The sequence below is a fragment of the Micromonospora sp. NPDC005710 genome (assembly GCF_040630995.1).
Lineage (GTDB): Bacteria > Actinomycetota > Actinomycetes > Mycobacteriales > Micromonosporaceae > Micromonospora.
This window is the reverse complement of the sequence record NZ_JBEXYP010000009.1, coordinates 74,334-129,588: the sequence shown is the minus strand read 5'-3', so window position 1 is coordinate 129,588 and position 55,255 is coordinate 74,334. Positions and strand designations below refer to the sequence as shown.

General features: G+C 71.4%; 59 protein-coding genes (2 of these 59 only partly in view). 34 read left to right on the top strand and 25 right to left on the bottom strand.

All coding sequences use genetic code 11. The features are described from left to right. Together ABZ406_RS14975 and ABZ406_RS14970 are read left to right on the top strand one after the other, a co-directional pair. Positions 1-817, top strand: partial view of an acyl-CoA dehydrogenase family protein gene (locus ABZ406_RS14975; protein ID WP_357760861.1) — the 3' portion only. It extends 326 nt beyond the left edge of the window; 817 of the gene's 1,143 nt are visible here — the last part of the coding sequence; its start codon lies off the left edge, out of view; it ends in the stop codon at positions 815-817. A 101-nt stretch (positions 818-918) separates the two neighbouring features. After that, on the top strand, positions 919-1,425 hold the full coding sequence (locus ABZ406_RS14970; RefSeq protein ID WP_357760858.1) for an Lrp/AsnC family transcriptional regulator: 507 nt from the start codon (positions 919-921) through the stop codon (positions 1,423-1,425). Here the strand turns inward: ABZ406_RS14970 and ABZ406_RS14965 are convergent. Next, positions 1,355-1,966 (bottom strand): histidine phosphatase family protein, encoded by a 612-nt coding sequence (locus ABZ406_RS14965; protein ID WP_357760855.1) that lies wholly within the window; start codon positions 1,964-1,966, stop codon positions 1,355-1,357. The genes ABZ406_RS14970 and ABZ406_RS14965 overlap by 71 nt on opposite strands. Positions 1,967-2,122: 156 nt before the next feature. Here ABZ406_RS14965 and ABZ406_RS14960 point away from each other — a divergent pair, with 156 nt between their 5' ends. Both ABZ406_RS14960 and ABZ406_RS14955 read left to right on the top strand, forming a co-directional pair. Next, on the top strand, positions 2,123-2,317 hold the full coding sequence (locus ABZ406_RS14960; protein ID WP_357760852.1) for a CsbD family protein: 195 nt from the start codon (positions 2,123-2,125) through the stop codon (positions 2,315-2,317). A gap of 663 nt (positions 2,318-2,980) precedes the next feature. Continuing rightward, positions 2,981-3,640 carry a polysaccharide deacetylase family protein gene (locus tag ABZ406_RS14955; protein ID WP_357760850.1) on the top strand — a complete coding sequence of 220 codons (660 nt, stop codon included), beginning with the start codon at positions 2,981-2,983 and terminating at the stop codon, positions 3,638-3,640. A 14-nt stretch (positions 3,641-3,654) separates the two neighbouring features. On the opposite strand, the gene ABZ406_RS14950 is transcribed toward ABZ406_RS14955, so the two are convergent. Both ABZ406_RS14950 and ABZ406_RS14945 read right to left on the bottom strand, forming a co-directional pair. Then, positions 3,655-4,830, bottom strand: a complete 1,176-nt coding sequence (locus ABZ406_RS14950; protein ID WP_357760847.1) for a low temperature requirement protein A — start codon at positions 4,828-4,830, stop codon at positions 3,655-3,657. A gap of 68 nt (positions 4,831-4,898) precedes the next feature. After that, positions 4,899-5,843, bottom strand: a complete 945-nt coding sequence (locus ABZ406_RS14945; RefSeq protein ID WP_357760844.1) for an NADP-dependent oxidoreductase — start codon at positions 5,841-5,843, stop codon at positions 4,899-4,901. Positions 5,844-5,946: 103 nt separating this feature from the next. Here ABZ406_RS14945 and ABZ406_RS14940 point away from each other — a divergent pair, with 103 nt between their 5' ends. The 3 genes from ABZ406_RS14940 to ABZ406_RS14930 are packed head-to-tail and all read left to right on the top strand — an operon-like array spanning position 5,947 to position 8,168. Beyond that, positions 5,947-6,504, top strand: a complete 558-nt coding sequence (locus ABZ406_RS14940) for a helix-turn-helix domain-containing protein (protein ID WP_357760841.1) — start codon at positions 5,947-5,949, stop codon at positions 6,502-6,504. Positions 6,505-6,552: 48 nt separating this feature from the next. Continuing rightward, the gene (locus ABZ406_RS14935) at positions 6,553-7,119 is read left to right on the top strand and encodes an RNA polymerase sigma factor (protein ID WP_357760838.1); all 567 of its coding nucleotides are present in this window, start codon (positions 6,553-6,555) and stop codon (positions 7,117-7,119) included. Beyond that, positions 7,116-8,168: a hypothetical protein gene (locus ABZ406_RS14930; protein ID WP_357760835.1), complete on the top strand. Its 1,053-nt coding sequence runs from the start codon at positions 7,116-7,118 to the stop codon at positions 8,166-8,168. The genes ABZ406_RS14935 and ABZ406_RS14930 overlap by 4 nt, the downstream gene beginning before the upstream one ends. 56 nt (positions 8,169-8,224) lie before the next feature. Here ABZ406_RS14930 and ABZ406_RS14925 read toward each other — a convergent pair whose 3' ends face one another. Next, positions 8,225-9,616, bottom strand: a complete 1,392-nt coding sequence (locus tag ABZ406_RS14925; RefSeq protein ID WP_357760832.1) for a lysine 2,3-aminomutase — start codon at positions 9,614-9,616, stop codon at positions 8,225-8,227. Between the two features lie 153 nt (positions 9,617-9,769). Between ABZ406_RS14925 and ABZ406_RS14920 the strand changes: the two genes are divergently transcribed. The 9 genes from ABZ406_RS14920 (at position 9,770) to ABZ406_RS14880 (ending at position 20,260) form a co-directional block, all read left to right on the top strand. Next, positions 9,770-10,819 (top strand): zinc-binding alcohol dehydrogenase, encoded by a 1,050-nt coding sequence (locus ABZ406_RS14920; protein ID WP_357761183.1) that lies wholly within the window; start codon positions 9,770-9,772, stop codon positions 10,817-10,819. A gap of 4 nt (positions 10,820-10,823) precedes the next feature. Beyond that, on the top strand, positions 10,824-12,389 hold the full coding sequence (locus ABZ406_RS14915) for an amidohydrolase (protein WP_357760829.1): 1,566 nt from the start codon (positions 10,824-10,826) through the stop codon (positions 12,387-12,389). Next, entirely contained in the window at positions 12,386-13,948 is a 1,563-nt protein-coding gene (locus ABZ406_RS14910) for a lysine 5,6-aminomutase subunit alpha (protein WP_357760826.1), read from the top strand. Before ABZ406_RS14915 ends, ABZ406_RS14910 begins: the two co-directional genes overlap by 4 nt. Beyond that, positions 13,945-14,709, top strand: a complete 765-nt coding sequence (locus ABZ406_RS14905) for an OAM dimerization domain-containing protein (RefSeq protein ID WP_357760823.1) — start codon at positions 13,945-13,947, stop codon at positions 14,707-14,709. The genes ABZ406_RS14910 and ABZ406_RS14905 overlap by 4 nt, the downstream gene beginning before the upstream one ends. After that, complete coding sequence (locus ABZ406_RS14900) at positions 14,706-15,104, top strand: hotdog domain-containing protein (protein WP_357760821.1); 399 nt, start codon at positions 14,706-14,708, stop codon at positions 15,102-15,104. Before ABZ406_RS14905 ends, ABZ406_RS14900 begins: the two co-directional genes overlap by 4 nt. Positions 15,105-15,151: 47 nt before the next feature. Further along, positions 15,152-16,483 carry a glutamate mutase L gene (locus ABZ406_RS14895; RefSeq protein ID WP_357761181.1) on the top strand — a complete coding sequence of 444 codons (1,332 nt, stop codon included), beginning with the start codon at positions 15,152-15,154 and terminating at the stop codon, positions 16,481-16,483. 606 nt (positions 16,484-17,089) lie between these two features. Then, positions 17,090-18,832: an apolipoprotein N-acyltransferase gene (gene lnt / locus ABZ406_RS14890; protein ID WP_357761178.1), complete on the top strand. Its 1,743-nt coding sequence runs from the start codon at positions 17,090-17,092 to the stop codon at positions 18,830-18,832. 34 nt (positions 18,833-18,866) lie between these two features. Then, on the top strand, positions 18,867-19,676 hold the full coding sequence (locus tag ABZ406_RS14885) for a polyprenol monophosphomannose synthase (RefSeq protein ID WP_357760818.1): 810 nt from the start codon (positions 18,867-18,869) through the stop codon (positions 19,674-19,676). 68 nt (positions 19,677-19,744) lie between these two features. Further along, entirely contained in the window at positions 19,745-20,260 is a 516-nt protein-coding gene (locus tag ABZ406_RS14880; protein ID WP_357760815.1) for an FxsA family protein, read from the top strand. A 72-nt stretch (positions 20,261-20,332) separates the two neighbouring features. On the opposite strand, the gene ABZ406_RS14875 is transcribed toward ABZ406_RS14880, so the two are convergent. The 3 genes from ABZ406_RS14875 to ABZ406_RS14865 all read right to left on the bottom strand — a co-directional run bounded on the left by ABZ406_RS14875 (position 20,333) and on the right by ABZ406_RS14865 (position 23,434). Continuing rightward, entirely contained in the window at positions 20,333-20,674 is a 342-nt protein-coding gene (locus ABZ406_RS14875) for an RNA polymerase-binding protein RbpA (protein ID WP_030489777.1), read from the bottom strand. Positions 20,675-20,903: 229 nt separating this feature from the next. Beyond that, complete coding sequence (locus tag ABZ406_RS14870) at positions 20,904-22,058, bottom strand: hypothetical protein (RefSeq protein WP_357760812.1); 1,155 nt, start codon at positions 22,056-22,058, stop codon at positions 20,904-20,906. A 26-nt stretch (positions 22,059-22,084) separates the two neighbouring features. Beyond that, positions 22,085-23,434: an MFS transporter gene (locus ABZ406_RS14865; RefSeq protein ID WP_357760809.1), complete on the bottom strand. Its 1,350-nt coding sequence runs from the start codon at positions 23,432-23,434 to the stop codon at positions 22,085-22,087. Between the two features lie 57 nt (positions 23,435-23,491). On the opposite strand from ABZ406_RS14865, the gene ABZ406_RS14860 reads away from it, so the two are divergent. From ABZ406_RS14860 to ABZ406_RS14850, 3 genes are read left to right on the top strand one after another with little or no spacing between them, the layout of a single operon-like run. Beyond that, complete coding sequence (locus ABZ406_RS14860) at positions 23,492-24,139, top strand: TetR/AcrR family transcriptional regulator (RefSeq protein ID WP_357760808.1); 648 nt, start codon at positions 23,492-23,494, stop codon at positions 24,137-24,139. Between the two features lie 55 nt (positions 24,140-24,194). Beyond that, the gene (locus tag ABZ406_RS14855) at positions 24,195-25,532 is read left to right on the top strand and encodes an NAD(P)-binding domain-containing protein (protein ID WP_357760805.1); all 1,338 of its coding nucleotides are present in this window, start codon (positions 24,195-24,197) and stop codon (positions 25,530-25,532) included. Beyond that, the gene (locus ABZ406_RS14850; RefSeq protein WP_357760804.1) at positions 25,529-26,353 is read left to right on the top strand and encodes an SDR family oxidoreductase; all 825 of its coding nucleotides are present in this window, start codon (positions 25,529-25,531) and stop codon (positions 26,351-26,353) included. Before ABZ406_RS14855 ends, ABZ406_RS14850 begins: the two co-directional genes overlap by 4 nt. Before the next feature lie 9 nt (positions 26,354-26,362). Here the strand turns inward: ABZ406_RS14850 and ABZ406_RS14845 are convergent, their stop codons facing one another. Next, entirely contained in the window at positions 26,363-27,013 is a 651-nt protein-coding gene (locus ABZ406_RS14845; RefSeq protein WP_357760802.1) for a LysE family translocator, read from the bottom strand. A 214-nt stretch (positions 27,014-27,227) separates the two neighbouring features. Here ABZ406_RS14845 and ABZ406_RS14840 point away from each other — a divergent pair, with 214 nt between their 5' ends. The 3 genes from ABZ406_RS14840 (at position 27,228) to ABZ406_RS14830 (ending at position 29,710) form a co-directional block, all read left to right on the top strand. Beyond that, positions 27,228-27,716, top strand: coding sequence for a DUF1992 domain-containing protein (locus tag ABZ406_RS14840; RefSeq protein WP_357760799.1), 489 nt, complete (start codon positions 27,228-27,230; stop codon positions 27,714-27,716). A gap of 32 nt (positions 27,717-27,748) precedes the next feature. Next, on the top strand, positions 27,749-28,291 hold the full coding sequence (locus ABZ406_RS14835) for a GNAT family N-acetyltransferase (protein ID WP_357760797.1): 543 nt from the start codon (positions 27,749-27,751) through the stop codon (positions 28,289-28,291). Positions 28,292-28,420: 129 nt separating this feature from the next. Next, on the top strand, positions 28,421-29,710 hold the full coding sequence (locus ABZ406_RS14830; protein ID WP_357760794.1) for an MFS transporter: 1,290 nt from the start codon (positions 28,421-28,423) through the stop codon (positions 29,708-29,710). Positions 29,711-29,865: 155 nt separating this feature from the next. Here the strand turns inward: ABZ406_RS14830 and ABZ406_RS14825 are convergent, their stop codons facing one another. Then, positions 29,866-30,441, bottom strand: coding sequence for a maleylpyruvate isomerase N-terminal domain-containing protein (locus tag ABZ406_RS14825; protein ID WP_357760791.1), 576 nt, complete (start codon positions 30,439-30,441; stop codon positions 29,866-29,868). Positions 30,442-30,547: 106 nt separating this feature from the next. Here ABZ406_RS14825 and ABZ406_RS14820 point away from each other — a divergent pair, with 106 nt between their 5' ends. Continuing rightward, a complete protein-coding gene (locus ABZ406_RS14820; protein ID WP_357760788.1) occupies positions 30,548-31,528 on the top strand; it encodes a helix-turn-helix domain-containing protein in 981 nt (326 codons plus the stop codon). Positions 31,529-31,534: 6 nt separating this feature from the next. Here the strand turns inward: ABZ406_RS14820 and ABZ406_RS14815 are convergent, their stop codons facing one another. Next, on the bottom strand, positions 31,535-32,011 hold the full coding sequence (locus ABZ406_RS14815) for a hypothetical protein (RefSeq protein WP_357760785.1): 477 nt from the start codon (positions 32,009-32,011) through the stop codon (positions 31,535-31,537). A 149-nt stretch (positions 32,012-32,160) separates the two neighbouring features. On the opposite strand from ABZ406_RS14815, the gene ABZ406_RS14810 reads away from it, so the two are divergent. Genes ABZ406_RS14810 through ABZ406_RS14800 form a run of 3 tightly spaced genes read left to right on the top strand, consistent with a single transcriptional unit; the run spans position 32,161 to position 34,690 of the window. Then, positions 32,161-33,102: an ABC transporter ATP-binding protein gene (locus ABZ406_RS14810; RefSeq protein ID WP_357761175.1), complete on the top strand. Its 942-nt coding sequence runs from the start codon at positions 32,161-32,163 to the stop codon at positions 33,100-33,102. Between the two features lie 15 nt (positions 33,103-33,117). Beyond that, positions 33,118-33,876 (top strand): ABC transporter permease, encoded by a 759-nt coding sequence (locus ABZ406_RS14805; protein ID WP_357760782.1) that lies wholly within the window; start codon positions 33,118-33,120, stop codon positions 33,874-33,876. 31 nt (positions 33,877-33,907) lie between these two features. Beyond that, positions 33,908-34,690, top strand: coding sequence for an ABC transporter permease (locus ABZ406_RS14800; RefSeq protein WP_357760780.1), 783 nt, complete (start codon positions 33,908-33,910; stop codon positions 34,688-34,690). 16 nt (positions 34,691-34,706) lie between these two features. On the opposite strand, the gene ABZ406_RS14795 is transcribed toward ABZ406_RS14800, so the two are convergent. Further along, complete coding sequence (locus ABZ406_RS14795) at positions 34,707-35,570, bottom strand: NAD(P)H-binding protein (protein ID WP_357760777.1); 864 nt, start codon at positions 35,568-35,570, stop codon at positions 34,707-34,709. A gap of 86 nt (positions 35,571-35,656) precedes the next feature. On the opposite strand from ABZ406_RS14795, the gene ABZ406_RS14790 reads away from it, so the two are divergent. Beyond that, positions 35,657-36,370: a TetR/AcrR family transcriptional regulator gene (locus ABZ406_RS14790; protein ID WP_357760774.1), complete on the top strand. Its 714-nt coding sequence runs from the start codon at positions 35,657-35,659 to the stop codon at positions 36,368-36,370. 196 nt (positions 36,371-36,566) lie between these two features. Then, positions 36,567-38,069, top strand: a complete 1,503-nt coding sequence (locus tag ABZ406_RS14785) for an FAD-dependent monooxygenase (protein WP_357760771.1) — start codon at positions 36,567-36,569, stop codon at positions 38,067-38,069. Between the two features lie 275 nt (positions 38,070-38,344). Here ABZ406_RS14785 and ABZ406_RS14780 read toward each other — a convergent pair whose 3' ends face one another. The 4 genes from ABZ406_RS14780 to ABZ406_RS14765 form a co-directional block, all read right to left on the bottom strand. Next, positions 38,345-39,058 (bottom strand): VOC family protein, encoded by a 714-nt coding sequence (locus ABZ406_RS14780; RefSeq protein ID WP_357760768.1) that lies wholly within the window; start codon positions 39,056-39,058, stop codon positions 38,345-38,347. 390 nt (positions 39,059-39,448) lie between these two features. Next, positions 39,449-39,991 (bottom strand): hypothetical protein, encoded by a 543-nt coding sequence (locus ABZ406_RS14775; protein WP_357760766.1) that lies wholly within the window; start codon positions 39,989-39,991, stop codon positions 39,449-39,451. Next, positions 39,988-41,676 (bottom strand): hypothetical protein, encoded by a 1,689-nt coding sequence (locus ABZ406_RS14770; protein WP_357760763.1) that lies wholly within the window; start codon positions 41,674-41,676, stop codon positions 39,988-39,990. The genes ABZ406_RS14775 and ABZ406_RS14770 overlap by 4 nt, the downstream gene beginning before the upstream one ends. Before the next feature lie 391 nt (positions 41,677-42,067). Continuing rightward, positions 42,068-42,448 carry a MerR family transcriptional regulator gene (locus tag ABZ406_RS14765; protein WP_357760760.1) on the bottom strand — a complete coding sequence of 127 codons (381 nt, stop codon included), beginning with the start codon at positions 42,446-42,448 and terminating at the stop codon, positions 42,068-42,070. A 79-nt stretch (positions 42,449-42,527) separates the two neighbouring features. Here ABZ406_RS14765 and ABZ406_RS14760 point away from each other — a divergent pair, with 79 nt between their 5' ends. After that, positions 42,528-43,466 (top strand): chlorophyllase, encoded by a 939-nt coding sequence (locus ABZ406_RS14760; RefSeq protein ID WP_357760757.1) that lies wholly within the window; start codon positions 42,528-42,530, stop codon positions 43,464-43,466. Between the two features lie 404 nt (positions 43,467-43,870). Here ABZ406_RS14760 and ABZ406_RS14755 read toward each other — a convergent pair whose 3' ends face one another. Further along, entirely contained in the window at positions 43,871-44,332 is a 462-nt protein-coding gene (locus tag ABZ406_RS14755) for an HNH endonuclease (protein ID WP_357760755.1), read from the bottom strand. A 113-nt stretch (positions 44,333-44,445) separates the two neighbouring features. Between ABZ406_RS14755 and ABZ406_RS14750 the strand changes: the two genes are divergently transcribed. Further along, positions 44,446-44,838 (top strand): hypothetical protein, encoded by a 393-nt coding sequence (locus tag ABZ406_RS14750; protein WP_357760752.1) that lies wholly within the window; start codon positions 44,446-44,448, stop codon positions 44,836-44,838. A 71-nt stretch (positions 44,839-44,909) separates the two neighbouring features. Here the strand turns inward: ABZ406_RS14750 and ABZ406_RS14745 are convergent, their stop codons facing one another. The 7 genes from ABZ406_RS14745 to ABZ406_RS14715 all read right to left on the bottom strand — a co-directional run bounded on the left by ABZ406_RS14745 (position 44,910) and on the right by ABZ406_RS14715 (position 49,730). Continuing rightward, positions 44,910-45,470, bottom strand: coding sequence for a dihydrofolate reductase family protein (locus tag ABZ406_RS14745; protein ID WP_357760749.1), 561 nt, complete (start codon positions 45,468-45,470; stop codon positions 44,910-44,912). A 4-nt stretch (positions 45,471-45,474) separates the two neighbouring features. Next, a complete protein-coding gene (locus ABZ406_RS14740) occupies positions 45,475-45,963 on the bottom strand; it encodes an SRPBCC domain-containing protein (protein ID WP_357760746.1) in 489 nt (162 codons plus the stop codon). Next, complete coding sequence (locus ABZ406_RS14735; protein WP_357760744.1) at positions 45,963-46,373, bottom strand: metalloregulator ArsR/SmtB family transcription factor; 411 nt, start codon at positions 46,371-46,373, stop codon at positions 45,963-45,965. Before ABZ406_RS14735 ends, ABZ406_RS14740 begins: the two co-directional genes overlap by 1 nt. A gap of 113 nt (positions 46,374-46,486) precedes the next feature. Next, positions 46,487-48,043, bottom strand: coding sequence for a serine hydrolase domain-containing protein (locus ABZ406_RS14730; protein WP_357760741.1), 1,557 nt, complete (start codon positions 48,041-48,043; stop codon positions 46,487-46,489). Between the two features lie 28 nt (positions 48,044-48,071). Then, entirely contained in the window at positions 48,072-48,347 is a 276-nt protein-coding gene (locus tag ABZ406_RS14725; protein ID WP_357760738.1) for a hypothetical protein, read from the bottom strand. A 3-nt stretch (positions 48,348-48,350) separates the two neighbouring features. After that, entirely contained in the window at positions 48,351-48,689 is a 339-nt protein-coding gene (locus ABZ406_RS14720; protein WP_357760735.1) for a winged helix-turn-helix domain-containing protein, read from the bottom strand. A 108-nt stretch (positions 48,690-48,797) separates the two neighbouring features. After that, complete coding sequence (locus ABZ406_RS14715) at positions 48,798-49,730, bottom strand: LysR family transcriptional regulator (protein ID WP_357760732.1); 933 nt, start codon at positions 49,728-49,730, stop codon at positions 48,798-48,800. Positions 49,731-49,861: 131 nt separating this feature from the next. Between ABZ406_RS14715 and ABZ406_RS14710 the strand changes: the two genes are divergently transcribed. Continuing rightward, a complete protein-coding gene (locus tag ABZ406_RS14710; RefSeq protein ID WP_357760729.1) occupies positions 49,862-51,109 on the top strand; it encodes an MFS transporter in 1,248 nt (415 codons plus the stop codon). Beyond that, positions 51,109-51,681 carry a GNAT family N-acetyltransferase gene (locus ABZ406_RS14705; RefSeq protein WP_357760726.1) on the top strand — a complete coding sequence of 191 codons (573 nt, stop codon included), beginning with the start codon at positions 51,109-51,111 and terminating at the stop codon, positions 51,679-51,681. Before ABZ406_RS14710 ends, ABZ406_RS14705 begins: the two co-directional genes overlap by 1 nt. Before the next feature lie 37 nt (positions 51,682-51,718). Here ABZ406_RS14705 and ABZ406_RS14700 read toward each other — a convergent pair whose 3' ends face one another. Further along, positions 51,719-52,459, bottom strand: a complete 741-nt coding sequence (locus tag ABZ406_RS14700; RefSeq protein ID WP_357760723.1) for an NAD(P)H-binding protein — start codon at positions 52,457-52,459, stop codon at positions 51,719-51,721. A gap of 114 nt (positions 52,460-52,573) precedes the next feature. Here ABZ406_RS14700 and ABZ406_RS14695 point away from each other — a divergent pair, with 114 nt between their 5' ends. Continuing rightward, positions 52,574-53,056 carry an Rrf2 family transcriptional regulator gene (locus ABZ406_RS14695; protein ID WP_357760720.1) on the top strand — a complete coding sequence of 161 codons (483 nt, stop codon included), beginning with the start codon at positions 52,574-52,576 and terminating at the stop codon, positions 53,054-53,056. A gap of 16 nt (positions 53,057-53,072) precedes the next feature. Here the strand turns inward: ABZ406_RS14695 and ABZ406_RS14690 are convergent, their stop codons facing one another. Continuing rightward, positions 53,073-54,626, bottom strand: a complete 1,554-nt coding sequence (locus ABZ406_RS14690) for a glycosyltransferase family 39 protein (protein WP_357760717.1) — start codon at positions 54,624-54,626, stop codon at positions 53,073-53,075. A 123-nt stretch (positions 54,627-54,749) separates the two neighbouring features. Here ABZ406_RS14690 and ABZ406_RS14685 point away from each other — a divergent pair, with 123 nt between their 5' ends. Beyond that, a protein-coding gene (locus ABZ406_RS14685; RefSeq protein WP_357760714.1) for an aldo/keto reductase crosses the window boundary here: on the top strand, positions 54,750-55,255 show its beginning. Its footprint extends 526 nt past the window's final position; 506 of the gene's 1,032 nt are visible here — the first part of the coding sequence; its start codon is at positions 54,750-54,752; its stop codon lies beyond the right edge, outside the window.

Sequence of the window (55,255 nt, the reverse complement as noted above, 5' to 3'; positions counted from 1 at the left end):
CAAGCTGCTGCCCGACATGCTCGGCGGCGAGTTGCTCGGCGCGTACTGCCTCTCCGAGCCGCAGGGCGGGTCGGACGCGGCGGCGCTGACCACCCGGGCGGACCGGGACGGCGACGCGTACCTGGTCTCCGGCACCAAGGCGTGGATCACCCATGCCCGGACGGCCGACTTCTACAACGTCTTCTGCCGCACCGGAGGGCCCGGCCCGAAGGGCATCTCCTGCCTCCTCGCCGACGCGGGCACGGCCGGCATCACCCCGCAGGCGGCCGAGCGGACGATGGGGCTGCGCGCCTCCCCGGTCGCGCAGATCGCCTTCGACGAGGCGCGGGTTCCCGCCGACCGGCTGATCGGCGGCGAGGGGATGGGCTTCACCATCGCGATGTCCGCCCTGGACTCCGGCCGGCTGGGTATCGCGGCGTGCGCGGTCGGGCTGGCGCAGGCCGCCCTGGACTACGCGGTGTCCTACGCCCGGGAGCGGCAGCAGTTCGGCCGCTCCATCATCGACTTCCAGGGGCTGGGGTTCCTCCTCGCCGACGCGGCCACCCAGATCTCCGCAGCCCGCGCGTTGACCCTGGCGGCGGCTCGGCTGCGCGACGCCGGCCGCCCGTACGCGATCGAGGCGGCCAAGGCGAAACTGTTCGCCACCGACATGGCGATGCGGGTCACCACCGACGCGGTGCAGGTGCTCGGCGGCGCGGGTTACGTGGCCGACCACCCGGTGGAGCGGTACATGCGGGAGGCGAAGGTGCTGCAGATCGTGGAGGGCACCAACCAGATCCAACGAATGGTGATCTCCCGGGCGCTGGCCAAGGACTGACTGGTGGCGGTGCCGCGGTGGGTGCGTCGCGGGCCCACCGCGGGTACCGCCCACCGGGTACCTCGTCGCCGTGCGACGGTTTTCCCGGTAGGTTGCACGCCGTGGAGGAGATCGACCGCGCAATCGTCGCCGCGCTGACCGCCGACGGCCGTCTGTCGTACACCGACCTGGCCGAGCGGGTGGGGCTGTCGGTGTCCGCCGTGCACCAGCGGGTCCGTCGGCTGGAGCAACGCGGGGTGATCAAGGGGTACGCCGCCCGGGTGTCGTTCGAGGCGCTGGACCTGCCGCTCACCGCGTTCGTGGCGATCCGGCCGTTCGACCCGTCGCAGCCGGACGACGCCCCGCAGCGGCTGGCCCACCTACCGGAGATCGACTCCTGCTACTCAGTGGCGGGGGAGGACTTCTACCTGCTGCTGGTGCGGGTGGCCAGCCCCACCGACCTGGAGCGGGTCCTCCAGGAGATCCGCACCTCGGCGAACGTCACGACCCGGACGACTGTGGTGTTGTCCACCCCGTACGAGAACCGGCCGCCGAAGATCAGCGCTGCGGCACCGAGTCGGTCGCGGTCCCGGGCGCCGGAGGAGCCGGCTGGTTCCACCGCAGGATGACCTGCCGGCCGTGCTCGTGACCGAGCGCGCTCACCGTGGCGGTGTCCAGCCGTAGCCGTCCGCCGGCCGACGGGGGCAGGCCGATCCAGCGGGCACCGAGCACCCGCAGGCTGTGCGCGTGCCCGACCAGCGCGACGGTGCCACGGTCGAGCAGCGGTGTGACGCGGGCCAGCACCCGGTCGAGCCGTTCACCCACCTGCGCGGGGGACTCCCCGCCGGGGCAGCCGTCGGTCCAGATGTTCCAGTGCGGATCGTCGTCGTGGATGTCGACTGTCGTGCGGCCCTCGTACTCGCCGTAGTTCCACTCGCTGAGGTTCTCGTCGACGCCGTCGACGGTGAGCCCGGCCAGCTGCGCGGTGCGCAGCGCCCGCGAGCGGGGGCTGGCCAGCACTCTGACGAAGCGCCGGCCGGCCAGGAAGGCGGCCAGGGTGCGGGCCTGCCGCTCGCCGTCGGGGGTCAGCTCCAGGTCGGTGTACGAGGTGTGCCGCAGGCTGGCGCTCCAGGTGGTCTCGCCGTGCCGAATCAGCAGGAGCTCTCCCATCCGGTCAGTTAACCACCATGGTGAGCGCCCAACAGCCGACCTCCCACTACCTATCTTCCTAGGATGCCTTAGCGGGTGTGCCGACCGGCACCACCGGTTTCGGCACCCGGAGACCGGGCAACCGAGCGGGGACACCCGCCAGACCGAGGAGGCGCGATGAGCTTCACCGAGAAGGCAAAGAACAAGGTCGAGCAGATGACCGGCGCCGCGAGGGAGCGCGTCGGCGACATGACCGACAACGAGCAGATGCGGGGCGAGGGCGCCAGCCAGCAGAGCGACGCGCGCGCCAAGCAGGCCGGTCAGAACGTCAAGGACGCTGGTCGCAACGTGAAGGACGCCTTCAACAAGTGACCTGAGCGGACGTTGGGTCCCCGGGCAGGTGCTGCCCGGGGACCCGACGTGTGAGCCGCCAGGGCCGGCGGCTGGGGTTGTGCCGTGTTCAGTCCCGTCCCGCCGCACCGGCCCTGTCTCGCCCCGCCCCCTGTCTCGCCCCGCCCCTTGTCTCGCTCCGCCCCTTGTCTCGCTCCGTCGATCATGGAGTTGTGGTGGGGGGTGAAGCGCCTATCAGGCAACAAAACAGGCACCAAAACTGCATGATCGCGCCCCCTCAGGCCCGTCCTCGGGGCACGACCGGGCGATCTTGCGCTTTCTGTTGCGGCAGATGGGGCATCCCGCCCAATCCGACGACCGAAAGTGCAAGATCGGCGCGGTGGTGGGGGCGGGCGCGCGGGGCAGTGAGCGGGGTTCGCGTTTGGGATGATCGATTGTGTGATTCGTGTGCGGCTTCGTCCGTTGTGGTGTGGCGTGCTCTCGGTGGTTGCTGTTGTCGGCGGTGTCTCGTGTACGGCGTCTCGGGTGCCGCCGCCGGAACGGCCGGTCTTCGTCGGGTCGTCGACGTCGACGGGTGCGCCGTCGACCGGCGTGTCTCCGGCGGTGCCGTCGGCTGTTGTTTCGTCGCCGCCGGCGGTTGCCACGGTGCCGGGCGCGACGCCGATCGGGGCCAGGGCGCCGGTGGTGGATCACGGTCCGCGCACCGGTGCCAAGGTTGCGCTCACCTTCGACGCGGACATGACCGACGGGATGCTGGCCAGCCTGCGGTCCGGCCGGGTGACGTCGTACGCGAACCTGCGCATCCTCGACCTGCTGGAGCGCGAGCAGGTGCCGGCGACGTTCTTCCTGACCGGCAAGTGGGTGCGGCGGTATCCGGACGTGACCCGGCGGATCGCCGGCAATCCGCGCTTCGAGTTGGCCAACCACACCTACGGGCACGCGGCGTTCACCGCTGACTGCTACGACCTACCGCGGTTGCCGGTGGACAGGTTGGCCGGCGACGTGGCGAAGACGTTCGAGGTGATCGCTCCGTACGGGGGCCGGCAGACCCGTTACTTCCGGTTTCCGGGGTTGTGCCACGACGCGGCGGCGCTGGACGCGTTGGCGCCGCTGGGTGTGACTGTGGTCGACGGGGACGTGGTCAGCGGCGATCCGTTCGCGACGGCGTGGAAACCGCTGGTGCGGGCGGTGGTGGACCACGCCCGCCCCGGATCAGTGGTGATCATGCACGTGACCGAGGCGAACGCGGCGATGACCGATGAGGCGTTGCCGCACATCCTGGCCGGGTTGCGTGAGCGGGGTTTGGTGCCGGCGCCGTTGTCCGAGGTGCTGGCCGGCGGCTGAGGCAGCCAGGGCGATCACGTTTGTTCCGCGTCGACCCGTGGGCTCTCGTCGTCGCGGCGGCGGGTGGACGGCCGGGCGTCGGTCACCAGCATCAGCACCAGGATGGCGATGGTGGTGACGAGCTGGACGGTCACCGGGAGACTGACGCCGAGGGCGACGGTGGCCAGCGCCGCCACGGCGGCGGCGAGTCGGGCCAGGGGGATGGGCACCCGTAGGGCGCGGCGTACGGCGGCGACGCCGACCAGGTAGAGCGCGACGCCGCCGCCGAGGGCGAGGGCGGCGCCGGTGCTGGCCGGCTCGTCGGGTCGGGCGACGGCGGCATGCAGACCGGCGACCGTCGAGATGACACCGAGCAGCAGCAGGAAGTGGGGGAACACATAGGTGCGGGCGGCCATTTGGCTGCGATTGGCGGGTGCTGCGGCGGCAAGGGCGGCCGTGGCTGGTCGGGTGTCGGTGAAGTAGGTCCACCACAGGGCGACGGGTATGGCGAGGGCGAGCACGATCGCGGCGGCCGTTGCGGCGGTGAGGTCGTTGGCGGGTACGCCCATGCCGATGGTGACGACGGATTCGCCGAGGGCGACGATGACGAGCAGGCCGTGTCGCTCGACGAAGTGCCCGGGGCGCAGGTGGAAGGCCTCGGGTACGCCGGTCCAGGACAGGCGGCGGGGGAGCAGGTAGGGCAGGACGGACTGGGTGAAGACGGCGGCGGCCCAGAGGGCGGGTACGGCGGGGCCGGTGAACGCGGCGGCGGCGAGGACGAGGAGTGCGGCACCGAGGTTGTAGGGGGCGAGCCGCAGTGCGCCGGTGCGGGCGTTGGTGTGCAGGAACAGGATGAGGTGGACGGCGACGACGATGAGGTAGCCGACGGCGAAGAGCGCGCCGCCGCCGGTGAGGGCGTCGGGTAGCGCGACGGCGCTGAGCAGGAAGCCGGCCATGCCGGCGAAGAGCAGCAGCCTGGTGGTGTTCTGTCGCGGTGGGAGGTGGTTGTTGAGCCAGGCGTAGCCGGTGTAGAGATACCACAGCAGGCCGAGGATCAGGGCGCTGCGGCCGAATCCGACCCAGTTGAGGTGGGTTTCGAGGGCGTGGGCCAGTTGGGTGACGGTGAGGACGAAGACGACGTCGAAGAAGACCTCGTCGAGTGTTACCCGGTCGCCGGGGCCCGTGTCGGGGGTGGGCCTCGGGTGTCCCATGGTGGTGGACGCTAGTCGTCCGCGGTCCACCGCATCCCCGGGTTGGTGATTCCCCGGTGTGTCGAGGGTCAGTTCTCGTAGGCGTCGTCGACGGTTATAACGATCTTGCCGCGGCGGGATCCGTGTTCGGCGGTGTCGTGTGCGTCGGTCGCTTTCTGAATGGGGAAGGTCGCCTCGATCGGCACCGTGAACCGGCCCACTGTGAACAGCTCGGCGGCGGTGCGCAGGCCGTGCCGGCCGTCGGGTTCACCGGCGAGTTGTCCCATGGACAGGTGGACGCCGTGTGTGGGGGCGGTGTGGTCGGCAAGGGTCACCACCGCTGCCGGGTCGCCGGTCAGGGCGAGCAGTTCCGGCAGGGATCCGGCGCCGGCGACATCCAGTGCGCGGTGCACCCGAGGCACGCCCAGGGCGTTGACCCGGTCGGCGAGGCCGGGCCCGTACGTGACAGGCGTCGCCCCGAGCTGGCTGAGGAAGGCGTGGTTGTCGGTGCGGGCGGTGCCGATGACCCGGATACCGCGGGCTGTGGCAAGTTGGACGGCGACGCTGCCCACTCCACCTGCGGCCCCTTCGATCAGGAGGGTCATGCCTGGCTGCGGTTCCAGCAGATCGAGGGCTCGGGTGGCTGTCTCGATGCTGGTGCCTGCCGCGCCCGCCTGCGTCCAGGACATGGTCGCCGGCTTGGGTGCCCAGAGCTGCAGTACCGCGAACTGGGCGCTCGCTCCGCCGAGTTTCGCTAGTTCGACGACACCGAAGACGTGGTCGCCGACGGCCACGCCGTCGACGCCGTGGCCGATTTCGTCGACGACTCCGGCCGCGTCGACGCCGGGAATGTGCGGCAGGGGTAGTCGGGCGCTCATCGGGGTGCGGCCGGACCGAAGACCGACGTCGACCGGGGAGACTCCGGCGGCGTGTACGCGGACTCGGATCTGGCCGGCGCCGGGCCGCGGTTCGTCGGCCGTGCCGAGGTGAAGCACTTCCGGACCGCCGAACCGGTCGAACTGCGCTGCGAACATCAGTGGCTCCTTTGCCTCGTTGACGTGTTCCTAGCCGTACCGTAGGCCGGAAACGGAGCAGCTGTTCCGCTGTGGGGTCAAGTGGGAGGAAGGTCGGTGGAGGATGCCTCAGAAGCCGCGTGCCGATGCCCGATCCAATCGCGAACGCGTGGTGGTGGCCGCACGGGAGACGTTCGCCGTGGCCGGGCTTGAGGCACCCATGCGCGAGGTGGCCCGGCGGGCGGGGGTCGGTGTGGCGACCCTCTACCGACATTTCCCGACCCGCGCCGAGCTGGTCACGACGGTTCTCGCCGAACGCGTGGACGCCTGCGGTGTGCAGATGCGCCACGCTCTGGACGACCCTGATCCGTGGCGGGCGCTTTCCGGCACGATCCTTGAGTTCGCCGATCGACAGATCCACGACCGGGCGCTCAACGAGGCTTTGCTGGGATCGGGGGAGATGAGCGCCGCCTTTGGGGACGAACGGCGGGAACATGCCCGGGCGTTGGGCGTGCTCGTTGACCGCGCGCGGGCGGCGGGCGTAATCCGTGACGGCGTGGACGTCGACGATGTCCGGGCCGGCCTGCTGGCCATCGCGTCGCTACGGCGGCTGCCGCCTACGGCAGCCGCCCGCGTGATCGGCAGGGTCGCCGGCCTCGTCCTTGCCGGAATCCGTGCCTGATTGGCGGTCAGTCGTCACGGTTGGGGTTCCACCGGACATGGAGTGAACGTGAGCTCCGGTATTGAGTACGACGAGGAACGTTTCAGGCGCGCCTACGCCGACGACTTCGGGTCGTTGCTGGCGTACGCGCTGAGGCGTGTCGCGCATCCCGAGGACGCGGCTGACGTCGTCGCGGAGACCTTCCTGGTCGCCTGGCGCCGCAGGCAGGACATTCCGGTCGACGGTGAAACCCGGCTGTGGCTGTATGGGGTGGCTCGGAGGGTGCTGGCGAACCATCATCGCGGTGGCGTTCGGCGTCACCGGTTGGGTGAGCGGTTACGACAGCAGATTGCCGCCGCGCCCCTCGATCCGGGCAGTGAGGTGCCGGAGCGGCTCGCGGTGTGGGCGGCGTTGGCGGGTCTGACGGAGATGGACCGGGAGGTGCTGATGCTCACCGTCTGGGAGGGTCTGCAGCCACGTGAGGTGGCTGCGGTCCTGGGAGTGAGCCCTGCCGTGGTGCGGACTCGGTTGTCGCGGGCGCGGGCGAGGTTGCGGGGGCTGGTCGGTGACGACCTGGGGCCACCCGGACAGGTACTCGACGTGCTGACCGCAGCCACCCGGAAGGAGGACAGATGACCATTGAGGAGCGTGTCGACCAGTTGGTGCGGGATGCCGACCCGGGTCGGCTTGGTGTCATCGGGGACCTCGGCGGGGTGAAGCAGAGCCTGCTGGAGGAGATCATGTCCGAGTCGATGATCGTTAGCGTTGTCCCGAAGCGGCGGTACCGGGTAAATCGCTTCGCCAGCGTCGCGGCGGCAGCTGCCGTTCTCGTCAGCGTCGTGCCGGCGTCCATGGCGTTGCAGGGGCATTCCGAGGAGCGTGGGTTGGCTCCCATCGCCACCCCTGATGCTCAGGTGGTCTATTCGCCGCAGGTGTTGGCGGCGGCGGAGAGGAACCCCCGGCTGTTGATCAGCCGCTCCGGTTGGAAGGTGATCAGCCTGCACGGGTTCACCGACGATTACGGGACCATCGCGTTTCGCAGGGGTGGGCGCGAGCTGGAGATGACCTGGTATTCGGCTGCCGGTTACGCGGACCGCTACGCCGACCGGCTCGACGTGAGTCCTGCGAGGTCGGTGCAGGTCGACCGCTGGCCGGGTGACCTGTTCGAATATTTCAGCGGCGACTTCTCGGTGCTACTGCGTCCCCGCGACGGGATGTTCGTGGAGATGCAGAGCTCCGGCAACTGGTCGCGTAAGGACTTCGACCGGGTTCTCGCGGACATCGTTCGTGTTGACGTGCGGACGTGGTTGGCGTCGCTGCCGGCGGAGATGGTCGTGCCGGTGCGGGCGCGGGCGGCTGGGGTGCTCGCCGACGTGCCGCTGCCGCCCGGGTTCGATGTCGCCGCGTTGGAGGACATCGGTGTGAGCGACTCCTACCATTTCGGCGTGGGTGTGACGTCCGCGGTCGGCTGCGGGTGGGTCGCGGAGTGGCTGCGGGCGAGAGCGGGCGGGGATGAGGCCGCTGTGCGGCGGGCCGCCGACGCGCTGCGCAGTAGCCACGGGTGGCGGGTGCTGCGGGACATGAACAAGGCCGGTGACTGGCCGGAGGTGTTCTGGGAGTACGCCGACGAGATCGCCGCCGGGACGCTGCCGGCCGGATATCCCCAGAACTGGGACTGCGCCTGATCGTGGATTGTGCGACACCCCCGGGATCCTCCCCCGGGGGTGTCGTCGTCGGTGGGTCAGTCGTCGCGGTGGTCGGTCCACCACTGCAGCCCGCTCTCGGGCAGGGTGTCGATCGGGTCGTAGTAGGCGTAGCGCTTGTTGAGCGCCTCCAGGTCGGCGGACTCGATGGAGGTGCGGTAGTTCTTGGTCCAGTAGGAGATGCCGCGCTCACGGTCGTAGTCGGTGAGCATGTGCACCCAGCGTTTGCCGACGAAGGGGACGTCGCAGACGATGCGGGGGGTGGCGTAGCCGGGGAGGTAGCCCATGATGTCGTGTTGGAGTTGCTGGGCGTGCCAGACCGGGACCCGCCAGTGTTCGGCGTTGGGGATCATGTCGCACATGTAGAAGTAGTACGGCAGGATTCCGGCTTCGCCTTGGAGTGCGAAGCAGAGGTCGAGCAGTTCCGGGGTGGTGGCGTTGACGCCGCGCATGAGGACGCCCTGGTTGCGGACGTCGCGGACGCCGACGTCGAGGGCGGTCTGGGCGGCTTTGGCGACCAGTGGGGTGAGCGACTGGGCGTGGTTGACGTGGGTGTGGATGGCCAGGTTGACGCCGCGGCGGGCGGCGGTGCGGGCGACGCGTTCCAGGCCTTCGACGACTTCGGGTTGCAGCCAGTGTTGGGGCAGGCCCATGAGGGCTTTGGTGGCGAGCCGGATGTCGCGGACCGTTTCCAGTTCCAGCAGGCGCATGAGGTACGACTCGAGGTTGCGCCAGGGGACGTTTGCCACGTCGCCGCCGGAGACGACGACGTCGCGGACTCCGGGGTGGGCTTTGAGGTAGGCGATGTGGGCGTCGTAGCGGTCGACGGGCTTGAGGGTGAGTTTGAGTTTGTCGACGGCGGGGGTGGAGTTGCCGACGAGGTCCATGCGGGTGCAGTGCCCGCAGTACTGGGGGCAGGTGGAGAGCAGTTCGGCGAGGACCTTGGTGGGGTAGCGGTGGGTGAGGCCTTCGGCGACCCACATGTCGTGCTCGTGGAGGCTGTCGCGGCTGGCGTAGGGGTGTGACGGCCAGTCGGTGCGTCGGTCGGAGGCGACCGGAATCATGTAGCGGCGGATGGGGTCGGCGAGCAGCGCTTCGGTGGTCAGCGGCGCGAACGGCACCATCGTGTTGATCATTTGTGGTGGCACCAGCATGGACATGGTGGCCATGGCCTTCTGGTCGGCTTCGAGGTCGGCGTAGAAGGTGTCGTCGATGAGGTCACCGAGGACGGCGCGGAGCTGCTTGGTGTTCTTGACGCAGTTGACGCGCTGCCACTGGGCGGATTCCCACTGGTCGCGGGTGACGTGGCGCCAGCCGGGGAAGCGGGTCCAGTCCGGTTCGACCAGGGGGCGGCGGTGGTATTCGTAGGGCTGCCCGGCGGTCGGTACGGCGACCGGGGCGTGACGGGGTTGGGGGATGGTCTGGGTCACGGCCCCTCCTCGGTGTTGCGGCTGATCATCGAAGCCCGAAGGCTACTGGAAAATATTCGGTACAGAAACTAGTCTGCCGTAAGTTTTCCCGTTACGCGAGCCTTGGCCGAGGCTTCGAACGGCTGGGCAGGGGAGGTTGGCGTGACGTCACCGGTGGGACTGCACCGCGTCGTGCAACCGGCGGGGGTGCTGCCGCAGGCGGCTTGGCGCCTGGAGACGTCGGCGGCGATCGCGCCGAACGAGGTGCGGATCCGGGTGCAGCGGCTCAATCTGGACGCGGCGAGCTTCCGGCAGTTGTCGGAGAAGCACGGCGGCAACGGTGACGCGGTCCGCGCCGAGGTGCTGGAGATCGTCGCGACCCGGGGGAAGATGCAGAACCCGGTGACCGGGTCGGGTGGGATGCTGATCGGCACTGTCGAGGAGGCCGGCCGGCGGTCCCCGCTGGGGCTCAGGGCGGGTCAGCGGGTCGCCAGCCTGGTGTCGCTGACGCTGACGCCCCTGGTGATCACCGACGGGTTGGCCCGTTGGGACGGGCGAAGCGAGCAGGTGCCGTGCGACGGGTGGGCGATCCTGTTCGCGCGGTCCATCGCGGCGGTGCTGCCCGAGGACGAGGACCCGCAGTTGTCCCTCGCCGTGCTGGACGTGTGCGGGGCGCCCGCGCTGACCGCGCGGGTGGTGTCGCGCGTGGTCGAGGAGCGTCAACGCGATGGTGATCCGACGCCGGTGCGGGTCGCGGTGATCGGTGGGGCCGGTAAGAGCGGTTCGCTGTCCCTGGCCGCAGCGCGGCGGGCGGGTGCCGCGCGTACCGTCGGGGTGGTGCCGGTGGCGGCGGAGCGTGACGCGCTGACGGCCGCCGGTCTGGCGTCGGTGGTGGCGGTGGCCGACGCGCGCGACCCGGTGGGGTTGTCCACGGCGGTGACGACCGCGTTGGGGGCGCCGGCGGACGTGACAGTGGTGTGCGTGGACGTGCCGGGGTGTGAGCACGGGGCGGTGCTGGCGACGGCGGACGGCGGCACAGTGATCTTCTTCTCGATGGCGACGAGCTTCGCCGCTGCCGCGTTGGGCGCGGAGGGGTTGGCGGCGGACGTGACGATGCTGGTGGGCAACGGGTACGTGCCGGGGCACGCGGAGTTGGCGTTGGGGTTGCTGCGGGCCGAGCCGGGGGTGCGTCAGCTGTTCGCGGCTCGGGTGGCGGCAGACTGAGGTCATGACGAACCCCTCGACGTTGTATCGCGGCGGCGTGCTGCACTGTCCCGCCGACCCGAGCGCCACCGCGCTGCTGGTCTCCGGTGGGCGGATTGTCTGGTTGGGTACCGACGGTGACGCGCCGCCGGCGGACCGGGTGGTGGACCTGGGTGGGGCGCTGGTGACGCCGGCGTTCGTCGACGCGCACGTGCACGCCACCGACACCGGGTTGGCGTTGTCCGGGCTGGAGTTGTCCGGGGTGCGCTCGGCGGGGCATTTGCTCGACGCGGTGGCGGGCGTCGCGGCGGGTCTGCCGGCGGACGCGGTGGTGCTGGGGCACGGGTGGGACGAGTCGGGCTGGTCGGATCCGACGTTGCCGGACGCGGCGGCACTGGACCGGGCCGCCGGTGGTCGGCGGGTGTACCTGTCGCAGGCGTCGATCCACTCGGCGTTGGTGTCGTCGGCGTTGCTGGCGGCGTGCCCGCAGGCGGCGGGGGCGGCCGGGTACGACGCGTCGGGCTGGTTGCGGCGCGACGCGCACCACGTGGTGCGGGCGGCGGCGCAGGGGTCGGTGAGTCGGGCGCAGCGGGTGGCGGCACAGCGGGTCGCCCTGGCCCACGCGGCGTCGCTGGGTATCGCCGCGGTGCACGAGTGCGGTGGCCCGGAGATCTCCGACGAGGAGGACTTCACGGGGTTGCTGGGCATTTCCGGCGCGGGCCTGCCGGAGGTGTACGGGTACTGGGGCGAGCTGGGTGGCGCGGCGCGGGCCCGGGAGTTGGGTGCGGTCGGCGCCGGTGGGGACCTGTTCGCCGACGGGGCGTTGGGCTCCCGCACGGCGCACGTGTCCCAGCCGTACGGCGACGGTGACGGGTGCGGTCACGGGTACCTGTCGGCGGAGCAGGTGCGTGATCACCTGCTGGACTGCGCGGCGCACGGCATGCAGGGCGGGTTCCACGCCATCGGTGACGCGGCGATCGGCACCGTCCTGCACGGGTTCGCGGCGGCGGCGCGGTCGGTGGGGGTGGAGCGGTTGCGGGCGGCCCGGCACCGCATCGAGCACGCGGAGATCATGAACAAGCAGTTGATCGCGCGGTTCGTGGAGTACGGGGTGGTGGCGAGCATGCAGCCGGCGTTCGACAGGTTGTGGGGTGGCGCGGGCCGGATGTACGAGACGCGGTTGGGGTTGGACCGGTCGTTGGAGTCGAACCCGATGGGTGCGATGCACTCGGTGGGGGTGGCGTTGGCGTTCGGGTCGGATTCGCCGGTGACGCCGCTGGATCCGTGGGGGTCGGTGCGGGCGGCGGTGGCGCACCACAACCCGGCGCAGCGGATGGGTGTGCGGTCGGCGTTCGCGGCGCACACCCGCGGTGGGTGGCGGGCGGTGCACCTGGACGTGGAGGGGGTCCTGGCGCTGGGTGCGCCGGCGACGTTCGCGGTGTGGTCGACGCCGGCGGGGGTGGAGCGGGGTCTGCCGGTGTTGCAGGCCGAGGATCCGGAGCAGCGGGGTCCGGGTGATCCGACTCCGCTGCCGGTGTGCCGGCGCCTGGTGTTGCGCGGTGAGGTCATCTATGAGGAAGGGTCGTCGTGACCGGGAAGCTTGATCTGGATCCGGTGCTGGTGGCGCGGGCGCGGGAGTTGGCGCGTCGGGCCGGGCAGCCGGTCGTGGACCTGGCGCGCAGCCACACCACGGTGTCGGTGGAGCGGGCGGTCCTGCGGTTGGCCGGGGTGACCGGCGCCGACCCGGACGGTATTCCGTGGGTGAACCGGCTCGTCGACGCGGTCGCCGGGGACGTGGGGTTGGGTCACGGGGTGGCGGTGCCGGTGTTCGACGCCCTGGTGCGTGAGGGCAGCACCGACGTGACGTTGCTGGCGCAGAAGGCCGCCGCCGGGTCGGTGCGGTTCACCCAGCCCACCGGGCGGGCGGCGACGGCTGCCCGGTCGGCGGCGCGCAGGGCGGTCGGCGCGGGCATTCGGCGCATCGACCGGCGGCGCGCCGAGCGGGACCGCCTCGTCAAGCGCCACGGCGACCCGGCGCAGCGGCCGTGGATCTACCTGATCGTCGCCACCGGTGACATCTACGAGGACATCCCGCAGGCGCAGGCGGCGGCGCGGGCCGGCGCGGACGTGATCGCGGTGATCCGTTCCACCGGGCAGTCGTTGCTGGACTACGTGCCCGAGGGCGCGACCCGGGAGGGGTTCGCCGGCACGTACGCCACGCAGGAGAACTTCCGGTTGATGCGCGCGGCGTTGGACGAGTCGTCGAAGGAGGTGGGCCGCTACGTGCGGTTGACCAACTACGCGTCCGGGTTGTGCATGCCGGAGATGGCGACCCTGGCCGGGTTGGAACGCCTCGACATGATGCTCAACGACTCGATGTACGGGATCCTGTTCCGCGACATCAACCCGGTGCGCACCTTCGTCGACCAGCGGTTCTCCCGGCAGGTGCACGCCCGCGCGGGGATCATCATCAACACCGGTGAGGACAACTACCTGACGACCGCCGACGCTGTCGACGAGGCGCACACGGTGACGGTGTCGCAGTTGCTCAACGAGTTCTTCGCCCACGAGGCGGGCTTGGCGAACTGGCAGTTGGGGTTGGGCCACGCGTTCGAGATCAACCCTGAGGTGCCGGAGTCGTTCCGCCTGGAGTTGGCGCACGCGTTGCTGGCCCGGGAGTTGTTCCCGGACGCCCCGTTGAAGTGGATGCCGCCGACGAAGCACATGACCGGTGACGTGTTCCGGGGCAACCTGCTCGACGGGTTCTTCAACCTTGCCGGGGCGCTGACTGGTCAGGGGATCCTGCTGGTGGGGATGATGACCGAGGCGGTGGTGACGCCGTGGTTGTCCGACCGGGACATCGCCCTGCAGAACGTGCGCTACGTCCTGGGCGCCGCCGGTGGGCTGCACGAGGACTTCGTGCCCGCGCCGGGCGGGTTCATCCGCCGACGCGCCAACCAGGTCCTCGGTGAGGCGTTGGACCTGCTGGAACGCATCGGGGAGCAGACGCTGCTGACGGCGATCGCCGAGGGCACCTTCGGGATCATGAAGCGGCCCGCGGACCGCGGCAAGGGCCTCGACGGGGTCGCCGCGCATGAGGCCGACTACTGCAACCCGGCCACGGACATCCTGGAAGGGGACGCGGCATGAGCGCCGCCGACGCCGCGAAGAGGATCGTGCGGCCGTACGGGGACACCACCGGCGACGGGATGGTGCAGGTGTCGTTCACCCTGCCGGTGACCCACGACAAGCGCGCCGAGGGCGCGGCGGTGCAGTTGGCCAACAAGATGGGCATCGACCCGGCGATGGTGGTGCACGCCAAGCCGATGGGCGACGGGTTCACGTTCTTCGTCGTGTACGGGCGGGTGAACCACCTGGTCGACCTCAACGCCGTGCAGGTGGTGGAACGGGACTTCGCGTTGCTGTCGGCGAAGGACGTCAACACGGTGATCAGGCAGCGGTTGCGGCGCAAGCTGTCGGTGGTCGGGGCGTGCATCGGCACCGACGCGCACACGGTGGGCATCGACGCGATCCTCAACGTCAAGGGCATCGCCGGTGAGAAGGGGCTGGAGTACTACCGGGAGTTGAAGGTCACCAACATGGGTGCGCAGGTGAGCGTGCCGGAGTTGGTGGAGACCGCCCGGGCGGAGAAGGCCGACGCGGTCCTCGTGTCGCAGGTGGTCACCCAACGCGACGCGCACCTGCACAACACCCGGGAGATGTCCGCGGCGTTCCGGGAGGCGATGCCGGCGGGGCGGCGGCCGCTGCTGATCGTCGGCGGTCCCCGTTTCGACGAGTCGATGACCGACGAGTTGGGAGTGGACCGGATCTTCGGTCGGGGCACCACCCCCGGCGAGGTGGCCAGCTACCTCGTGCACGCCCTGATCACGCAACGGAAGGCGATGGCATGACCGACGCACGGCTCGGGTTGACGGTGACGCACCGGCGGTATGTGCCGTACTCGCACGCCCACTACGCCGGCAACCTCGTCGACGGGGCGTACGCCCTGGGGTTGTTCGGTGACGTCGCCACGGAGGTGTGTATCCAGACTGACGGCGACGAGGGTCTGTTCGCCGGGTACGCCGACGTGCGGTTCCACGCGCCCATCCACGCCGGGGACGTCGTGCAGGTGACCGCCCAGGTGTCGCGGGTGGGCACCCGTAGCCGCACCTTGGAGTTGAGCTGCGCGGTGGTGTGCCGGGGCCGCCCGGACCGTTCCGCGTCCGCGGCCGAGGTCCTCGACCCGCCGATCGTGGCGGTCACCGCGACCGGCACCGTGGTCGTCCCAGTGAGTCGCGAGGAGTGAGCCGGGGTTGCGAGCCCCGCAGTCGCGAACCGGGGAGCCCTGCGGCCCTGGCGGTCTGCGCCGACGTCGGCTCCACGTACACGAAGGTGGCGGTGGTGGACCTGGCCGCCGGTGTGCTCGTCGGCGCGGCGTCGGCGCCCACCACTGTGGGCACCGACGTGTTGCACGGGGTGGACGCCGCGGTCGCGGCGGCCACCGCCGGGCTCGGGGTCGCCGACGCGCCCTGGTACGTGTGCTCGTCGGCCGGCGGTGGGCTGCGGCTCGCGGTGATCGGCTACGAGCCGCTGGTCACCGCCCAGGCCGGCAGGCGCGTCGGGTTGTCCGCCGGCGCGCACGTGGTGCACGTCGCGGCCGGGCGGCTCGGCGCCGCCGACCTGGCGGCGCTGCGGGCGGCCCGACCGGACGTGGTGCTGCTCGTCGGCGGCACCGACGGCGGCGACGCCGACACCGTCACCCACAACGCGACCCGCCTGGCGCGCGCCCGGTGGCGGCGACCCGTGGTGTACGCGGGCAACGCCGACGTCCGCGAACAGCTCACCGGGTTGCTGCGCGACGCCGGGGTGCCCGTGACCGACGCCGACAATGTCCTGCCACGCATCGGGGTGCTCACCCCGGCGTCGGCGCGGGCGGCGATCCGCGCGGTGTTCCTGCGTCACGTCATCGGTGGTAAACGACTGTCGAGGGGGAGCCGGTTCGCGCGGCTGGTGCGGGCGGCCACCCCCGACGCGGTGCTCACCGGTGTGGAGGTGCTCGCCGACACCCTCGGCGGTGACCTCGCCGTCGTGGACGTGGGTGGGGCCACCACCGACGTGTACTCGGTGCTGACGCCCGACGAGCGGGCCAGTGGGCCGGGCCGGGAGGTTGCCGGCAGTCTGTGGCGGGCCCGCACCGTGGAGGGTGATCTGGGCATGCGGTGGAGCGCCCCGGGGGTGGTGCGCGCCGCCGTCGAGGAGCGGCTGCTCACCGCCGAGGAGACCGATGACCTGAGCGCGGCGGCGGCGGCGCGGGCGGCGGACCCGGCATTCCTGGCCGCCGACGACGTCGAGCGGGCTGTGGACCGGCGCATCGCGACCCTCGCCGCGACGGTGGCGCTGCGCCGGCACGCCCGGGGTGCTGCCACCGGTGAGCGGGCCGGACGGGACCTGCGCGACGTGCGGTTGCTGGTGGGCTCCGGTGGGGTGTTGCGGCACGCGCCGGCGGACGTGTCCGGGCAGGTGCTGACGGCGGTCCTGGGTGACCACGCCGGCGGGTGGGCGTTGCCGCGCGCCGCCGCCGCGGTGGTCGACGTCGACTACGTGCTGGCCGCCGGAGGGCTGCTCGCCGAGGAACACCCGGCGGCCGCGCGGGCGCTGCTGCGTCACCATCTGCGGACGCATTGAGACTCGCCGACCCGACACGCCGTGTCGCAACACACGACAGGCCGGCTGTGGGTTGACAACCGACGGGGGTCGGCACGTACCGTCTTTGAGTCCTACCACGGGAAGCGGCTGTTGTTCGCTTCGTCCCTTCGTCCGCTGGCCGAGCGACATTTTTCAGCGTCACAGTCGCGGCGGCCAGGTCCAGCGGGCGGGGGTCGGCGGGGCGGCGCGAACCGGCCGCGGTTACCGGTGTACGGGCAGGGTGAGGTGCACGGCCAGTAGACAACGGCCCGGCGGGGGCAGCCAGTCCACGTCCGGTCGGTCCGAAGGTCGTCGTGCCCCATCCTCGCCACACCGGCCGGGAAGGGCCTGGGAGCATCGGGGCGCGGCGAAAGCCGCGCCCCGATTTCATCCCCCACCCCTCACGCCCCTCACGCCCCACGCCCCACCGCGCCGATCTTGCAGTTTGTGTCGTTGTTATAGGGGGAATGCCCCTTGTGTCGGCACCGAAAGTGCAAGATCGACGAGCAGGGGTGGCGCGGCGGGCCTCAGCGCGGCCCGATGCGGCCGGCGGGATCCTCAGACGGGTAGCCTTCGCCGGGTGATCGAGGTGAAGCTGCGGTGACGATGCTGGACCGGGAAGACACCCACACCCCTACGGTGATCGGCGCGCCGGTCGTCGCGGGTCGGCCCCTGCCGCTGCGGGTCGCCGTGCCCCTGGCGGTGGCCGCCGGGTTGGCGCTGCTGGTGGCGTTCCCGCCGTACGGGGTGTGGCCGCTCGCGCCGGTCGGGGTGGCGTTGCTGGCCGCCGCCGCGCACCGGCGGCGGTTGCGCGCCGGCGCCGGCCTGGGCTTCCTGACCGGGGTGGCGCTGTTCGCCCCGCTGCTGGCCTGGACGAACCTGCACACCGGCTACCTGCCGTGGGTGCTGCTGTCGCTGTTGCAGGCCGGCTACCTGGCGCTGCTCGGTGTGGCCACCGCCTGGGTGTCGCCGCTGGTCGACCGTGTCCGTTGGTCGTGGCCGCCGCTGACCGGGCTGCTGTGGGTGGGGCAGGAGGCGCTGCGCGACCGCACCCCGTTCGGCGGGTTCCCGTGGGGGCGGTTGGCGTTCAGCCAGGACGAGTCCCCGCTGCTGCGCCTGGCCGCGCTCGGCGGCGCTCCAGTGGTCACCTTCGCTGTCGCGTTCGCCGGCGGGTTGCTCGTCACTGCCGCCTGGCACGCCTGGGGCATCCTGCGCCCCGGCAGGCGAATCAACCCCACCGGCACCGGCTCGACCACCGAGCCGGCCGACACCACACCCGCCGACACCACACCGGCCGTTGAGGGTGCGGACGCCCCGGCCACCACCGACACCGCAGCGGCCGCCGGGGCGTCGGCGCGGCGGTGGGCGCCGATGGTCGTACCGGCGGTCGTGGCTGTCGCGCTGACCGCCGGGGCGCTGCTCGTGCCGGTGGCCACCGCCGGGTCGGGCGCCACGGTCACCGTGGCGATCGTGCAGGGCAACGTGCCCCGGCTGGGTCTGGACTTCAACGCCCAACGGCAGGCCGTCCTCAACAACCACGTCGACGCCACCATCGAGCTGGCCGCGCGGGTCGCCTCCGGGCAGCAGCAACAGCCCGACCTGGTGGTGTGGCCGGAGAACTCCAGCGACATCGACCCGCTGCGCAACCCCACCGCCGGGGCGCGGATCTCCCAGGCCGCCGACACCATCGGCGCGCCGATCCTGGTCGGCGCGGTGCTGTTGGGCCCCGACGCCGGGCAGGTCCGCAACGCGGGCATCCTGTGGCGTCCCGGCACCGGCGCGGACCTCGGCCAGCTGTACACGAAACGCCACCCGGTGCCGTTCGCCGAGTACGTGCCGCTGCGCGACGTGGCCCGGATGGTCAGCAAGCAGGTCGACCTGATCCGCAACGACTTCGTCGCCGGAAGCACCCCGGGCGTGGTACGCGCCGGCCCCGCCGTGCTCGGTGACGTGATCTGCTTCGAGGTCGCCTACGACGGGGTGGTCCGCGACACCGTCACCGGCGGCGCGCAACTGCTCGTGGTGCAGACCAACAACGCCACCTTCGACGTGGCGGAGGCCCGCCAGCAGTTGGCCATGGTGCGGCTGCGGGCGGTGGAACACGGACGGCCGGCGTTGATGGCCTCCACGGTCGGGGTGTCCGGGTTCGTCGCACCCGACGGGCGGGTAAGCGATGCCACCGGGTTCAACACCCGGGAGGTCGTGGTGCGGCAGGTGCGGCTCGACGACGGACGTACCCTCGCCACCCGCCTCGGCTGGTGGCCGGAGGTGGCGCTCGCCGCACTGGCCGCGGCGGCCCTGGTCGGCGCGGCGGTGCTGCGCCGGCGGCAGCGGGTCAGGCCCGGATAGCAACAGCCGGTACGCCGGCGGGAGCGGAGGAACCGTGATCCAGGCGACCGATACGATCCGACGCGCGGGCGAGGTGCCCGGGGTGGGCCGGGTGCTGGTGGTGATCCCCACCTACAACGAGGCTGACAACATCGCCGTGATCGTGGGCCGGGTCCGGCGTGCCGCCCCGGCGGTGCAGATCCTCATCGCCGACGACAACAGCCCCGACGGCACCGGTGCGATCGCCGACGCCCTCGCCGACGGCGACGCGCACGTGCAGGTGCTGCACCGCCAGGGCAAGGAGGGCCTGGGTGCGGCGTACCTGGCGGGGTTCGGGTGGGCGCGCGAACGGGGCTACCACGCGGTCGTGGAGATGGACGCCGACGGCTCACACGCCCCGGAGGACCTCCCGGCGTTGCTGGCGGCCGCCCGCGACGCGGACGTGGTGATCGGCTCACGGTGGACCAGGGGCGCGCGGGTGCTCAACTGGCCGCTGCGGCGGCTGCTGCTGTCGCGCGGCGGCAACCTGTACGCGCGTCTGGCGCTGGGTATGCCCGTGTCGGACGCCACCGGCGGTTACCGGGTGTACCGGATCAGCGCGTTGGACGCCATCGACCTGGAGTCGGTGACGTCGCAGGGTTACTCGTTCCAGGTGGAGCTGTCCCGGCTGGCGCACCGGGCCGGGGTGCGGATCGTGGAGGTGCCGATCACCTTCGCCGAGCGGGAACGCGGTGACAGCAAGATGAGCCCGAAGATCGTGGCTGAGGCGCTGTGGCGGATCACCGCCTGGGGTGTGCGCGACCGGCGCCAGGCGGTCCGCCGGGGCCTGCACGGCACGGCCACCGGTCAGGCCCGGTGGCCGTGAGCGGGGCCGTGTCATGCTGGATGGGCGAAACATGTCCGTGGTGTCGGCAGGAATGGCGATGAGGTGAGATGCGCCGAGGACTGAGGTTCGTACCGTTGGCCCTGTTGCTGGCGGTGGTGCTGGAGCTGGCGGTGTTCGTCGGTGTGGGACGGGCGCTGGGGTTCGGGGCGGCGGTGTTGCTGGTGTTCGCCGCGTCCCTGCTGGGGTTGGTGCTGCTGCGCCGTGAGGGGATGCGCGCCTGGCGGGGGTTCCGCGCCGCGGCGGCGGCCGGGCAGCCCCCGGGTGGGCAGGTGACCGACGGGCTGGTCGGGTTGGCGGGCGCGTTGTTGCTGGCGGTGCCCGGCCTGGTCAGTGGGCTGGTCGGGTTGCTGCTGCTGGTGCCGCCGGTGCGTCGGCTGGCCCGCGCCGGGGTGCGTCGTGGCACCGAGCGACGGGTGTCGTCGATGGTCGCCGGTGACCTGTTCGGGCCTCGGACGGTGCGGGTGCGCCAGGGTGCGCCGCAACCGACCTCGCAGCCGCAACAGCCGGTGGTGGTCGACGGTGGTCGGGCCATCGAGGGTGAGATCGTCGAGCCCCGGCACTGACACCGGGCCATTCACCGACACGACGACGCCCCCGGGGGATTCCCCGGGGGCGTCGTCGTCGTGTCGTGCGGATCAGGCGCGACCGCGCCGGGTCCGAACCTCCTGCAGCCGCTCCTCGAGGATGTCTTCCAGCTCGGCGATCGAGCGCCGCTCCAGAAGCATGTCCCAGTGGGTACGCGGCGGCTTGGCCTTCTTCTGCTCCGGCTCGTTGCCGTCGACGAGTCGGGCGACGCTGCCGTCGAACTTGCATTCCCAGGTCATCGGGACCTCGGCGTCGACGGCGAACGGCACCTCGAACTGGTGGCCCTTGGCGCAGAGGTACTCGCGGGTCTGACGCGGCGCGAGCTCCGTGTTGCGGTCGGATTCGTAGCTCACCGCGCCAAGGCGGCTTCCGCGCAGCATACGCTCGCCCATGATCGACTTCCCCTCGTTCGTGGTGCTGGTCTTCTGGGTGTAACGGTGCGTCCCCGTCGCGCCATTCCCGCCCGAGGGCGTGAGGCGTCCACGGGTGGGCCGGGACCAAGGGTAGCCGGCCGGGACGGGCACCCGGTGAGGTGATCCCCAGGCGGGTCGGGACAACGGTGTGTCCGCTGCCACCGGGGTGGTTAACCGCTCAAGTCTACCGAAGGTTGCGCCCCGCGCGTCAGGTGGCGTCGGTGGGAGTGGCGGCGCCGAGGCGGGCCAGTGCCAGCGCCAGGTCACTGACCTGGTCGCCGAGCTGCGCCACCCGCCGCTGGGCCAGGTCCCGGTCGGTCTCGGCGGCGTCGAGTCGTACCGTCAGGGCGGTGCGCTGGCCCTCGGCGGTCGCCGCGGCCTGGCGGGCCGCTGTCAGCTCGGCGGTGAGCGTGTCGCGCTGGGCGGACAGGGCGGCCCCCTCCGCGCGCAGCCGCGCGGCCAGCTCCGCGGCCTCCTGCCGGGCCTCGTCGGCCTGCCGGGCGGCGACCTCGGCGCGGTCCCGGGCCCGGTCGGCCTGCTCCCGCGCCCGGGCGGCGTCGGCGGCCTCCGCGCGGGTGCGCGCCGCGTCGGCGCGGGACTGCTCGATCTGCCGCCGCACGTCCTGCACCTCGGCCTGCCACCGCCCGGCCCGTTCGGTCGCCTCGGCGGCGGCCCGGGTGGCCCGTTCGGCCTCGCCGCGCAGCGCGTCGCGTTCCCCGCTCAGGTCGGTCACCCGCTGCCGTTCGGCGTCGCGTTGGGTGCGCAGGTCCCGCACCTCGGCGCGGGCCTGGTCCCGGTCCCGTTCGGCCTGGGCGCGCAGCGCCTCCGCGGCGCTGGCGTCGTGGCGTGCCCGGTCGCGGGCGGCCTCGGCGTGCCGCGCGCGTTCGTCGTCGGTGGCGGCCTGCCGGTTGGCCTGTTCGGCACGCTGACGGGCGTCGTCGGCCTCGGCACGGGCGTCACGGGCCTGCTCGCGGGCGCGGGCCGCGTCGGCCACCGCGGCCTCGGCGTCGTCGCGGGCCTCGTCGCGTTCGGTCTGCGCGGCCGCGATCTCGGCGGCGGCCTCCGCGCGGGCCTGGGCGAGTTGCCGCTGCACACCCACCGGGGACAGCTCGGCGTGCAGCGACTCGGTCAACGTCTCGACGATCTGGTCGAGCCGGTCCACCGCCTCCCAGGTGCGGGCCACCTGCCCGGGCAGACCGGGGGCGTTGCGGTGCCGCATCCGGCTGTTGCGGGAGGCACGCTGGCAGGCGCCGTCGTTGTCGCGGCAGTAGCGAAACGGCCGGCCCGCGCCGACGCGCTGCGGCACCGGTGCTCCACAGTGGGCGCAGGGGCGGGTCTCGGTGGTGCTGGGCTGGGCGTCCATCGAGGGCGAAGTCTAGTGCTGCCCGTTCAGGTCGTCGCCCGGGCCGTCGCGTCCAGGGTGTAGCGGCGTTGCAGCAGCACCGCCGCTACCATCGCCACCGCCGGCAGCACCCCGAAGCCGTAGCGGACCGCGGCGAGCGCGGCGTCCGGCTGCACCGGCGACTCACCGGCCGTCGAGGCCACGAAACCACCCACCGTCAGGCACAGCGCGTACGCGTACGGGCCCAGCGCCGCGCCGGTGGCCTCGGTGGCCGTCCACACCCCGGTGTAGGTGCCGGCCCCGGTGCTGTCGGCGGCGTGGATCACGTCGGGAAGCATCGAGAACGGCAGCAACTGCATGCCGGCGAACGCCACCCCGAGCACCGCCACCGCGGCGACCAGCACCGGCAACCCGGCCGGGCGGCCCACCGCCAGCACCAGCGAGCCGAGGGCGAACGCGCCCTGCGCCCCGAGCAGCGCCCGCTGCTTGCCGACGCGGCGCGCCACCACCAGCCAGGCCGGGGTGACCAGCAGCGCCGGCGCCACGAACGCGGCCACCAGCACAGTGGTCAGGCCGGGCGCGCGCAGCTCGTACTCGGCGTAGTAGGGCACCCCGGCGAGTACCAGATGGGTGGTGGTGGACATCGCCAGGTACGCGGCGACCAGCCACCGGAACTGCCTGTCGCGCAGAGCCGTGCGCAACGCCCGCCACCCGCCGTGCCCGGCCGCGGTGTCGGCCGGCGCGCGGGCGCGCAGTCGGGCGACGCCGACGACGCCGACGAGCATGGCCACCAGCATCCCCACGGCGAGGACCACACCCATCCGCTGGTAGCCGCCGCGCGTCGCGGCGTCACCGCCGGTGAGCAGCGGGGCGAGCAGCCCGGACACCAGGATGCCCAGGGTCAGCACCACCATCCGGAAGGCCATCAGCCGGGTGCGTTCGTGGTAGCCGATCCGCAGGTCGGCCGGGGTGGCCAGGTAGGGGACCTGGTAGGCGGCGAAGAGCAGGTTGCCGGCGACGAAGAACACCGCCACCCAGCCGGCCGCCGGCGCGCCGGTCAGGCCGCCGGGCACGGCGAAGAGCGCCGCGAACGCCACCGGCAGGGCGCAGCCGAGCAGCAGCAGGCGACGGCGGTCTCCGCGTCGGGTCTGTTCGACGTCGGCGCGGTGGCCCACCCAGGGGTGCAGCAGCACGTCGGCGATCTTCGGCAGCAGCAGGGTGAGGCCGGCCAGCCACGGCGCGACGGCCAGCACGTCGGTGAGGAAGTAGAGCAGCAGCAGGCCGGGCACCGTCACCCAGACGCCCATGCCGAGCGAGCCGGCGGCGAAGCCCGCCAGAGGGCCGCGCGCAAGTGTCGTCTCAGTGGCGGCCGCGGGCCGCCGGTCCAGCCCGGTCATCGCCGCATCCTCTCCGCAATCCAACGGTCGCTGGATTCTAGGGGCAGAATGACGGTCATGACCATGCCCCGCCGCCGCCCGGGCCGGCCCCGCCGCGACGAGACCCGGCCGACCCGCGAGGTGGTGCTCACCGCGGCGACCGCGCTGTTCGCCGAGCGGGGCTTCGACGCCGTCGGGCTGCGGGAGGTCGCCGCCGCCGCCGGGGTCGACGTCGCCACCGTCGCGCACCACACGGGTACGAAGGCAGCGCTGTACGACGCGTGCTTCGCCCGGGTGTTCGCCGCCGAGCGGGACGTGTTGACCGAGGCCGCCGAGCAGGCCCGTGCCGCCGTCGACGCGGGCCCCGACGCCGCGCGGCGGGCGTTGCACGGGTTGGTCGACGTCTTCGTCGACTTCCTGGAGGACCGCCCCGAGACCACCGCGCTGTGGCTGCGCCGCTGGCTGGAACCGCAGCGGCACGCCGAGTTGGACCAGCGCTACGCCGACCCGTTGTACCGGCTGGTCGCGGAGTTGCTCGCCACCGCCGCGGCGGCCGGGGCGCTGGCCGAGCCGACCCCGCACATCACCGTACGGAGTCTGGTGTGGGCGACGCACGGGCACGTGGTGGCGTTGGCAGCCGGTGCTCCCGGCGCCCGCGAACGGCGCGAGTTCCGGGCGTTCGTGCATCGCCTGCTCGACGGGCTGTACGGAGCACCCACCCCTTGACGGGCCGCCGCCGCGCGACGATTATCCATCGGACGTTGGATTAATGGGGGCGGCAATGGGCGTACCACAGCAGGTGGCGGTGATCGGGGCCGGCGCCGCCGGGCTCGCCGCGGTCAAGGCACTGCGCGACGCCGACGTGGCGACCGTCGGCTTCGAGGCCGCCGAGCAGGTCGGCGGCCTCTGGGTGTACGGGGCACCCGACTCTCCCGCGTACCGCACGCTGCACCTCAACACCAGCCGTGGACGCACCCAGTTCGCCGACCACCCGATGCCCACCGACTGGCCCGACTACCCCGACCACCGACGCGTCGCCGGCTACCTCGCCGACTACGCCACCCGCTTCGGGCTGACCGACGCCATCCGGCTGCGCCACACCGTCGAACGGGTCACCCGGAACCCCACCGGCACCTGGACGGTGACCGCCAGCGGCCCGAGCGGCCCGGTCGAGGTCACCGTCGACGCCGTGGTCGTCGCCAACGGGCACAACCGGGTGCCCCGGCTGCCGGACCCCGGGTACCCCGGCGCCACCGTCGAGCAGATCCACAGCCACGACTACCGGGGCCCGGAGCAGTTGGCCGGCCGGCGGGTCCTCGTCGTCGGCGGCGGCAACTCCGCGATGGACATCGCCGTGGACGCGTCGTACACCGCAAGCCGCACCCTGCTGTCGCTGCGCCGGGGCGTCTGGGTGGTGCCGAAGTACCTGCTGGGACGCCCCTCGGACACCCTCAACGGGGCGCTGGCCCGCCGACTGCCGTGGCGGCTGCGCCAGCGCATCAGCCAGACGATGCTGAGCACCACGGTCGGCAACCCCGCCCGCTACGGGCTGCCCGCGCCGACGCACGGCTTCCTCCAGGACCATCCGACGCTCTCCGACGGGTTGCTGTCACGGCTGACCCACGGTGACGTCGAGGCCCGACCCGGAGTCGCCGCCCTGCACGGCGACCGGGTGGAGTTCACCGACGGCCGCACCGACAGCGTCGACCTGATCATCTGGTGCACCGGCTACCGGGTGGACGTCCCGTTCCTCGACCCGGCGCTGCTCGCTGGGGGCGCCGACACGCTGCCGTTGTACCGGCACGTGTTCCACCCCGACGCCCCCGGGTTGAGCTTCGTCGGGTTGATGCAGTCCACCGGTTCCGCGTTCCCCCTGGTCGAGGCGCAGGCCAAGCTGATCGCCGCGCACCTCGCCGGCCGGTACGCGCTGCCGGACCCGCAGCGACAGCGCGCCGTGTGCCGGGCCGAACTGCGGGCGGCGACCGCCCGCTGGGGTCAGCGCCGTCCGGCGATGCGGGTGGACTTCGACGTCTACCTGGCCGAACTGGCCCGGGAGTTGACCGCCGGAACCCGCCGCGCCCGCTCCGCCGCGGCGTCCCCGGTCGGGACGCCCCAATGAGCGGTAGGTCCCTGGCTGGTCGGCGGGTGCTGGTCACCGGGGCGAGCGGGACGTTCGGCCGCCACCTCGGCGGCGCGCTGAGCGCGGCCGGCGCCCGGGTGGTGGGGCTCGACCTGCACGCCCGCCCCGACGACGACGTGCCGGTGCTCGGCTGCGACCTGACCGACCCGGACGCGGTACCGGCGGCGGTGCGGGCCGCGATCGACCGGCTCGGCGGGCTCGACCTGCTGATCAACAACGCCGGGGTCGGTGGTCCCGCGCCGGCCGAGCTGCCGCCCGACGGGGTGGTCCACCGGCAACTGGAGGTCAACCTCCTCGCCGCCTGGCGCACCACCGCCGCCGCCCTGCCCCCGCTTCTCGCCGCACGCGGACGGGTGATCTTCGTGGCCAGCCGGATGGCGGTGCTACCGCTCCCGCTCGCCGCCGCATACGGGGTGAGCAAGCGGGCCCTTGTCGCGTACGCCGACGCGCTGCGCCACGAGGTGGGCACCCACGTCGGGGTGAGCGTCGTCTACCCGAGCATGGTCGCCTCGCCGATCCACGACAGCACCGCCGAGGCCGGGCTGTCCCTGCGGGGGGTGTCCCGCCCCGAGCCGGTCGAAGGGGTGGTCGCGGCGATCCTGCGGGCCGCCACCGCCCGGCGGGCGCCCCGTGACGTGGCGACCACCGCCCGCGGCCGGCTGGAGATGGCAGTCGGCCGGCACGCGCCAGCGCTGGCCGACCGGATGGTCCGCCGTACCCTGGCCGCCCGGCTCGCCGCCGGTGACCTGGACGGCGCGCCGCTGGCCGCCGGGATGGTCGACCGCCACCGGGGGCGGTGACCGCCGGGGTCAGGGCGCGGCGACGGCCGCACGCGAGCGGTCGGCGGCGATGCGGACGGCCAGCGCCGCGAGCGCGGTGCCGGTCACCCACCGCTGCACCCGCAGCCACACCGGCCGGCGGGCGAAGAACCCGGCCAGCGCGCCGGCGCTGAGCACGATGAGCGTGTTCACGCTCAGCGCGACAACGATCTGGGTCAGCCCGAGCAGCAGGCTCTGCGTCGCCAGGTGCCCACGGGTCGGGTCGATGAACTGCGGTAGCAGCGACACGTACAGAATCGCGATCTTCGGGTTCAGCAGGTTGGTGACCAGACCCATGATGAACAGCCGCCGGGGTGGGTCCGGCGGCATCGGGGTGGGCCTGAACGGTGAGTGTCCACCCGGGCGCAGCGTCCGCCACGCCAGCCAGAGCAGGTAGCCGGCACCGGCCAGCTTCACCACCGCGTACAGCGTCGGCACCAGGACGAAGACCGTGGCCAGGCCGGCGACCGCCGCCGCCAGGTAGACGCCGAAGCCGGCGGCCACCCCGAGCAGCGAGATCAGCCCGGCCCGGCGGCCCTGCGCCACCGAGCGCGACACCAGGTAGACCATGTTCGGGCCGGGTGTGAGCACCAGCCCCAACGCCACCAGCGCGATCCCCAGCAGTGCACCGGTACTCACCACGACGTTCCCCCCGTTCGACAGACCCCACACTGACCGTAAGCAGGACGAACGTCCCGGCCCAGGGCCACCTGACGGGCCGTGGCCTGCGATGCGGGGTGATGTGCCTGGCAGCGCCCGGCGGGAATGCTCACCGTCGCGGGCGCGCTGACCACTGACAAGTGCGTGTCGCCCGGCGGACGCGGCGCGTTACGGTGGCCAGGGGAGGTGCCGCAGGGTGAGCGGAGCGTGGGAAGCGTCAGTGGAGGCGAAGATCCGGGACGCCGCCGAGCGCGGCGAGTTCGACGACCTGCCCGGCATGGGCAGGCCGATCCCCGGTCGTGGGGCGCCGTACGACGAGTCGTGGTGGATCAAGAGCTTCCTGGAGCGTGAGGCACTCCCCAGTGACCTGCTCCTACCCACGTCGCTGCAACTGCGCCGACGCGTCGAGCAGGTCCCCGACGAGGTGCGGGACCTGCCCACCGAACAGTCCGTCCGTGACTTCGTGGGGCAGTTGAACGTGCAGATCGTGGCCTGGCTGCGTTTCCCCGACGACGGCCCCCGGATCGCGGTGCGCCCGGTGAACACCGAGGACGTGGTCCGCCGGTGGCGCGCCCAACGAGCCCGGCCCGCTGTCACGGCGACCGCCACCGAACCGGCGACCGCCGCGACACCGTCGCGCCGGCCCGGTCGCAGCTGGTGGCGGTGGTGGCGCCGACGGGGCTGATCCCGAAGCCACGACCACGGCACACTGTGCCGATGCTTGGCGGACCCCGGTCACCCGACACGCCCTCGGCCCCGGCTGTCGCGCTGCGACAGTGGTGCGCCGACGACCTGGACGACATGGTGGCCGCGTACCGGGACCCGGTGTTACGCCGCTGGACCATAGCGCCGGTGACCAGCCTCGCCGAGGCCCGGCGGTGGCTGGACGGCGCACAGCGCGACTGGGCCGACGGCCGGCGGTACACCTTCGCCGTCCTCGACGAACAGGCCGACGGTCGCCGGCTGGTGGGCAACGTGGTGCTCAAGGGGGTCACGCCGCAGCGCCCGGCGCCGGAGGTCGGCTACTGGACGGCGTCGTGGGCACGGGGGCGTGGCGTCGCCTCACGCGCGGTCACCGCGCTGAGCCGTTGGGCGTTCGACCGGTTCCCCGAGGTGACGCGTCTCGACCTGCTGCACCAGGTGGACAACGTGGCGTCCTGCCGGGTGGCGCAGAAGTGCGGCTTCGTGTTCCAGGAGACCCTGCCGGCCCGGCCGCCCTTCCCGCTCGACGGCCACCGCCACGCGCTCGACGCCGGCTAGCCGTCCGCCCGCACCTGTCGCGAACGGAACCGAACAGGTCCGAACGCCTGCTCCCGGCCTCGGCGGCGCGAACGCGGATACGGTCTGGGCCACGCGCCCGGACCACCGCCGGCGCGGGACGGGGGCGAGGTGACCGAGCGCGCCGCGACGTACGCCGAGGTCTTCGCGGTGCGCGAGTACCGCCACCTGTTCGGCGCGTACCTGCTGTCCCTGGCCGGTGACCAGCTCACGGCCGTGACGGTGGCGTATCTCGTCTTCAACGAGACCGGCTCGGCCGCGCTGGCGGCGGCCGCCTACGCCAGCTCCTACCTGGCCTGGCTCACGGGCGGACCGCTGTTGTCCGGTCTCGCCGACCGGTTCCCCCGGCGACGCGTGATGATCGCCTGCGACCTGGGTCGCGCGGCGCTCATCCCGCTGGCGGCGCTGCCGGCCCTCCCCGCGCCGGCCCTGGTGGTGCTCCTCTTCGTGGTCAACCTGATGCGGCCACCGTTCGTGGCCGCACGGGCGGCGCTGATGCCGGAGGTGCTCGACGGCGACCGCTACGCGGTGGCAAACGGCGTGGACAACATCAGCGCCCAGGTCGTGCAGGTGGTCGGGTTCGCCGTCGGGGGAACTCTGGTGGCGTTGCTGTCGCTGCGCGGTGCCCTGCTGGTGGACGCCGGCACCTTCCTGGCCTCCGCCGTCCTGATTGGGATCGGCGTGCGGTCCCGTCCCGCCCGGCGAGGGCCGTCGAACCCGACCGGGCAGGGCCGGGTGGTCGGGTTGCGGGTGGTCTTCGCCGATGCCCGGCTACGGTCCTACGTTCTGGTCCTCTGGACGGCGAGCGCGTTCACGTACGCGGCCGAGGGGTTGATGGCACCGCTGGCCCGACAGTACGGCGGTGGCCCCGGCACCGTCGGGCTGTTGCTGGCGGCGGCGCCGTTGGGGATGGCCCTCGGCGGGGTGGCGCTCACCCGGTTCTGTCCACCGGCGACCCGGCCACGGCTCGTCCTGCCGTTGGCCGCGACGTCGGCCGGGGTGCTGACGGTGACCTGGCTCGTCCCTCCGCTGTGGATGATGCTTCTGCTGTTGGCGCTGGCCGGGGCCGCGAGTGCCTTCGCCATCCCCCTGAATGCGCTGTTCGGAAGGGCGGTGCCGGGGCCTTACCGGGGACGCGCGTTCGGGGTGGCCATCACGGGTCTCAGTGGGCTGCAGGGGGCGGCGATGGTCCTGGCGGGTCTGGCCGCCGACAGGTGGCCGGCCACCACGGTGATCGGGTTCAGCGGCTTGTCGGGCGCGGTGGCGGTTCTCGCCCTCGCGCCGCTCTGGCCGCGGCGTCAGAGCCGTGCACCGGAGACGTTCGAGTCTCCGGCCGAACAAGCCCGAACGACTCCGAACGCCGACGTCCCTACCGTCGAAGCAGGCGGTGGCCGACGCTGAGGTCAGTTGGCGGGCACGGGGCCGCCATCAAAGGGGGAGAGGAGTGGGGCATGGGCAGCGTTCGCAACCGTGGAATCAGCTGGACCTGACCGGGGCGCTCCAACGGGTGGTCGCCTGGCCGGCGACCACCCACCCACCCTCGAGGACGGTGCGGATCAGTCGACTGCGGCCCGCCAGACCCAGGAGGTGCGCCGTGCCCGGCCGGGAAGCTCACCGCGACCGGTCATCCAGAGCAGCACCTCGGGTGCCGCCCCGGTCGGGGCGTCCGGGAAGAGCCGTCGCAACACCAACGCGCTCAGCCGCTGCGGTGCCTGCCACGGCACACCGAGGCCACTGGTGATGTCGTGGGTGTGCAGCAGGGTCTCCGCCACGCCCATGGCCGCGAAACCGGCCGGATCGCACGGGCCGAAGTGCCAGGCCCGCGTGTCCGGCGGGGCGGCGTCGACGGCGGTGGCGAGCAGGCCGGCGCAGGCCCGCACCACGGTGAGCACCTGCGTCGGGCTCGCGTCCGCGCAGACCCGCAGGTCGAACGGCAGGTAACGGTCATCCGGGCGGCCGGTGACCTGGCCCGCGTACGCGAGGAGGTCGTGCGCCACGTGCGCCCCGGTGGTCCAGCAGCTCCAGGTCAGCGAGCCGGCCGGTACCGACCAGTCACGCGCCCGGTGTGGCAGCAGCACCCGGGTCATCTCCTCGGCCGCCTCCCACAGGTCGGCGCCGGTCACCGCCGACATTCGCCCACCGACCAGGTAGCAGCGGGCGAGGGAGTTACGGCCGGGGTGGCAAGCATCGAGGCATGCAAGAATCCATCCTCGCATAGGCGCGGAGGCGAGCGGATTGTTGCCCAACCTGGTGGTGGACACGACGGTATTACCCCCGGCGGACAGGTTCGCGTTCTGGCACGCCCTGGTCGCCCAGGAGACGGCGCCCGCGCACATCAGCAGCGGCCACCTGGACAACTTCGTCGCGTACGCGCAGGCCATCGATCTCGGCCGCATTCGGATGACCTCGCTGCGCTACCCGTCGCTGGACTCGATCCGACCCACGAACCTGGTCCGCCGGGCGGAGGGGGACGTCTACCAGCTCGCGCTTCCACTGACGGGTCGCAGCACCCTGATCCAGGACCGCACCGAGTCCGCGCTGGAAGCGTCGAATCAGTTCACGCTCCTGGACACCGCACGGCCGCACGTCGCCCGGCACCGCGCGGACGGCCCCGACCTGGCCACCACGATCACGGTGCAGATACCGCACGCGGCGCTGCCGCTGGCACCGGACCGGCTCCGCCGCCTGCTGGCCACGCCGATCCCGTCGCACCTCGGTGTGGGTGGGTTGATGGTGAACCATCTGCGGAGCATCGCGGCCCACCCGGAGCAGTTCGAACCCGCCCAGGCCGAGATCCTGGGCACGGTGGCGGTTGACCTGCTGACCGCCGCGCTCGCCCAGTTCCTCGACGTCGAGGACACCCTGTCACCCGAGGCCCGGAACACCGCGCTGCGGGCCCGCGTCGTGGATTTCATCGACCGCCACCTCGACAGTGACGAGCTGAGCCCTTCCAGCGTCGCCGCCGTCCACCACATCTCGCTGCGGTCGCTGCACCGCCTGTTCGAAGCGGAGGCGACCACGGTCGCCGCGCTCATCCGCGCCAAGCGACTGGAGCGGTGCCGGCGTGATCTGGGCAACCCGCTGCTGCGGCAGCCGGTTCAGGCCGTCGGCGCCCGGTGGGGTTTTCCGGACGGGGCCCACTTCAGCCGTCTGTTCCGTGCCCGCTACGGATGTTCACCGCAGGAGTACCAGGCGGCCGCCGCGCACCGCAAGCGCTGACCCCCGCTACCGACGGCGGTCGGTGGGATCGTCGGCGACGAAGTCGCGGACAGCGACGCGAATGCTCTCGCCGTACGGGTCGTCGGGGAGCCGTGTCAGGTGTTCGCGGGCCCGGGCGAGGTGCTCCCGGGCCGGGCGCACGTTGCCCAGGCGTCGGTGGCAGTCGGCCAGGTTGAGGTACAGCGACGGCAGGAACGCCTGCACCTGGAGCGAGGGCAGGTATTCCTGGGCGCGCGCGTCGGTCAGGTCGGCCACGGCGGCCAGGGCTCGCTCGTCCCAGCCCAGTTCCGCCTCGGTGGTGTCCTGCAGGTCGGCGAGGTGGTGCGCCAGGGCGCAGCGGTGCAGGGCGTCACCGTCGGGGCCGAGTTCGTCCCACAACGCGGTGAGCAGCTCGCGGGCTCGGGCCGGTGCTCCGCTCTGGCCGAGCTGGACGGCCTCGATGATGCGGGTCATGGTCGGGTCGGCGGTCGTCTGGTCGGTCATGCCGTCGATGGTCGGGCCTCGACCGGGTCGAGGGTCAAACCCGGGGCCGTGTCAATGAATTTCACGCTTCTGCTCAAATCTTGCATTCCACTGTCGATTTTCTCTAGGCTGCCGGGGTGAGCGAGCATCCGCTGGTCGAGGCACGGGATCTGACCAAGGTCTATCCACCGCGTGGGTCCACAGCGGAGTACCGCGCGGTCGACGGCATCGACTTCACTGTCGAACGCGGGGAGTCCTTCGGACTCCTCGGCCCCAACGGCGCCGGCAAGTCGACCACCATGCGGATGATCGGCGCCACGTCGCCGATCAGCGGCGGCAGCCTGCGCGTGCTGGGCATGGACCCGAGGACACAGGGGCCGGACATCCGCGCCCGCCTCGGCGTCGTCACGCAGGACGACCACCTGGACAACGAGCTCACCGTCCGGGAGAACCTGCACATCTACGGGCGGTACTTCGGCCTGCCGAGGGCCGTCATCCGGGACCGCGCGACCCGGCTGCTCGACTTCGCCCAGCTCCAGGAGAAGGCCGGCGACCAGGTCGAAACCCTCTCCGGCGGCATGCGGCGGCGGTTGACCATCGCCCGCTCCCTGATCAACGAACCGGACATCCTGCTTCTCGACGAGCCGACCACCGGCCTCGACCCGCAGGCCCGACACATCCTGTGGGACCGGCTCTTCCAGCTCAAACAGCAGGGCGTCACGCTCATCCTCACCACGCACTACATGGACGAGGCCGAGCAGCTCTGCGACCGGCTCATCGTGGTCGACCACGGCCGCATCGTCGCGCAGGGCTCACCCCGGGAACTGATCACCAGGTACGCCACCCGCGAGGTCCTCGAACTCCGCTTCCGCCTCGACGAACGTGACACCGCGGCGGAGAAGCTGCGGACGTCGGCGCTGGCCACCGGCGGCACCGACGCCGAGGGCCGTGTGGAACTGCTCCCCGACCGGGTGCTCGTCTACACCGCCGACGGCGAGGCCGCCCTCGCCACTGTGCACGCCATGTCGCTCACGCCGCTCACCGCACTGGTCCGCCGCGCGACCTTGGAGGACGTGTTCCTCAAGCTCACCGGCCGATCGCTCATCGAGTAGCAGGAGAGAGCACCTGTGTTTCATGTATTCGGCTACTGGTTGACGCGCTACCGGCGTACCTGGCGGGGCTCGATCGTCATCAACGTGTTGAACCCGTTGCTGTTCCTCATCGGTATCGGCGCCGGGCTGGGCGCCCTCGTCGACGACAACGCGCCGGCCCAGATCGCCGGCGTCTCCTACGCGGCGTTCTTCGCCCCGGGCATGCTGGCCGCCGCCGCGATGCAGAACGCGTTCCTGGAGGGGGCCGGCGGGGTCGCCCGGGCTGCGGGCTTCGGGGCGTACCGCAGTGCCACACCGACGCCGCTGAGGCCGGAACAGCTCGCCGCCGGGCACCTGCTCTTCATCACCTTCCGGGTGCTCATCGCCAGCGGCGCGTTCATCGTGGTGATGGCCGCATTCGGCTTGATCGGGGGATGGTGGGCGCTCGGCGCCCTGCTCGGCGCGACGCTCACCGGGGTCGCGTTCGCGGCACCCGCCGCCGCGTGGGCGGTCGGCGTCCGCAAGATGCGCCAGATCGACTCGGTGTTCCGCTTCGTCATCATGCCGCTCTACATGTTCTCCGGCACGTTCTTCGCTGTCTCGCAGCTACCCGAGTGGATCCGGCCGGTGTCGTACCTGCTGCCGCTCTGGCACGGGGTGGAACTGTGCCGCACGCTCAGCCTCGGCACGGCGACGCTCACCGGCAGCTCCGTCCACATCGGCTACCTGCTGGTGCTCGCCATCGGCGGCTTCCTGGTCGCCCGGGTCACCTACCGCCGGCGGTTGCACCCGTGACGGCCCACGCCCCGCGCCCGAGGGAGACACCATGACCACCGTCGCCGTACCGGACTGGACCAGGCGCCGGGCCCTGGCGCTCATCGAACGCAACTTCATGATCTACCGCCGGTCGGTCACTCCGCTGCTCAACGCTCTTGTCGAACCGGTCCTGTACCTGCTGTCGATCGGCGTCGGCGTGGGGATGCTCGTCGGCACCGTCCCCGGTGTCGACGTCCCGTACGCCGCCTACGTGGCACCGGCGATCCTGGCGACAACGGCGATGAACACGGCGTTCAACCAGACCAGCTTCGGCGTCTTCATCCGGATGAGGGTCGAGAAGACCTACGAGGCGATCCTGCCGACACCGCTCTCCGTCACCGACATCGCCGTCGGCGAGGTGACCAGCGCGATGATCAACGCGTTGTTGACGTCGATCGGATTCCTCGCCCTGATGACCGTCGGTGGGCTGGTCACGTCGGCCTGGGTGCTGCTGGCCCTGCCGGCGTCGCTGCTGATCTCGTACGCGTTCGCCGCCGGCGGCCTGGCCGTCACGACGTACCTGCGCGACTTTCCCGACTTCCAGTACATCCAGCTCTTCATGCTGCCGATGTACCTGTTCGCGACGACGTTCTATCCCCTGTCGGTCTACCCGGAGGCGGTGCGGCCCCTGATCCAGGCGCTGCCGCTCTACCACAGCATCGAACTGGTGCGGGAACCCGCGCTGGGCCGCCTGAGCTGGGACCTGCTGATCCCGGTGGCCTATCTCCTCGCGTTCGGCTCGATCGCGATGTACGTCGCCACCCGTCGGATGACCCGGGCGATGCTGCGCTGACCGCCTCGCGGGCGCGTCACCGCCGGGCGACGATGGCTTCGAGCACCGAGCGGACCGATGTCGGGCGGTGACCGATGACGGTCTCCAGCGTCGGGTCGCTCACGGCGAACTCTCCCTCTCGCGCCGCTCGGTACATCCCGAGAGTGAAGTCGGCCGCCGCCGCGGGCATGCCCCGCTCGATCGCGGACGCCCGCCACTCGTCGTCGTCGACGACGACACGTTCGACGGTGCGGCCCGTGATGTCGCTGAGGATGGCGGCCACCTCTTCGAGGTCGAGCATCTCCGCTGCGGTCAGCGGTGCCGTGATCCCGTCGAGCAGACCCTCCTCGGTGAGGGCGACGGCGGCAGCCTCGGCCAGGTCGGCGTGCGCGGTCCAGGACACCGGGCCGTCCGCCGGCGCCACGAGGTGCCCGGTTTCCAGCGCCGCACCGATGGAGAAGCTGAGCGTGCTCGCGTAGAACCCGTTGCGCAGGGCGGTGAAGGGCAGCCCCAGCCCGGCCAGGTGCTCCTCGGTCGCGGCATGCGTGGGCTGGGCGGCGAACAGCGAGTCTCGGGAGGCTGCCTGGTGGCTGGTGTACAGGATTCGTTTGGCGCCGGCGGCGCCTGCGGCGTCGATGGCTGCGCGGTTGGCGGCGAGCGCGCCGGGGCCGCGGATGGCGGCGGAGACGACGAGGACCTTGTCGGCGCCCTCGAAGGCGTGCCCGAGCGTCGCCGGGTCGGTGAAGTCGCCGGCGCGCACCCGCACACCGCGCTCGGCAAGGCCGCTGGCCCTGTCGACATCGCGGACGCTGACGCCCACGGCGTCGGGTGGCAGCCGGTCGAGCAGCCGGTCGACGATCTGGGACCCGAGCTGACCAGTGGCACCGGTGACGACGATCATGATGAACACTCCCTTGATATCGGTGTTACGTCAGCGACGTTATCACTGATATTTCACGGATAACAAGGCACTGTTAGCATCGGTTCATGGTGACGACGCAGGACACCCGCGACGACGTTCGCTCCGGCATCGTCGCGGCAGCGACGCAACTGCTGCGGGAGAAGGGCGCGAACGCGGTGACCACGCGAGCCGTCGCCCAGGTCGCAGGCGTTCAGGCACCGACCATCTATCGCCTCTTCGGCGACAAGGACGGCCTCATCGACGCCGTCGCCGAGCACGTGATGACCACCTACGTCAGCGGCAAGTCGGCAGCCACGGACCGCGCGACCGGCGACCCGGTCGACGACCTGCGCTCCGGGTGGCGCACGCACGTGGAGTTCGGTCTGACAAACCCCGAGTTGTACGCGTTGCTCGCCGCGCGGGGGAGCCGCGCACCCTCGCCGGCAACCGTCGCCGGCCTCGACGTACTCCGTCGACGTGTGCGGCGACTCGCCGCCGCCGGCCTCCTCCGGGTCGACGAACAGCGCGCGCTCCTGATGATCCACTCCGCGGGCAACGGCACCATCCTCACCCTGCTCGCAATGCCCGAAGACCAGCGCGACCCCGCCCTGGGCGAGGCCATGCTCGACGCCGTACTCACCAGCATCCTGGCGACCGCACCCGCCACGCCCGACACCACCACGAGCGCGGTCGCGGTGACCTTCGCGACGGTGCTACCCGACCTGCCGGGCCTCACCGACGCCGAGCGCGCGCTGATGACCGAGTGGCTCCACCGATCACTGGCCCACCCGACACGCTGATCACCCGGCGCGGAAATCAGTCGACGGAGCTGGCTGGGGGAGATATCTTGCCGGTGACCGCGACGCCGCCCGAGGAGGTGACACCCATGAACGTTGCAGCGATGTGGGTGCTCCTCCCTGCCGTCACGGTCGGGCGATTGACGTAGGTGTCGCCGGGAGCGCCCTGCCCACACGGCACTCCCGAGAGGCAACACCCATGCACCCCGCGCCATTCACCTCCCAGTCGTCCTCGAACGGCCCATCATCGTCGGCCGGTGGCGATCCCGCACCGCGCCCGTACGACGTGATCATCGTCGGCTGCGGGCCGACAGGTGCGATGCTCGCCGCCGAGCTGCGGCTGCACGACGTACGGGTACTCGTACTGGAGAAGGAAACCGAGCCGCCGTCGGCCGCCCGCATCGTCGGCCTGCACATCCGTACCCTGGAACTGATGGCGATGCGCGGGCTGCTGGACCGCATCCTCCCGCACGGGCGGCAGCGTCCGGCCGGCGCCTACTTCGCCGCCATTGCCAAGCCCGCGCCCAAGGGCCTGGATCCCCGGTACGCCTACCTGCTGGGTATCCGGCAGCCGGTCATCGAACGGCTGCTCGAGGAGCACGCCGTCGAACTGGGCGTGCAGGTCCGGCGCGGTCGCTCGGTCGTCGGGTTCGCACAGGACGACGAGGGGGTGTCGGTCGAACTGGCCGACGGAGAGCAGGTGCGGTCGCGCTACCTCGTCGGCTGTGACGGTGGGCGCAGCACGGTACGCAAGCTGCTCGGCGTCGGCTTTCCCGGCGAGCCCGCCCGGACCGAAAGTCTGATGGGCGAGATGGAGGTGGGCGTCGCGCAGGAGGAGATCGCCGCCACGGTGGCCGCGATCCGCGAGACCCGTCAAGGCTTCTGGCTCCGGCCGTCAGGAGTCGGGGTCTACAGCGTCCTGGTACCCGCCGCCGGCCTCAGCGACCGCACCGAACCGCCCACCCTCGAAGATTTCCGACGCGAGTTGCGTACCATCGCCGGAACCGACTTCGGCGTACATTCGCCGCGTTGGTTGTCCCGCTTCGGCGATGCCATGCGGCTGGCCGACAGTTACCGGGTCGGTCGGGTGCTGCTGGCCGGCGACGCGGCGCACATCCATCCGCCCATCGGCGGACAGGGCCTCAACCTCGGCGTTCAGGACGCGTTCAACCTCGGCTGGAAACTGGCAGCACGAATCCGCGGCTGGGCGCCGGAGTCCCTCCTGGACACCTACCAGGCCGAACGCCGTCCGGTCGCCGAGGATGTCCTGGACAACACCCGAGCCCAGACGGAGCTGCTGTCCACCGAACCGGGCGCACAGGCAGTGCGCAGGCTGCTCACCGAGTTGATGGAGTTCGACGAGGTGAACCTCCACCTGCTCGAAAAGATCACCGCCATCGGCGTCCGGTACGACCTCGGCGCCGGCCCCGACCTGCTCGGCCGTCGCCTGCCCGACATCGACGTGCACCAGGGCCACCTCTACGGCCTGCTGCACCGCGGCCGGGGCCTGCTGCTGGACCGCACCGAACGCCTCACCGTCGGCGGCTGGTCGGACCGCGTCGACCATCTCGCGGACCCGACTGCGGCACTCGACCTTCCGGCCGTCCTGCTCCGCCCTGACGGTCACGTCGCCTGGATCGGCGACGACCAGCGCGATCTCGACGACCATCTCTCCCGCTGGTTCGGCAGACCCGCCACCTGATTCCAGGGCCGGTGGCCTCGCAGTCGGAGTGAGGCATTGGCGGGGGCATGGCCGAGCGGGCGGATCCCTGCCCGGCTGTGCCCCCCGCCCGACGGCAGCGACGCGCGGCACACCCACGACGAACACGGGATCCCGCTGCTCCACGGCCCCTCGTTGCCCTCGACGTCCTGCGCCGGACCCGCGCCTGGTTCGATCGCTGGCTCCGACCCTGACCGGAGGCACGTGGACGAGACTCCGTTCGCCCGACGCGGCGCGGTGTCGGCCGGATGCGACACCTAGGACAGCGCTGCCGCAATGTCGCTGGCGGCCTCATAGGCAGCCGTAGCCCGTGTGGCTTGGTCCGCGCTCAACGCGACACGATCAACACGGGCGAGCATCTCGATCGCCGTGGCCGGATCGTTCAGGACCATCGCGACCTCAGCGCGGTACACGAGCACCTCCACCAACGCGACCGGGTCGTCATCCGCATCGGAATGGATCAGCGCACTGTCAAGAATTCGAGCGGCCTGCCGGGCGTCCCCTCGGGAGTCGGACTGCACGACGGCGTTCGCCATCGCCCTGCCCAGCCGCCCGGTCGGTGCCGGCGCGGGGGAGACCGGGGCGTTCTGGAAGACGCGGATCCAGTTGCCGCCCGGATCGATGACGCTGAAGCCGCTCATCCCGTCGGCGTTCTTTCGCGCTCGGGGCCGGGTCATCCGTGGCGTCCCGGAGACCAACACCTTGCCGTACGCAGCGCGCATTCCCGCCGCGAAAGCCCGGTACAGCTGCCCCGTGTCCGAGGTCAGCACGAGACACGATCCGTAGGACTGCGCCGGATCGAACCCCGCGATCTCGAAGAACTGCAGATGTAGATCCGCACGTTGCAAACCCACGCATGGGTTGGGCTTGCGCTGCTGGTACGTGGTGTGGAAACCGAGCACCTCGTAGAAGGCGACGATGTCGTCGATGGACGCGCAGGGCAGCAGGGGAACGGTTACCTCGTTGGTCACCCGTACTTCGTAGCCGCCGTGAACACGCACACGCACATGGAAATGGCCGATCGTCGGCCACAGACGACTGAACGGCCGATGCAGCGCGAGCTGCGCTGCCCCCCAGCGACCTCCACCGGCCATCACCTCCGACGGCCGCCCGGCGGGATACCTTCACCGCGGCGAGGGCGGGTCGTACCGGTGAGGGCCGAGTTGAAGAACCTGGCCTACCTGCGCCGCCTCGACGCGCACAGATGCGGGCGTGGGACAACGAGCGGAACAACCGCCGACGCCTCGTCCAGGATCCGCCCGTCGCCCTGCTCACCCGGGAAGACGCCGCACACGTCGGCGCCGGCTGTTTCCGCCGGCGTGCTTCGTCCGGTCAGGCGACCCCGTACACCGTGATGATCGTCAACCGGCCAAGGCTTCACCGACGGCGGTCGCGTGTTCGCGGATGCGCTCGATCAGCTCCGGCGTCACCGGCTCCCGTTCCAGCAACTCGATCTCGAACGCCTGAGCCGCGACCTCGAGCAACTCGCCCGAGCCGTACGGCCGCTCGGGAAAGTCACCCATATTTCGGCTGAACATGAGGTCCGCGACGCCGCCTAGATAAAGGCCGGGCTCGTCGATCAGATCGGGCAGGTCCTGCACGAACGCCAGCACGGATTGGTCGTCGAACAGGATCGGATCGCCGGGACCGGCAGGCCCATAGGCCCGCAGTCGGTCGGCCACGTCACTGCCGGCCGGAGCTCCGGCGCACACCGCCCACGCGACCGCCAGCCCTTCTGGGGCAAGATCGGCCACCGGCCGCCGCACCTCGTCGCGCTCCGCCGACTGGCGCAGCAGTGCCAGGGACCGCTGCGCGACCGCGACCGACAGCACCCGCTGCGCCGCTGGTGACAGCCGGCCGGCCCGCTCGTAGAGCTCATTGCGGATGGACAGCAGGCTGGTCACGGCCACACGATACCCGGGTTGAAGATCGCCGAGCGTGACAGTCTCTCCCGCCCCTGCGGACCGACGGTCTGCGAGCCGGGCTCCTGCTGGACCATGTCGAGGCAGTCGGCCGATCCCTCCCGGCAGAAGGGGTTGGTCGAGTAAATGGCGATCGGGCTCAACGGGTTCGCCACGGCGTCGGCCTTGGCGCGGGCGATGGCCGCGGGCTCGGCGTGCTCGGAGCCCACCTTGGGCACGACGCGCGCCGGTTGGGCCACCGATGCCTGCGCGAGCTGCATCGCCACTCCGCCCGTGGCCGCGTAGTCGTACAGGCTGCCGTCCTTGACGACGCAGACGACGAGGATGGCGATGGTCTGGTTGAGGCCCTGATATTTCGGGCGGCTGTAGGCCTTCGCGACGTTGTCGCCCTTGGTGCGCGCCCGGGCGAGCTCGGCGGTGCGGTTGACCTGGTCGCACTTGTTGGTGTTGCTGCTTGTCGAAGGTTGCGCGGACGGCTTCGGCTGGTTCTCCTGCTGTGACCGGTAGAGCTCCAGCAGCTTTCGCAGCTGCTCGATGCTCTTGTCGACCGTGGCCTTGGTGGTGGCTTTCGCCATGACCCGGACCTGCGCGGCGTAAATGTGCGTGCCGCGCGTCGCGCGGGCGCGTACGTAGAACGCGCTCCAGGCGGGGGAGACGTTGGTGCAGCTGAGCGCGGCGGTCGCGTTGACCTTCACGGTACGTGCCGTCTTGCACCCGCCGACCGGACGGCCGTCGCCCGTCATCGTTACCGTGACGTCGACGGTGATCGAGCTCGGTTTCTCGACATCCTTGCTGCTGAACGTGTTGGTCACCGTCTGGGCGACGGTGCAGGAGCTGGGCCCACAGCCACGGAACGACGCCTTGCCCTTGAGATCGAACCGGTAGCTGGTGTCGATCGCGTCGGTGAGCTGCCGAGCATTGTCGATCAGCGTCCCGTACGTCTTTTCCACATCGGGCGCGGGGAAAGTCAGCGCGCCGAGGGCGGCCGGCGCGCGGCGTGGCGGTGCCAGGTTGGCATGCAGGGCACCACCGGTCAGGTCGGGCAGCGACGGGAAGCTCGGCAGGGACGGGATGCTGGGCAGCGCTGGAATGCTGGGAGCCGTAACGGCGGGTACGAGGCGCAGCACCCGATGCGGGCTGTCGACGCTGACGGTCAGCACACCGGCCGGCGTCGTGGCGCGCCAGGCGCGGGTCCTGTCGTCGTCGACCGTGTCGGTGACGGCCGGGAAGGAACTGGTCTGCTCGACCGCGTCCGCAAGTTGCTTGCCGAGCGCGGCCGGAGTGGTCACGGCCCCGGCGACCAGCGCGGTCGTCCCGGCGCCGCCGGTGATCCACCGGTTGGCGAGATCACCCTGATCGCCGCCGGGCAGCATCGTCGCGGGCATCTTGACGTAGGTACGTTCGTCGACGCGTAACACGTCGATCTTCAATCCACCCAGGCTGACCGTACCCGTCGCTTGTCCTCCTTTGAGGACGGTCAGGTCGGTGCTCGCGCCGCCGATCGGTGCGCCCAGCAGGCGGACGGCCTCGGCGGCACCCATCGCGGCCACCGCCGCGCGGAACTGCTCGCGCGTGGTTGGTGGCTTGTCGTTCTTCGTGACCTGCCAGACCACGAGCCCACCGGCTCCGGCGAGCACCAGCAGCGCGACGATGCCAGCGACGAGCACTGCGGGCCGCTGCCACCAGACCGGCCCCGGCTGTTGCGCAGGTGGCGGTGGTGGCGGCAAGGCAGGACCTACTTCTGACATGTGAACCCCCGTTCGCGGGAACTACTCTATCGCCGGAAGTCAATGTAGGCGGACCGTCGGCGGTCAAGCCGGGAGTCCGGCGACGACCGGGTGAGGACGCCGTCCAGCTCGGTCGCGCTTGCCCAGTTTTCGGCTCGGGCAGCGCGGTACAGAGGGTGCTGCTGGGGACGCCGAGCAACTTGGCGATCGAGGTCATCGTGCGGTCGGGCGCACCCGGCTCTGCCGCACCGTCGGCGGCGCGCCCGGCCCGTGCCGACCCCTCGCGGCATGCCCGCAGGGGCGCCGTCGGTTTCCTTGACGCCTGCCGTGTCTATGCCTCGGCATTCCTCGCACAGGGGGCGCCGGTGCGCATGTTGGATGAGGCGCCATTGATGACGGAGTCGAGCCTGCCCCGGGCCCGGATGAGGTCCGCGACGCGCTGGTCGAGGCGGTCACGTTCGGCGGCCAAGCGCTGGAGGAGTTCAGGGGTGGCCTTGCCGTCGAGGACGCAGGGCGTCAGTTCGGCGACGGTCTTGCTGCTCAGTCCCGCCGCGTACAACTGGCGGATGAGGTGGATCCGATCGACGGCATCGTCCCCGTAGTGGCGCTGCCCGCTGCCGCTGCGCTCGGCGGTGAGCAGGTTCTGTTCCTCGTAGTAGCGCAGGGCCCGGGTGGTGACACCGGTGCGGCGTGCCAGTTCACCGATGCGCATTCCGCCTCGTCTCCCTCCATGTGCGGCGCGTCACGCGCCCTTGCCTTTCACGTCAACGTCAACTTTTACGGTAGCTCTCATGACCACGTACCCCGCGACCGACCTCTCCGGTCCCGCCCTCACGGCGACCGTGTCCGTCACGCCACTAGTGTTGGACGCACCGCAGCGTGGTGAAGACCTGCACGTGCGTGTCACCGCCCCCGCCACCGGCACCGACCTGCCCGTCGTTCTCTTCACCCACGGCTTCGGCTCGAACCTGGACGGCTACGCCCCGCTGGTCGAGCACTGGGCATCCGGGGGCTTCATCGTGATCCAGACCACCCATCTGGACTCCAAACGGATCGGCCTTCCCGCCGATGACCCTCGCCGGCCCCATCTGTGGCACTACCGCGTGCAGGACATGCGGCGCATCCTTGACGAACTCACCACCCTGGAGGCGGCCGTGCCGGGCCTGTCCGGCCGCATGAATCGCCGCCGCGTCGTCGCCGCCGGGCACTCCTTCGGCGGCCAGACCGCAGGCATCCTGGTGGGCCTGCGCGTCACCGACCCGCAGACCGGTGTGGCCGAAGACTTGTCCGACGCCCGGGTCATGGCCAGCATCCAGCTGGCCACCGCGGGCAAGGGCGGCGACGAACTGACCCCCTTCGCCCACGACAACCTTCCCTGGCTACGCGGTCAGGACTTCTCCCACATCACCGCCCCCGGGCTCGTCGTTGCCGGAGACAAGGACGACCTTCCGCTCACCACCCGGGGCCCGGCCTGGACGACCGACCCCTACACCCTGAGCCGTGGCAACAAGAGCCTGCTGACCGTCCGCGGCGGCGAGCACTTCCTCGGTGGCATCTCCGGCCACCAGGCGGCGGAGACCACCGACGAGAACCCCGACCGGGTCGCCCTCGTCCAGGAGGTCACCCTGGCCTATCTGCGCCACGTCACCGGAATCGACTCCGCCGACTGGAGCACCGCCCAGACCGTCCTCACGGGCAGCCATTCCCTGGGACACCTCGAATCCAAGTAACCCCCAGATGAGCTGCCCATGGTCGCGCGGCAGCTGATCGCCATGCGCGGTGCTCTGCCTCGCGTCGCGGTGGTAGAGCCCGACGTGACGCGAACGCCCCCTCCTGCCTCGGATCAGCCCACCCAGGATTGGATTAATGGATTGTGGTTATCGATAATTCTGTAAATAGCTTGGACAAAAGGTACGCAACGTACATGCACCATAATGACAGTTCTTGTGCATAAGGATTTGCGCTGGTGTAAGCGCCTGAGATGAGCGGGTGCGGGCGTCTTGGCCCGGAAGCTCAGGTGACCTCTCGGGGCGGCACCGATGACGGCCGCGACTGGAGGTAGAGGAGCCCTCGAATGGTGTTCGTGCCGTGGCAGTGATCCACTACCAACCGGAACGCCTGGGCTGAGGGCTGACTACAAACGGCCGTACGCGGCCCGGGCCTGGGTCACCTCGGCGGCCTCGCGTTCACGCCACCGCCGCTGAGCCTCCCGGTTGCACGTCCGGCAGACCCGACGGTATCGGCCGGTACCCGGGTCGAGCTCACGGTCGTGGCCGTTGCGGCACTGTGCCGCCTGGTTTCGGCTGCGGCCGGCCTCGGCACGACTGAGCTGACGCAGGTGCGTCGGCTCGATGCAGTCGGCGGCGCCGCAGACCTGGTCGACGGTGAGGGCGGGGTCATACCGGCCGACGAAGACAACGTACGCGGCGATGTGTGCCCACGCTCGGCCGGCGACTTTCTGGTGCACTCCGCGTCGCCGCCCGTAGCCTTCGATGACCAGGCAACCGTCTTCGGTACGGCGTGAGCGCCCCAGAAGGTAGGCGCGCAAGGACTCCTCGGTGTGGTACTGGGACAGACCCTTCACGGCCGAGAGCACTGTGTCACCGTACCCACGTCCTGCGGCTTCGTTCAACCGCGCCTGACGCGCGGTCCTGCCTGCTCGTATTCAGAGGGCTGTTGCTCACGCTGGCTGCGGTAACGTCGCCGGGCGTGGGTCTGCTGCTGGTGTTGCGCGCTCCGCCGCCGCGGGCGAAGAGCCTGCGTCGCGCGACCCGGGCGCAGCGGCGGGAACGCTACCGCGCCGACGCCGAAGAGTGGGCCACGGCGCGGGAGCGCGGGTGGTTGCTCGACGTACCGGTGGAGCAGTTACTGCCGCTCGTGGACGCGGCCGGCGGCAACCGACTTCCGATCCTCGGTCAGCTCGACCCGTGGTCGGACCGCGTCCTCGGGCGCGAGGACCTGCCGCGAGTCGACGCCGACATCGAGCGCCTGAGAGCGGTGGCGGGCAGCCACGAGGAACGTGGGCTGGTGGCGGCGTTGAAGGCGTTGCTGGCGCGGTGGCGTGACGAGCCCGGGCTGGTGTTGCACTGGTATGGAGACTGACGGCGATGCGCAAGGACCGCACCTGTCGGCGTCACCGACATTCTTCGAGTCGGTGACGCCGACGAGGGATGTCAGGTGCGGACGCGGTAGTGCAGGGACACCACACCGTTGCTGAATCGTCGGTTGCCCAGCAGCTCCAAACCGAGGCGGGTGGCGCTGGGCAGCCCGGGCTTGCCTGCTCCCGTGAGGATGGGGTGGATCAGCAGGTGGCACTCGTCGACCAGTCCGGCTCGGAAGGCCTGCGCCGCGAGATGTGCGCCCCCGATGGTGAGGTCACTGGTGGCGGAGGCTTTCAGGGCGCGTACCGAGACGGGGTCGAAGCTCCTTTCGAGCCGGGTCCTGGCGGTCGACACCGCGTCCAGTGTGGTGGTGTAGACGACCTTGTCGGCCGTCTGCCAGACGTCGGCGAAGTCGGCGGTGAGCTTCGACCGCTCGGCCAGCGTGGGATCGGTTTCCCACACGGACATCGACTCGTACAGGCGACGTCCGTAGAGGTAGGTGCCCATGGGCCGAACCAGGTCGGTGACGAACGCGAAGTAGTCGTCCTCGGGTGGGGTCCAGTCGAATCTGCCGTGCTCGTCCTCGATGTAACCGTCGAGGGACACGTTGGTCACGTAGATCAGCTTGGCCATGGCGTCACACCTCGACGTGGACGGCGACAGGGTGGGCATTCCGCAGTGTGGCGTCCAGTTTGGAGAAGGCCTCGTTCCAACCCTGGTTGGCCGGGCCGGCCAGCCGTTCGGGGAGCCACTGACGGATCTCGAGTCGCGTCCGGCCGTCGGCCTCGTCGTGGAACTCGACCCGCATCCTCGTCTCGTGCGGCTGAAGGCCGTCCGGCAGTTGCCCGGTGACGTGCGCGACGCCGTCGATCAGTTCGCCGTCGGCGACGGTGGTGAGGTGGATGTGGACGTCGACCCGGAGGCCGGGTTGGGTCGGGAAGACCTCGGTCCACCGCTGGTGGCCGCCGGGCCGCACGTCGAAGTCCATCGTCTCGCGGGGTATCGAGTTGCCGATCGGCCCCCACCACGCCGCCAGGTGGTCCGGATCGGTGAACGCCTGGTAGACCAGCTTTCGTGGTGCGTCCACCACGCGTGAGACGACGATGTGCGGGTTGTCGCTGTCCATCAGTTCTCCTTGTCGTGAGCCTTGCCGCAGGGGTCGTCGGCAGGAACCACCGGGCCGTTGGCGGTTCGGTGATTCGGGCGACCGGCGGCCTGCACGGCCGCGAGGTGAGCGTCCAGGCGGGCGAGGGACGTGTCCCAGAACCGCCGGTAGTGCTCGATCCACTCGGCCGCTTCGCGTAGTGGGGCGGCCTCGATGTGGCTCATCCGCAACTTGCCCGATCGGGTGCGGGAGATGAGCCCGGCGCGCTCGAGCGCCTTCAGGTGCCGCGACACGGCCGGCATCGAGATCGAGAGGGGAGCGGTGAGCTCGGTGACTGTGGCGTCGCGCTCGGACAGCTCGGCGAGGATCGCCCGTCGAGTCGGGTCGGCGAGCGCCGAGAACACCGCGCTGAGTTGATCGCTGCCAGACACCAGAGCCTCCAGTCACTTAACCAATACGTTAAATGTAGTGGCGGACGGGCGCGCGTCGACACGCCGGGACATCGCGAGGTGGACGCGGCGAGCATCGGCTCGTCCGGTGCCGGTCATGGGGTGGTGACACGCACCCGCGCCGTGGGCACGGTCGGCGGGCGGGCGGTGACCAGGGCGTGCACGCCGAGGCCCAGCCGGGTCAGCGCGAGTGCTGCTGCCAGGACGACCACGAGCCGAACACCGTGACCGACATCCGGTGCCCACAACTGGAGTTTGGCCAGTCCGGCGCCCGCCCAGAAGGCCGGCACCCGCCAGGCGACGCCGACGGCCACCACGGCGCAGGCACCGACCCAGGTGGCGGTGGCGGCGATCGTTCGGCGACGGGACCGGCTGTCCTTCCGCCGCCCGCGCAGAACGCGGACCCAGGACCAGACGAGGACACTGAGCAGCACCGCGGCCACCCCGCCGAGCCCGGCCAGGGCCCAGACGTGCATCGGCTCTTCGGTGGCGGTCGCGGGTGTGCCGCCGCTCAGGATGCGGGCGAGGTTGAACGCCCCGGCGCTGAGCGGCGCGTCCATGTGCAGGCCGTAGACGTTCGTCATGATGATCACGGCGAGGTTCTGGTCGGGTGCCAGCACGATGTGGGTGAAGAAGTCCGGGGTGGCGCCAGCGTGCCAGACGATGCGGGTGCCGACGCCGTCCAGGGTGCTGTTCTTCCAGCCGAACCCGTAGGTGCCGTGGCCGGTGGAGACAGTGCCGGTGTGCAGCTGCCGCGTGGCCTGCGACCCGAGGATTCTGGTGCCGCCGTAGCGGCCGTCGTTGAGCTGCGCGATGGCGTAGTGGGACAGGTCGTCGAGACTGGCGGCGAGAAAACCGTAGGGCACCCCGGCGTTGTCGAACGGTGTGGAGAGGCGCTGTGGGCGGCCGGCGTAGTACCGGTGCCCGGGCGGGATGCCGACGGCGCGCGCCTCGTCGGCGGTGGCCGCGGAATGCGTCATCTGAAGCGGGTCGAGCACGTGACGGCGCAGGTAGCCGCCGAAGGTGTCGCCGGTGACGTTCTCGACGAGCGCGCCGAGAATCATGTAGTTGGCGTCGCTGTACTGATAGGTCCGTCCGACGGCGGTGGTGGGCCGCACCCTGGCGAGGTCCCGTACGGAGCGGGCCAGCGCGCCGGGGCGGTTGTCGTATCGGTCGGTCAGGTCGGTGCTCCACACCTGCGGCAGCCCGCTGGTGTGGGTCAGCAGATGTCGGACGGTGACCGTTCGGGTGGTGTCCGCGTCGCCCAGCCGCAGCCAGGGGAGGTACGTGGACGCGGTGGTGTCGAGGTCGACCCGACCGGCTTCGACCAGTTGCGCCACCGCCAGCGCGGTGAACGACTTGCTTGTGGACCCGAGCAGGAACGGGGTCTGCGTGGTGATCGGTCGGCCGTCGCCGTCGACGCCCCAGGCGCCTCGCTGGAGGACTTCGTCGCCGCGAATGACCGCGTACGCCAGCCCGGGCGCCCCGGTCTGCTCCACGTAGGACCGCAGGTAGCGTTCGGTGGCGGCGAGTTCGTCGACGGCCGAGGGGTTCGCCCCGACCGGGGCGGCCGGCGTGGCCGTCATCATCAGGCAGCCGGCCACGGCGATGAGCCGTCGGGCCCGCGTCAGCAGATCGGTCCAGGTGCTCATGTGGCGCGTCCTCCCCGTCGGTGGGCCGTCAGCCGATCTGACTCAGCAGCTTCTCGAGCGCGGCCAGGCGCTGCCGTACCTCGCCGAGCTCGTCCCGTACGCCCTTGATCTCGTCCGCCGTGGCCTGGGCGCTGGTGGCACCACGTTCGACCAACACGCGGTAGCCCTCCTCCCGGGCGACCGCGTACCGGGCGCGATAGATGCCGGTGCCGACGAGACCGGCTACCACGACCACCGCCGTCACTATTACCGCCGCGGCGATGGTCGAGGTCTGTGCGATGTCCAACGCCATCTGATGGGTCATTGCTCACTTCTCCTGTTCGGCGCCCGGCGTCGAGCCGGTGAGGTTCTGGGCGGCCAGTGCGATCGCGTCCAGGTCGAGGGCCACAGTGAACGGCACCGCCTGGACGTACTTCACCGAACTGCCGTCTGGTGCGGTGACCAGCTCGCCGGTCACCAGACCGGCCGCTTCCAATTTCTGCAGGTGCATGTAGAGCAGCGGCCGGTTCATGTGCAGTTGCCGCGCCAACTCGCTGACGTAGGTGCGCTGCCGGGCCACCGCGGCCAGGATGCGCAGCCGGTGCGGGCTGGCCAGTGCGGCCAGCACCGACACGAGTTCGTCGCCGGTTGGCGAGGTGCCGCTCATCCTGGTTTCCCTTCTCAGCGAAGGTGTCAGATTTCTCTGACGCCCCCTGTCAGGCAAGTCTGACAGGGGAGGGTGGTGTGCGTCAACGGCCGTGTCCGATGGGGCCGGTCACTCAGCCCAGGGCGGCAGCCAGACGTCGGTGTCGGGTGCCTGCGCCCGCCGGGAGGCGAGGTGGTCGCGCAGTGCCCGCAGCGCCGGATGCGGGTTGTCGTCGCGCCAGATGAGGGACATGGGGTAGATCGGCGCCGGATCGCGCACCGGTACGCGCCGCAGGTCGTAGCTGTCCGGCCACAGGTAGCGGGTGCGCACACCCGCGAGGGTCGCCAACTCCGCGGAGTCGGCGATCTCCGCCAACAACGCCTCGTTGCCGAAGACCGGCCCGACCAGGTCGATGGTGAGGCCGAACGCGGCCGCCAACTCGTCGTAGTAGTCGGCCCACTCGGTGCCGGGGGCCATGCCGGGCATCCAGATGCGGTGCTCGGCGAGTTGCGCGGGAGTGACGGTGCGGGCGTTGGCCAGGGCGTGACGGGGGCCGACGAGCAGTTCGTGGTGCTCGTCGATCACGCGGGTGGCCCTGATCGCGGCGGGCAGGTGGCGCGCGGCGACGGTGACGGCGTGGAAGGTGGCGTCGACAGTCCCCGCCTCGACGGCGGCCGTCGCGGCGTGGACGTCCGCGTCGAGGGTGACCACATCCAGGTCGATGCGGGGATGCGCGCGGTGGAAGTCCTGCAGGAGCACCGCCGGCGCGATCCGGCGGCTGTGCACGTCGACGCGTAGTGCCCGTCGGCCGGGGCGTACGGAGGCGTCGGCGCGGGCCTCGGCGCGGAGCAGTTCCCGGGCGTGCGGCAGGAAGGTCTGACCGTCGACGGTGAGGTGGGTGCCGCGCGCGGTGCGGGTGAACAGCCGTACGCCGAGGTCTTTCTCCAGTGCGGCGATGCGCTTGGACACGGCCTGCTGGGTGATCGACAGCGCGGCGGCGGCGTCCTGGAACTGGCCGGCGTCGACGGCGGCGACGAAGGTGCGGACGGCGTCGAGGTTCACCCGGCAGACCCTACCGACACAACTTCTGGTTGTGCCGCGCCGCTTAGCCGGTTGTTTGACCGCTGCTCACCGGCACTGCTGTGATCGCGCCGGTCAACAGCGAGTTGTGCGGATCGGTGGTGAGGGTGTCAGTGCGGCGGTCCCTGGGGCGGCGGTTCGGGTGGTTGTGGGCGTCGTACGCGGTGAGCGCCTACGGTTCGGGGTTGGGGTTCGGGGCGTTGCCGCTGATCGCCGTGCTGGTGTTGCGGGCCAGCCCCGCCCAGGTGTCGGTGTTGGCCGCGTTGGGGCCGGCGGTGGGCGCGCTCGTCGCGTTGCCGCTGGGGCCGTGGGTGGAGTTCCACCGCAAGCGGCGGGTGATGGTCGCGATGGACCTGGCCCGGTTCGCGGTACTGCTGACCATCCCCCTCGCGTACGCGTTGGGACGGCTCAGCTTCGGGCAGTTGCTTGTCGTCTCGGCAGTGGTCGCCACCGCCAAGATCGCCTTCAACGCGGCAGGTGGCGCCTTCCTCACCTCCGTCGTCCGGCCGGAGGACCTGCTGGTGGCCAACGCACGGTTCGAGTCGACGACCTGGAGCGCGATCGCGCTCGGGCCGCCGCTGGGCGGCGCGGCGGTGGGCCTGTTCGGGCCGGTGGTCACCATCGTGGCCGACGCGCTCAGCTACCTGTTGTCGGCGCTGGGCCTCACGGCCATTCGCGACCACGAGGACCACCTCCGTCGTCCGGGTGTCGGCCGGGTCCGGGCCGGTGAGCTGCTCGACGGCTGGCGGCACCTGCTGACCCACCCGGGTCTGCGGGCGCTCTACCTCAACCAGGTGCTCGTCAGCGGGCTGATCATGGCCACCGAGCCGCTGTTGGCCGTACTCCTGCTCGGCGAGCTGGGGTTTCCGCCCTGGCAGTACGGCCTCGCCTTCGCCGTGCCCTGCCTCGGCGGGCTCATCGGGTCACGTCTGGCCCGTCGGGTGGTGGCGCGCTACGGCCAACACCGGATCATCCGCACCGTGGGCACGCTGCGCGCGATCTGGCTGATCGGCCTCGCCGTCGTCGCACCCGGCGTGGTCGGTCTCGCCACGGTGATCGCCGTCGAGTTCGCGATCATCGTCAGCATGAGCCTGTACAACCCGGTGCTCGCCACGTACCGCCTGGAACAGACTCCGAAGGATCGCATCGTCCGTACGCTGTCGGCCTGGTCGATCGGCAGCAGCGCGGCGATCGCCATTCTCAGCGCGCTCGGCGGGCTCCTCGCCGAGGCCACCAGCCCTCGCACGGCGATCACGATCGCGGGGTTGTTGATCCTCGGCAGCCCGCTGCTGCTGCCCCGCCGCCCGAACGTCGATCGGTCGGCACCGGAGTGCTCCACGCGGGTCTCTACGATCGCGTGATGTTCCGGCCGACGTATCCGATCCGCACCGCACGCCTCGCCCTGCGCCCGGTCACGATCGACGACCTCGACGACGTGTACGCGTTTCAGCGTCGACCCGACGTCGTGCGCTGGATGCTCGGGGCGGAGCCGCGTACCCGTGAGCAGTCGCGGGTGTCGGTGCTCGCCATGGCCGGCGAGGACGCGTGGCGCGCGGAGGGTGACTGCCTGACGCTCGCCGCCGTGACCGACGCGGGGGTGATCGGGATCGTGGAGTTGGTGTGGCGCAGCCAGCCGGACCGTAGCGCCGAACTCGGCTTCGTCTTCCACCCCGACCACACCGGTGGCGGGTTGGCCACGGAGGCCGCCACCGCCCTGCTGGACTGGGGTTTCACCGAGTTCGGGCTGCACCGGGTCTTCGGCCGGTGCCACTGTCGCAACGCCGCTTCGGCAAGGATGATGGCGCGACTCGGCATGCGGCAGGAGGCCCGCCATGTCGAGAGTTACCTGTTCCACGGGGAGTGGGCCGACCAGCTCGTCTTCGCGATCCTGGCCCGGGAGTGGCGGGCCGGGCCCCGCACGCCGCCGACGTGATCGTTCGCCACGGCGGCGTGCGGGACCTGTCGACACGTCAGGCCTGGCGGCCGAGCCACTCCCGGTAGGCGGTGGGCGCGATCACGGCGTCGTCGGAGCCGGTGAGGACATCGCCGGACACGGCGGCGAACATGCCGACGGTGTTGTCGGTGGTGACGGTCCGCCGGTCACCGCGGGCGGCGAGCGTGATGCGCCCCAACTCGTCGAGGGCGAAGACGTCCGGGCCGGCCACGTTGCGGATGCCCTTGAGCGGAGCGCCCGTGCTGACCTCGGCGACGGCCTGCGCCACGTCGGCGGCGGCGATTGGCTGCACTGGCGTGCTGGGCAGGCGGACGGTCGTGTCGTCGGCCGTCCAGGACATGATCGCCTCGACGAACTCGAAGAACTGGGTGGCGCGCACGATCGAGTAGGGAACGGGACCGGCCGTGAGAATGTCCTCCTGGAGGGTCTTGGCCCGGTAGTAGTCCAGGTCGGGCACCTGGTCGACGCCGACGATGGAGAGGATCACCGCGTGGCCGACGCCCGCGCGGGCGGCGGCGGCCAGCAGGTTGTCCATGGTCGTCTGGAAGAAGGCGGGGGAGGCCTCGTCAAAGGTCGGCGAGTTCGTCAGGTTGACGGCGACCTCGGCGCCGGCGAGCCCGTCGGACAGGCCCTGCCCGGTGAGCAGGTCCACCCCGGTGGACGGCGAGAGCGGCACCGCCTCGTGGCCTGCGGCCTGCAGGATCTTGACGACCTGCGACCCGATGAGGCCGGTCCCGCCCAGTACGGCGATCTTCATGCAAGCACCTTCCCGTGACTGTGGGGCCCGAGCCGAGAAAACTCGGACCTTCCTTGTCCGAGAACTATACTCGGACAAGATAAGTCCGAGTACTGGGGTGATTAGGGTGACGTCATGAAGATGTCCGGCGGGGTCGAGTGGGCGCTGCACTGCTGCGTGGTGCTCACCGCCAGCCACACGCCCGTTGCGGCGGCCAAGCTGGCGGAACTGCACGACGTCTCCAGCAGCTACCTCGCCAAGCAGCTCCAGTCGCTGGCCCGCGCCGGCCTGATCCACTCCGTGCAGGGCAAGTCGGGCGGCTACGTGCTGACCCGCGCACCGGAGAGCATCACCCTGCTCGACGTGGTCCGGGCCATCGACGGTCCCGGCCCGGCATTCGTCTGCACCGAGATCCGCCAGCGCGGCCCGTTCGCCACCCCGGCCGACGCCTGCACCACACCGTGCCCGGTCGCGCGCGCGATGTGGGCGGCCGAGGACGCGTGGCGCCAGGCGCTCGCCGCGGTCACGATCGCCGATCTCGCCCGCGACGTCGACGCCACCTCCGGCCCCGAGGCCCTGGTCGGCATCCAGGCCTGGCTGGGCGGCGGAGCCGGCTGAACCCGGCCGCGCACGGTCAACCGGTGTGGCGTACCTCGGTGTCCCAGATCTGCGCCCACGGACGCCGCAGCCCCCGGCACACGTGGATCGGGCCGCCGTTCTCGTCGTTGTCCACCTCGACCCGCTGGTCCACCCAGCCGGCCTGCGTACACGTCTCGAACCAACCGTTCAACTGCGCGGGCCCGTCCCAGCCGACGGCGATGACCACGTCCGCGTCGGCGGGCGGCCGACCGAAGTCGACAACGCTGTTGTGCCCGGAGTACGCCCGGGGCAGACCACGGGCCGGCCCGTAGCGGGCCACCGCGCCGGCCTCACCGTAGTTGCCGGTGAGGACGACCGCCCGGGAACGCTCGTCCTGCGGCAGGCCACGATGGACGGCCGCGAGCGAGTCGGCGAACTCCGGCCAACCGATCGTCTCCCCGGCGTCGTAGTTGACGTCGACCACGAAACCGGGCAACCGGTCGGCCGGCAGCACCGGTAGCAGCAGCACGACGTTCGGAAGCAGGAACGGCACCACGCCCAGCGCGAGCAACCCGCGACGCCACCAGAGCGACCCGCGCGACGCCCACGCCACTGTGACGAGCGCACCGGCGGCGGTGAGGACCAGCAACAGCGGCGCGTCGTAGTAACCCTTGCCGCCGGCGATCAGCACGATGCCGACCACCACCAACCAGGCCCAGCCCACCGCCCGGTAGGCCCGCCACGCCGGCCGGCGCAGCAGCGCTACCAGGCCGGCGATCCAGATGGGTACGGCGTACGGGCTGATGATGACGAACTGGAGGGTGAACGCGTCCCGCCGGCCACTGTAGGAGCTGTCGCCGTCGGAGATGGACGCGGCCACGCCGAGCTGCGGGAAGCCGTTGGCAGCCTGCCAGATCAGATTCGGCGCGGCCAGCAGCACGGTGATCCCGGCGGCGGCGAGCAACCACCTGTCGCGCAGCAGCCGACGCGGCCCGGCGATCAGCACCCCGGCGACCAGGCCCACGGCCAGCAACGCCGGCAGCAGCTTGCTGAGCATGCCCACACCGAGCGCCAACCCGATGCCCAGCGCCCAGCGGCTGTCGCCGGTACGCAGCAACCGCACCGCACACCACGCCGCGACCAACCAGACCAGCAGGTCGACGGTGGTGGTGCTGAGCAGGTGACCGCTGGCGAGCACGATGCCGGACAGCGCGGCGAGCACCGCCGCGCCGAGCTGCGCGCCCCGGCCGGCGCCCAACTCCCGGGCGATGGCGGCGACCAGCAGCACCGCGCCGCCGGCCAGCACCGCCGACGGGGTACGCAGCACCACCAGGTTGCCCGGGGCGATCGTGTCCAGCAGCCGGGCCAACGCCGGGACCAGTGGCCCCTGGTCGACGTACCCCCAGTCGAGGTGTCGGCCGGCGAGCAGGAAGTACAGCTCGTCGCGGTGATAGCCGTAGCGGCCGGCGAGCAGGAGCAGCGTCACGGTGGTGGCGGCGGCGACCAGCCACGGGCCGCGGGTACGGGTGCCCGGCTGCGGCGGACGCCCCGGTGGTGACGACGACTCCAGCCGGTGAGGCCGGTCGATCTCGATCGCTGGCTCGCTCACCCGCTCATGATGACCGGCGAGGTCGCCGCGCGGGTGCCCGCGCCGGGCCCCGGGCGGCCTCCATGTGCAGGTGGCCCAGCCGAGTGCGAAGATCGGCTTTGTCACTCGGACCGAAAGGACGATATGCGCTATCGCACTCTGGGCAGCACCGGCACCGTGGTGTCGACCCTGTGTCTGGGCACGATGACCTTCGGCGCGGAGACCGACGAGGCCGGCAGCTTCGCCCAACTGGACCGGTTCGTCGACGCCGGTGGCACCTTCATCGACACCGCCGACGTCTACTCCGCCGGTGTCTCGGAGGACATCGTGGGGCGCTGGCTGCGCAGCCGACCCGACCTGCGGGACCGGCTGGTGATCGCCACCAAGGGACGGTTCCCGATGGGCCCGGGGGCAAACGACGCCGGCCTGTCCCGGGTGCACCTCACCCGCGCCCTGGACGCCAGCCTGCGGCGGCTCGGCGTCGAGGCGGTCGACCTGTACCAGGCGCACGCCTGGGACCGGCTGACCCCGCTGCCGGAGACGCTGCGGTTCTTCGACGACGCGGTCAGCGCCGGCAAGATCCGCTACGCGGGCGTCAGCAACTTCACCGGCTGGCAGTTGCAGAAGGCCGCCCTGCTCACCCAGCACCT

Coding starts and splice junctions, on each gene's coding strand:
- ABZ406_RS14790 (WP_357760774.1), top strand. CDS start 35,657: ATGGTGACGACGCAGGACACCCGCGACGACGTTCGCTCCGGCATCGTC.
- ABZ406_RS14940 (WP_357760841.1), top strand. CDS start 5,947: ATGCCTCAGAAGCCGCGTGCCGATGCCCGATCCAATCGCGAACGCGTG.
- ABZ406_RS14900 (WP_357760821.1), top strand. CDS start 14,706: ATGACCGACGCACGGCTCGGGTTGACGGTGACGCACCGGCGGTATGTG.
- ABZ406_RS14730 (WP_357760741.1), bottom strand. CDS start 48,043: ATGAGCACCTGGACCGATCTGCTGACGCGGGCCCGACGGCTCATCGCC.
- ABZ406_RS14725 (WP_357760738.1), bottom strand. CDS start 48,347: ATGACCCATCAGATGGCGTTGGACATCGCACAGACCTCGACCATCGCC.
- ABZ406_RS14865 (WP_357760809.1), bottom strand. CDS start 23,434: ATGACCGGGCTGGACCGGCGGCCCGCGGCCGCCACTGAGACGACACTT.
- ABZ406_RS14795 (WP_357760777.1), bottom strand. CDS start 35,570: ATGATCGTCGTCACCGGTGCCACTGGTCAGCTCGGGTCCCAGATCGTC.
- ABZ406_RS14965 (WP_357760855.1), bottom strand. CDS start 1,966: ATGGGAGAGCTCCTGCTGATTCGGCACGGCGAGACCACCTGGAGCGCC.
- lnt (WP_357761178.1), top strand. CDS start 17,090: ATGCTGGACCGGGAAGACACCCACACCCCTACGGTGATCGGCGCGCCG.
- ABZ406_RS14720 (WP_357760735.1), bottom strand. CDS start 48,689: ATGAGCGGCACCTCGCCAACCGGCGACGAACTCGTGTCGGTGCTGGCC.
- ABZ406_RS14960 (WP_357760852.1), top strand. CDS start 2,123: ATGAGCTTCACCGAGAAGGCAAAGAACAAGGTCGAGCAGATGACCGGC.
- ABZ406_RS14740 (WP_357760746.1), bottom strand. CDS start 45,963: ATGGACAGCGACAACCCGCACATCGTCGTCTCACGCGTGGTGGACGCA.
- ABZ406_RS14855 (WP_357760805.1), top strand. CDS start 24,195: ATGGGCGTACCACAGCAGGTGGCGGTGATCGGGGCCGGCGCCGCCGGG.
- ABZ406_RS14760 (WP_357760757.1), top strand. CDS start 42,528: ATGACCACGTACCCCGCGACCGACCTCTCCGGTCCCGCCCTCACGGCG.
- ABZ406_RS14800 (WP_357760780.1), top strand. CDS start 33,908: ATGACCACCGTCGCCGTACCGGACTGGACCAGGCGCCGGGCCCTGGCG.
- ABZ406_RS14915 (WP_357760829.1), top strand. CDS start 10,824: ATGACGAACCCCTCGACGTTGTATCGCGGCGGCGTGCTGCACTGTCCC.
- ABZ406_RS14785 (WP_357760771.1), top strand. CDS start 36,567: ATGCACCCCGCGCCATTCACCTCCCAGTCGTCCTCGAACGGCCCATCA.
- ABZ406_RS14945 (WP_357760844.1), bottom strand. CDS start 5,843: ATGTTCGCAGCGCAGTTCGACCGGTTCGGCGGTCCGGAAGTGCTTCAC.
- ABZ406_RS14835 (WP_357760797.1), top strand. CDS start 27,749: ATGCTTGGCGGACCCCGGTCACCCGACACGCCCTCGGCCCCGGCTGTC.
- ABZ406_RS14825 (WP_357760791.1), bottom strand. CDS start 30,441: ATGTCGGCGGTGACCGGCGCCGACCTGTGGGAGGCGGCCGAGGAGATG.
- ABZ406_RS14700 (WP_357760723.1), bottom strand. CDS start 52,459: ATGAAGATCGCCGTACTGGGCGGGACCGGCCTCATCGGGTCGCAGGTC.
- ABZ406_RS14850 (WP_357760804.1), top strand. CDS start 25,529: ATGAGCGGTAGGTCCCTGGCTGGTCGGCGGGTGCTGGTCACCGGGGCG.
- ABZ406_RS14745 (WP_357760749.1), bottom strand. CDS start 45,470: ATGGCCAAGCTGATCTACGTGACCAACGTGTCCCTCGACGGTTACATC.
- ABZ406_RS14765 (WP_357760760.1), bottom strand. CDS start 42,448: ATGCGCATCGGTGAACTGGCACGCCGCACCGGTGTCACCACCCGGGCC.
- ABZ406_RS14695 (WP_357760720.1), top strand. CDS start 52,574: ATGAAGATGTCCGGCGGGGTCGAGTGGGCGCTGCACTGCTGCGTGGTG.
- ABZ406_RS14705 (WP_357760726.1), top strand. CDS start 51,109: ATGTTCCGGCCGACGTATCCGATCCGCACCGCACGCCTCGCCCTGCGC.
- ABZ406_RS14860 (WP_357760808.1), top strand. CDS start 23,492: ATGACCATGCCCCGCCGCCGCCCGGGCCGGCCCCGCCGCGACGAGACC.
- ABZ406_RS14905 (WP_357760823.1), top strand. CDS start 13,945: ATGAGCGCCGCCGACGCCGCGAAGAGGATCGTGCGGCCGTACGGGGAC.
- ABZ406_RS14870 (WP_357760812.1), bottom strand. CDS start 22,058: ATGGACGCCCAGCCCAGCACCACCGAGACCCGCCCCTGCGCCCACTGT.
- ABZ406_RS14875 (WP_030489777.1), bottom strand. CDS start 20,674: ATGGGCGAGCGTATGCTGCGCGGAAGCCGCCTTGGCGCGGTGAGCTAC.
- ABZ406_RS14930 (WP_357760835.1), top strand. CDS start 7,116: ATGACCATTGAGGAGCGTGTCGACCAGTTGGTGCGGGATGCCGACCCG.
- ABZ406_RS14880 (WP_357760815.1), top strand. CDS start 19,745: ATGCGCCGAGGACTGAGGTTCGTACCGTTGGCCCTGTTGCTGGCGGTG.
- ABZ406_RS14815 (WP_357760785.1), bottom strand. CDS start 32,011: ATGACCGACCAGACGACCGCCGACCCGACCATGACCCGCATCATCGAG.
- ABZ406_RS14950 (WP_357760847.1), bottom strand. CDS start 4,830: ATGGGACACCCGAGGCCCACCCCCGACACGGGCCCCGGCGACCGGGTA.